The sequence below is a fragment of the Agrobacterium rubi TR3 = NBRC 13261 genome, from assembly GCF_000739935.1.
In the GTDB taxonomy this organism is placed as follows: Bacteria; Pseudomonadota; Alphaproteobacteria; order Rhizobiales; family Rhizobiaceae; genus Agrobacterium; species Agrobacterium rubi.
Genome location: NZ_BBJU01000014.1, coordinates 113,614 through 169,186 on the forward strand (window position 1 = coordinate 113,614; position 55,573 = coordinate 169,186).

At 56.8% G+C, this 55,573-nt stretch carries 57 protein-coding genes, 1 tRNA gene and 1 riboswitch (2 of these 59 running past the window's edge); of the genes, 27 read left to right on the top strand and 31 right to left on the bottom strand.

All coding sequences use genetic code 11. The features are described 5' to 3' along the window. On the top strand, positions 1–256 hold the final stretch of the coding sequence (locus RRU01S_RS11660; RefSeq protein WP_045230447.1) for a GGDEF domain-containing protein. Its footprint begins 929 nt before the window's first position; only the last 256 of its 1,185 coding nucleotides appear in the window; the start codon falls outside the window, past its left edge; it ends in the stop codon at positions 254–256. Positions 257–263: 7 nt separating this feature from the next. Here the strand turns inward: RRU01S_RS11660 and mazG are convergent, their stop codons facing one another. Beyond that, positions 264–1,100, bottom strand: a complete 837-nt coding sequence (mazG, locus tag RRU01S_RS11665) for a nucleoside triphosphate pyrophosphohydrolase (protein WP_045230448.1) — start codon at positions 1,098–1,100, stop codon at positions 264–266. Positions 1,101–1,123: 23 nt separating this feature from the next. Beyond that, the gene (locus tag RRU01S_RS11670) at positions 1,124–1,711 is read right to left on the bottom strand and encodes a tRNA-specific adenosine deaminase (protein WP_045230449.1); all 588 of its coding nucleotides are present in this window, start codon (positions 1,709–1,711) and stop codon (positions 1,124–1,126) included. A gap of 233 nt (positions 1,712–1,944) precedes the next feature. Here RRU01S_RS11670 and cysG point away from each other — a divergent pair, with 233 nt between their 5' ends. From cysG to RRU01S_RS11695, 5 genes are all read left to right on the top strand, one after another. Then, the gene (cysG, locus tag RRU01S_RS11675; protein WP_045230622.1) at positions 1,945–3,405 is read left to right on the top strand and encodes a siroheme synthase CysG; all 1,461 of its coding nucleotides are present in this window, start codon (positions 1,945–1,947) and stop codon (positions 3,403–3,405) included. After that, positions 3,398–3,712 (top strand): DUF2849 domain-containing protein, encoded by a 315-nt coding sequence (locus tag RRU01S_RS11680; protein ID WP_045230450.1) that lies wholly within the window; start codon positions 3,398–3,400, stop codon positions 3,710–3,712. Before cysG ends, RRU01S_RS11680 begins: the two co-directional genes overlap by 8 nt. Positions 3,713–3,720: 8 nt before the next feature. Next, positions 3,721–5,391 carry a nitrite/sulfite reductase gene (locus RRU01S_RS11685; RefSeq protein ID WP_045230451.1) on the top strand — a complete coding sequence of 557 codons (1,671 nt, stop codon included), beginning with the start codon at positions 3,721–3,723 and terminating at the stop codon, positions 5,389–5,391. Positions 5,392–5,402: 11 nt separating this feature from the next. Next, positions 5,403–5,909, top strand: coding sequence for a DUF934 domain-containing protein (locus tag RRU01S_RS11690; RefSeq protein WP_045230452.1), 507 nt, complete (start codon positions 5,403–5,405; stop codon positions 5,907–5,909). Between the two features lie 143 nt (positions 5,910–6,052). Next, positions 6,053–6,865 carry a ferredoxin--NADP reductase gene (locus RRU01S_RS11695; protein ID WP_045230453.1) on the top strand — a complete coding sequence of 271 codons (813 nt, stop codon included), beginning with the start codon at positions 6,053–6,055 and terminating at the stop codon, positions 6,863–6,865. A gap of 50 nt (positions 6,866–6,915) precedes the next feature. Here the strand turns inward: RRU01S_RS11695 and RRU01S_RS11700 are convergent, their stop codons facing one another. Further along, positions 6,916–8,181, bottom strand: coding sequence for an MFS transporter (locus RRU01S_RS11700; RefSeq protein WP_045230454.1), 1,266 nt, complete (start codon positions 8,179–8,181; stop codon positions 6,916–6,918). 141 nt (positions 8,182–8,322) lie between these two features. On the opposite strand from RRU01S_RS11700, the gene RRU01S_RS11705 reads away from it, so the two are divergent. Continuing rightward, complete coding sequence (locus RRU01S_RS11705) at positions 8,323–8,826, top strand: hypothetical protein (RefSeq protein ID WP_045230455.1); 504 nt, start codon at positions 8,323–8,325, stop codon at positions 8,824–8,826. Positions 8,827–8,884: 58 nt separating this feature from the next. Here the strand turns inward: RRU01S_RS11705 and gcvP are convergent, their stop codons facing one another. The 4 genes from gcvP to RRU01S_RS11730 all read right to left on the bottom strand — a co-directional run bounded on the left by gcvP (position 8,885) and on the right by RRU01S_RS11730 (position 13,816). Then, on the bottom strand, positions 8,885–11,749 hold the full coding sequence (gene gcvP, locus RRU01S_RS11710; protein ID WP_045230456.1) for an aminomethyl-transferring glycine dehydrogenase: 2,865 nt from the start codon (positions 11,747–11,749) through the stop codon (positions 8,885–8,887). Continuing rightward, positions 11,749–12,111, bottom strand: coding sequence for a glycine cleavage system protein GcvH (gcvH, locus tag RRU01S_RS11715; RefSeq protein WP_045230457.1), 363 nt, complete (start codon positions 12,109–12,111; stop codon positions 11,749–11,751). The genes gcvP and gcvH overlap by 1 nt, the downstream gene beginning before the upstream one ends. 15 nt (positions 12,112–12,126) lie before the next feature. Next, on the bottom strand, positions 12,127–13,266 hold the full coding sequence (gene gcvT, locus RRU01S_RS11720; protein ID WP_045230458.1) for a glycine cleavage system aminomethyltransferase GcvT: 1,140 nt from the start codon (positions 13,264–13,266) through the stop codon (positions 12,127–12,129). Between the two features lie 149 nt (positions 13,267–13,415). Next, positions 13,416–13,503, bottom strand: a riboswitch (glycine riboswitch). 127 nt (positions 13,504–13,630) lie between these two features. Further along, the gene (locus RRU01S_RS11730) at positions 13,631–13,816 is read right to left on the bottom strand and encodes a DUF3008 family protein (RefSeq protein WP_045230460.1); all 186 of its coding nucleotides are present in this window, start codon (positions 13,814–13,816) and stop codon (positions 13,631–13,633) included. A 130-nt stretch (positions 13,817–13,946) separates the two neighbouring features. Here RRU01S_RS11730 and RRU01S_RS11735 point away from each other — a divergent pair, with 130 nt between their 5' ends. Together RRU01S_RS11735 and RRU01S_RS11740 are read left to right on the top strand one after the other, a co-directional pair. Beyond that, the gene (locus RRU01S_RS11735; protein WP_234936069.1) at positions 13,947–14,354 is read left to right on the top strand and encodes a hypothetical protein; all 408 of its coding nucleotides are present in this window, start codon (positions 13,947–13,949) and stop codon (positions 14,352–14,354) included. Positions 14,355–14,425: 71 nt separating this feature from the next. Further along, on the top strand, positions 14,426–15,406 hold the full coding sequence (locus tag RRU01S_RS11740) for a copper chaperone PCu(A)C domain-containing protein (protein WP_045230623.1): 981 nt from the start codon (positions 14,426–14,428) through the stop codon (positions 15,404–15,406). Between the two features lie 58 nt (positions 15,407–15,464). Here RRU01S_RS11740 and RRU01S_RS11745 read toward each other — a convergent pair whose 3' ends face one another. Next, entirely contained in the window at positions 15,465–15,752 is a 288-nt protein-coding gene (locus tag RRU01S_RS11745; RefSeq protein ID WP_045230462.1) for a hypothetical protein, read from the bottom strand. Between the two features lie 210 nt (positions 15,753–15,962). Here RRU01S_RS11745 and crcB point away from each other — a divergent pair, with 210 nt between their 5' ends. The 6 genes from crcB to RRU01S_RS11775 all read left to right on the top strand — a co-directional run bounded on the left by crcB (position 15,963) and on the right by RRU01S_RS11775 (position 20,786). Beyond that, positions 15,963–16,340 carry a fluoride efflux transporter CrcB gene (crcB, locus tag RRU01S_RS11750; RefSeq protein WP_045230463.1) on the top strand — a complete coding sequence of 126 codons (378 nt, stop codon included), beginning with the start codon at positions 15,963–15,965 and terminating at the stop codon, positions 16,338–16,340. A gap of 62 nt (positions 16,341–16,402) precedes the next feature. Next, on the top strand, positions 16,403–17,395 hold the full coding sequence (locus tag RRU01S_RS11755; RefSeq protein ID WP_045230624.1) for an RluA family pseudouridine synthase: 993 nt from the start codon (positions 16,403–16,405) through the stop codon (positions 17,393–17,395). Next, on the top strand, positions 17,392–18,048 hold the full coding sequence (locus tag RRU01S_RS11760; protein WP_045230464.1) for an HAD-IA family hydrolase: 657 nt from the start codon (positions 17,392–17,394) through the stop codon (positions 18,046–18,048). Before RRU01S_RS11755 ends, RRU01S_RS11760 begins: the two co-directional genes overlap by 4 nt. A 12-nt stretch (positions 18,049–18,060) precedes the next feature. Next, positions 18,061–18,858, top strand: a complete 798-nt coding sequence (locus RRU01S_RS11765) for an ATP12 family chaperone protein (protein WP_045230465.1) — start codon at positions 18,061–18,063, stop codon at positions 18,856–18,858. Positions 18,859–18,929: 71 nt separating this feature from the next. Next, on the top strand, positions 18,930–19,421 hold the full coding sequence (locus RRU01S_RS11770) for a hypothetical protein (RefSeq protein WP_045230466.1): 492 nt from the start codon (positions 18,930–18,932) through the stop codon (positions 19,419–19,421). Between the two features lie 54 nt (positions 19,422–19,475). Next, positions 19,476–20,786, top strand: coding sequence for an alpha/beta hydrolase family protein (locus tag RRU01S_RS11775; protein ID WP_209806533.1), 1,311 nt, complete (start codon positions 19,476–19,478; stop codon positions 20,784–20,786). Positions 20,787–20,807: 21 nt separating this feature from the next. Here the strand turns inward: RRU01S_RS11775 and fghA are convergent, their stop codons facing one another. From fghA to RRU01S_RS11790, 3 genes are read right to left on the bottom strand one after another with little or no spacing between them, the layout of a single operon-like run. Continuing rightward, a complete protein-coding gene (gene fghA / locus RRU01S_RS11780; protein ID WP_045230467.1) occupies positions 20,808–21,641 on the bottom strand; it encodes an S-formylglutathione hydrolase in 834 nt (277 codons plus the stop codon). Between the two features lie 26 nt (positions 21,642–21,667). Further along, on the bottom strand, positions 21,668–22,330 hold the full coding sequence (locus RRU01S_RS11785) for a DUF1345 domain-containing protein (RefSeq protein WP_045230626.1): 663 nt from the start codon (positions 22,328–22,330) through the stop codon (positions 21,668–21,670). A gap of 21 nt (positions 22,331–22,351) precedes the next feature. Beyond that, positions 22,352–22,798 carry a YaiI/YqxD family protein gene (locus RRU01S_RS11790; protein WP_045230468.1) on the bottom strand — a complete coding sequence of 149 codons (447 nt, stop codon included), beginning with the start codon at positions 22,796–22,798 and terminating at the stop codon, positions 22,352–22,354. Positions 22,799–22,985: 187 nt separating this feature from the next. Here RRU01S_RS11790 and RRU01S_RS11795 point away from each other — a divergent pair, with 187 nt between their 5' ends. Further along, on the top strand, positions 22,986–23,507 hold the full coding sequence (locus tag RRU01S_RS11795; RefSeq protein ID WP_045230469.1) for a P-loop nucleotide/nucleoside kinase family protein: 522 nt from the start codon (positions 22,986–22,988) through the stop codon (positions 23,505–23,507). Positions 23,508–23,799: 292 nt separating this feature from the next. Here RRU01S_RS11795 and RRU01S_RS11800 read toward each other — a convergent pair whose 3' ends face one another. Further along, on the bottom strand, positions 23,800–24,486 hold the full coding sequence (locus tag RRU01S_RS11800) for a helix-turn-helix transcriptional regulator (RefSeq protein WP_045230470.1): 687 nt from the start codon (positions 24,484–24,486) through the stop codon (positions 23,800–23,802). A 78-nt stretch (positions 24,487–24,564) separates the two neighbouring features. Here RRU01S_RS11800 and RRU01S_RS11805 point away from each other — a divergent pair, with 78 nt between their 5' ends. Then, positions 24,565–25,455 (top strand): DMT family transporter, encoded by an 891-nt coding sequence (locus tag RRU01S_RS11805; protein ID WP_045230471.1) that lies wholly within the window; start codon positions 24,565–24,567, stop codon positions 25,453–25,455. Positions 25,456–25,734: 279 nt separating this feature from the next. Beyond that, positions 25,735–26,121 carry an EamA family transporter gene (locus tag RRU01S_RS11815; protein ID WP_081880062.1) on the top strand — a complete coding sequence of 129 codons (387 nt, stop codon included), beginning with the start codon at positions 25,735–25,737 and terminating at the stop codon, positions 26,119–26,121. Positions 26,122–26,527: 406 nt separating this feature from the next. On the opposite strand, the gene RRU01S_RS11820 is transcribed toward RRU01S_RS11815, so the two are convergent. The 7 genes from RRU01S_RS11820 to tmk form a co-directional block, all read right to left on the bottom strand. Further along, a complete protein-coding gene (locus RRU01S_RS11820; RefSeq protein ID WP_045230473.1) occupies positions 26,528–27,901 on the bottom strand; it encodes an ISNCY family transposase in 1,374 nt (457 codons plus the stop codon). 219 nt (positions 27,902–28,120) lie between these two features. Beyond that, a complete protein-coding gene (locus RRU01S_RS11825; protein ID WP_045230474.1) occupies positions 28,121–29,902 on the bottom strand; it encodes a chloride channel protein in 1,782 nt (593 codons plus the stop codon). Positions 29,903–29,933: 31 nt separating this feature from the next. Continuing rightward, the gene (locus RRU01S_RS11830) at positions 29,934–30,761 is read right to left on the bottom strand and encodes an MBL fold metallo-hydrolase (protein ID WP_045230475.1); all 828 of its coding nucleotides are present in this window, start codon (positions 30,759–30,761) and stop codon (positions 29,934–29,936) included. 3 nt (positions 30,762–30,764) lie between these two features. Then, positions 30,765–31,547 (bottom strand): TatD family hydrolase, encoded by a 783-nt coding sequence (locus RRU01S_RS11835; protein ID WP_045230476.1) that lies wholly within the window; start codon positions 31,545–31,547, stop codon positions 30,765–30,767. A gap of 5 nt (positions 31,548–31,552) precedes the next feature. Further along, positions 31,553–33,103, bottom strand: a complete 1,551-nt coding sequence (gene metG / locus RRU01S_RS11840) for a methionine--tRNA ligase (RefSeq protein ID WP_045230477.1) — start codon at positions 33,101–33,103, stop codon at positions 31,553–31,555. A gap of 98 nt (positions 33,104–33,201) precedes the next feature. Beyond that, positions 33,202–34,227 (bottom strand): DNA polymerase III subunit delta', encoded by a 1,026-nt coding sequence (locus tag RRU01S_RS11845; RefSeq protein WP_045230478.1) that lies wholly within the window; start codon positions 34,225–34,227, stop codon positions 33,202–33,204. Next, the gene (tmk, locus tag RRU01S_RS11850) at positions 34,224–34,895 is read right to left on the bottom strand and encodes a dTMP kinase (RefSeq protein WP_045230479.1); all 672 of its coding nucleotides are present in this window, start codon (positions 34,893–34,895) and stop codon (positions 34,224–34,226) included. Before tmk ends, RRU01S_RS11845 begins: the two co-directional genes overlap by 4 nt. On the opposite strand from tmk, the gene RRU01S_RS11855 reads away from it, so the two are divergent. Beyond that, positions 34,895–36,442, top strand: coding sequence for a hypothetical protein (locus RRU01S_RS11855; RefSeq protein ID WP_131367789.1), 1,548 nt, complete (start codon positions 34,895–34,897; stop codon positions 36,440–36,442). The two genes, tmk and RRU01S_RS11855, sit on opposite strands and share 1 nt — an antisense overlap. A 14-nt stretch (positions 36,443–36,456) precedes the next feature. On the opposite strand, the gene RRU01S_RS11860 is transcribed toward RRU01S_RS11855, so the two are convergent. Both RRU01S_RS11860 and RRU01S_RS11865 read right to left on the bottom strand, forming a co-directional pair. After that, positions 36,457–37,623: a D-alanyl-D-alanine carboxypeptidase family protein gene (locus RRU01S_RS11860; RefSeq protein WP_045230481.1), complete on the bottom strand. Its 1,167-nt coding sequence runs from the start codon at positions 37,621–37,623 to the stop codon at positions 36,457–36,459. A gap of 143 nt (positions 37,624–37,766) precedes the next feature. Next, the gene (locus RRU01S_RS11865) at positions 37,767–38,825 is read right to left on the bottom strand and encodes a septal ring lytic transglycosylase RlpA family protein (RefSeq protein ID WP_045230482.1); all 1,059 of its coding nucleotides are present in this window, start codon (positions 38,823–38,825) and stop codon (positions 37,767–37,769) included. 259 nt (positions 38,826–39,084) lie between these two features. On the opposite strand from RRU01S_RS11865, the gene RRU01S_RS11870 reads away from it, so the two are divergent. Together RRU01S_RS11870 and RRU01S_RS11875 are read left to right on the top strand one after the other, a co-directional pair. Next, a tRNA-Ser gene (locus tag RRU01S_RS11870) sits at positions 39,085–39,174 on the top strand. Between the two features lie 168 nt (positions 39,175–39,342). Next, positions 39,343–39,525, top strand: coding sequence for a hypothetical protein (locus tag RRU01S_RS11875; RefSeq protein WP_045230483.1), 183 nt, complete (start codon positions 39,343–39,345; stop codon positions 39,523–39,525). On the opposite strand, the gene RRU01S_RS11880 is transcribed toward RRU01S_RS11875, so the two are convergent. From RRU01S_RS11880 to RRU01S_RS11905, 6 genes are all read right to left on the bottom strand, one after another. After that, positions 39,526–39,879, bottom strand: a complete 354-nt coding sequence (locus RRU01S_RS11880; RefSeq protein WP_165572222.1) for a DUF1304 domain-containing protein — start codon at positions 39,877–39,879, stop codon at positions 39,526–39,528. 68 nt (positions 39,880–39,947) lie between these two features. After that, positions 39,948–40,928, bottom strand: coding sequence for a zinc-binding dehydrogenase (locus RRU01S_RS11885; RefSeq protein ID WP_045230484.1), 981 nt, complete (start codon positions 40,926–40,928; stop codon positions 39,948–39,950). A 149-nt stretch (positions 40,929–41,077) separates the two neighbouring features. After that, a complete protein-coding gene (locus RRU01S_RS11890) occupies positions 41,078–41,446 on the bottom strand; it encodes a hypothetical protein (protein WP_045230485.1) in 369 nt (122 codons plus the stop codon). A gap of 335 nt (positions 41,447–41,781) precedes the next feature. Next, positions 41,782–42,900, bottom strand: coding sequence for an ankyrin repeat domain-containing protein (locus RRU01S_RS11895; RefSeq protein ID WP_045230486.1), 1,119 nt, complete (start codon positions 42,898–42,900; stop codon positions 41,782–41,784). 224 nt (positions 42,901–43,124) lie between these two features. Then, positions 43,125–43,379, bottom strand: a complete 255-nt coding sequence (locus RRU01S_RS11900; protein WP_234936070.1) for a hypothetical protein — start codon at positions 43,377–43,379, stop codon at positions 43,125–43,127. 24 nt (positions 43,380–43,403) lie between these two features. Continuing rightward, on the bottom strand, positions 43,404–43,670 hold the full coding sequence (locus RRU01S_RS11905; protein WP_045230630.1) for a hypothetical protein: 267 nt from the start codon (positions 43,668–43,670) through the stop codon (positions 43,404–43,406). A 340-nt stretch (positions 43,671–44,010) separates the two neighbouring features. On the opposite strand from RRU01S_RS11905, the gene RRU01S_RS11910 reads away from it, so the two are divergent. Both RRU01S_RS11910 and RRU01S_RS11915 read left to right on the top strand, forming a co-directional pair. Further along, on the top strand, positions 44,011–45,378 hold the full coding sequence (locus tag RRU01S_RS11910; RefSeq protein WP_045230487.1) for a D-alanyl-D-alanine carboxypeptidase family protein: 1,368 nt from the start codon (positions 44,011–44,013) through the stop codon (positions 45,376–45,378). 91 nt (positions 45,379–45,469) lie between these two features. After that, on the top strand, positions 45,470–45,733 hold the full coding sequence (locus tag RRU01S_RS11915) for a hypothetical protein (RefSeq protein WP_045230488.1): 264 nt from the start codon (positions 45,470–45,472) through the stop codon (positions 45,731–45,733). Positions 45,734–45,857: 124 nt separating this feature from the next. Here RRU01S_RS11915 and gyrA read toward each other — a convergent pair whose 3' ends face one another. Next, positions 45,858–48,683, bottom strand: a complete 2,826-nt coding sequence (gene gyrA, locus RRU01S_RS11920; RefSeq protein WP_045230489.1) for a DNA gyrase subunit A — start codon at positions 48,681–48,683, stop codon at positions 45,858–45,860. A gap of 252 nt (positions 48,684–48,935) precedes the next feature. On the opposite strand from gyrA, the gene RRU01S_RS11925 reads away from it, so the two are divergent. Together RRU01S_RS11925 and RRU01S_RS11930 are read left to right on the top strand one after the other, a co-directional pair. Next, on the top strand, positions 48,936–49,565 hold the full coding sequence (locus RRU01S_RS11925) for a MarC family protein (protein WP_045230490.1): 630 nt from the start codon (positions 48,936–48,938) through the stop codon (positions 49,563–49,565). Positions 49,566–49,611: 46 nt separating this feature from the next. Further along, positions 49,612–50,550: a tetratricopeptide repeat protein gene (locus RRU01S_RS11930; protein ID WP_131367790.1), complete on the top strand. Its 939-nt coding sequence runs from the start codon at positions 49,612–49,614 to the stop codon at positions 50,548–50,550. Positions 50,551–50,663: 113 nt separating this feature from the next. Here the strand turns inward: RRU01S_RS11930 and RRU01S_RS11935 are convergent, their stop codons facing one another. Together RRU01S_RS11935 and RRU01S_RS11940 are read right to left on the bottom strand one after the other, a co-directional pair. Further along, a complete protein-coding gene (locus tag RRU01S_RS11935; protein WP_045230492.1) occupies positions 50,664–50,921 on the bottom strand; it encodes a hypothetical protein in 258 nt (85 codons plus the stop codon). 26 nt (positions 50,922–50,947) lie between these two features. Then, positions 50,948–51,469 carry a single-stranded DNA-binding protein gene (locus RRU01S_RS11940; protein WP_045230631.1) on the bottom strand — a complete coding sequence of 174 codons (522 nt, stop codon included), beginning with the start codon at positions 51,467–51,469 and terminating at the stop codon, positions 50,948–50,950. A gap of 293 nt (positions 51,470–51,762) precedes the next feature. Here RRU01S_RS11940 and uvrA point away from each other — a divergent pair, with 293 nt between their 5' ends. Both uvrA and RRU01S_RS11950 read left to right on the top strand, forming a co-directional pair. Next, on the top strand, positions 51,763–54,684 hold the full coding sequence (gene uvrA, locus RRU01S_RS11945) for an excinuclease ABC subunit UvrA (RefSeq protein ID WP_045230493.1): 2,922 nt from the start codon (positions 51,763–51,765) through the stop codon (positions 54,682–54,684). Positions 54,685–54,706: 22 nt separating this feature from the next. After that, complete coding sequence (locus RRU01S_RS11950) at positions 54,707–55,507, top strand: DUF72 domain-containing protein (protein ID WP_045230494.1); 801 nt, start codon at positions 54,707–54,709, stop codon at positions 55,505–55,507. Between the two features lie 8 nt (positions 55,508–55,515). Here RRU01S_RS11950 and dusA read toward each other — a convergent pair whose 3' ends face one another. After that, a protein-coding gene (gene dusA / locus RRU01S_RS11955) for a tRNA dihydrouridine(20/20a) synthase DusA (protein ID WP_045230495.1) crosses the window boundary here: on the bottom strand, positions 55,516–55,573 show its 3' portion. It continues 956 nt past the right edge of the window; 58 of the gene's 1,014 nt are visible here — the last part of the coding sequence; its start codon lies off the right edge, out of view; the stop codon is at positions 55,516–55,518.

Here is a 55,573-nt window from a genome sequence, read left to right on the forward strand (position 1 = left end):
GACCTTTGCTGAAAACATTCGACAGATCGTCAGCGCCATCAAGCATTCGATAGAAGACCAGAAAGTCGTTGCGACATTGAGCATGGGACTTGCAGTTTGCGAAGAAAAAACCTGTTCGCCGCTGGCCCTCATGAAGCAGGCCGACACGGCGCTCTATGCATCGAAAGCGTCGGGTCGTGATCGCTTGACCGTCTACAGCAAAGAGCGTTTTGCTAGCGAGTCGGCCACGCCAAACGGTGCGCGCCACGCGAGCTAATCATACGTTACTCGGCAATCTGACGCTCGATAGCCTTCGCCGACTGCCAAAGGTCCTCCATACGTTGCAGCGTCGCTGCCTCTAACGTTTCACCATTTTCGGCAAGCGATGTCTCGATTTGGCGGAAGCGGCGGCGGAATTTTGTGTTGGTTCCCCGCAATGCGTTTTCTGGATCAGTCTTGACGTGGCGGCCGATGTTGACGAGGGCAAACATCAGATCTCCCAGCTCATCAGCCACCTTTTCCGGCTTGCCATCTGCCAGAGCCTCGCGAAGCTCTTGAACTTCTTCCTCGATCTTATCGAGAATGGGCTCTGGTGCCGACCAGTCAAAGCCGACGCGTGCGGCTTGCTCCTGAAGTTTCAATGCTTCCGTTAGGGCGGGCTGCGTGCGCTGGACAGATCCGAGGAAACCGGTCTTGAAATCCTCGGTCACACCGCGGGCTGCGCGACGCTCGGCGCGTTCACGCTTTTCCTGCGCCTTGATGACATCCCACTGTATCTTCACCGTTTCAGGCGTATCGGCGTCTGACACCGCAAACACATGTGGATGGCGTCGGATCATCTTGGATGTCACGGCCTGCACGACATCGCCGAATGAGAATGCCCCCATTTCCTCGGCGATACGGGAATGGAAAACAACCTGCAGCAAGAGATCGCCCAGCTCGTCGCAGAGATCGTCCATATCGTTGCGCTCAATGGCGTCGGCGACTTCATAAGCTTCTTCGACCGTATAGGGTTTGATCGTCTCGAAGGTCTGTACGATGTCCCACGGGCATCCGGTTTTTGGCTGGCGCAGTGCTTCCATGATCTCGATGAGACGGGAAATATCCTTCGAGGCTTCCATATGCTGATGCTTTCTGCTGCGTTTCAGTTGAGTGGAATGTCGTTGTCACTTTTCGACAACTGGTAGTTCAAGGAGAGATCGTGATACGCACTCTTGATGCGGGCGGTTTGTTCTTTCAGTCTCGTCTTGAGAGGTCCGTCTTCCGTCTCCACGAGGTCGGCGATGAAATAGGAGTTCCAGAAGGCGTTGTTGCGTCTGTACCCGCCCGGCTCCAACCCGAAGACTTCCTTGAGAATCTTCAGATCATGCGGAATGGCAAAGGCATCGCGTGAGTCTTCATGGCTGAAGAAGGAGTAGAAATTGTCGAAACCGGCCCAGGTGATCGCCGACATGCACATCGTGCAGGGTTCATGCGTGGACAGAAAGATCAGATCTTTCGTGTCGGGCTTTTCACCCAGTTCGTGGAAGCGCTTTAGCGTGTGAACCTCACCGTGCCACAGAGGATTTTCCAATTCGTTGTTGGTTTCTGCCACCACAAGGGACAGATCCGACTTGCGCAAAATGGCAGCACCAAACACCTTGTTGCCAAGGGCAACGCCTTTGGCGGTGAGGGGGAGGATGTCGTTCTCGATGACATCGAGCAGGCGAGACGCTATGGTGTGCTCAGTCAAGGTATTTTCCTGTTCTATCGATGCCTAATCATTGAACATTCTGGCGTCTGATTTGCCGAAAAAATGCACATAATTGGTAGAAAATGTGTGAAATTACAACGGCGTGACGAATTTGTGTCATCGGTTGCTTTTCCTTCAAATCAGCGCTTGCCGAGAAATAAAAATCTACTGCAATATAGCAAGCGAATTTCTGTACCTTCAATCCTGACGCTCGATCGGACATAAGTATGGGCATGCTTACACACGCTTCAGATAAAGCTGACCATCGGCTTACGACTTTTCCTGCTTTTTTCAAGGTGGACAAGCGTCCTGTTGCGGTTTTCGGAAACGGCGATGAGGCCTTTGCCAAGGTCCGTCTTCTGCTGAATACCAGCGCTGATATCCAGGCTTTTGCAGACGCGCCGCAGGATGACTATGCAGCCCTGCTGTCGCAAGGGAAAGTGAACCATCATGCCTTGCCTTTCTCGCCTGAACTGGTGGACGGCATGGTTCTCGTTTTCGCCGCAACCGGTGAAGAAGCGCTGGACCGTCAGATTGTCGACGTCGCGCGCGCAAAGCGCATCCCTGCCAACGCGGTTGACCAGCCTGGCTATTGTGATTTCTACACGCCGGGCCTCGTTTCCCGTGCTCCGTTGGCTGTTGCCATTTGCACGGAGGGGGCAGGGCCGGTTCTTGGTCAGATGGTCAGGGCGCGGATCGACCAGATGCTCGCACCTTCGCTCGGTCGGCTTGCGCGCCTCGCGATCGAGTATCGCGATGCGGCGGAACAGAATATTCAAAAGGGTGCGCTACGTCGTAATTTCTGGCGTCGCTTCTTCTCTGGCAGCGTTGCCGATTCCGTTGCCCTGAACGACATCGGTGCCGCTCACACGGCAGCAGCGCAGCTTTTGGCTTCACCTGAGCGTCCTGAAGGCTATGTTTGGCTGGTGGGTGCCGGTCCTGGTGCCGAGGATTTGCTGACCTTGCGGGCGCAGCGTGTGCTGATGCAGGCAGATGTCATCGTTTACGATGCGCTGGTGCCGCAGGAAATCGTCGATATGGGTCGGCGCGATGCCGAGCGGCTTTCCGTCGGCAAGCGCAAGGGCTGTCACTCCAAATCCCAGTCTGACATCAACAAGCTGTTGGTGTCGTTGGGAGAAGAGGGCAAGCGCGTCGTGCGCCTCAAATCTGGCGATCCACTCGTCTATGGTCGTGCAGCCGAGGAAATGGCGGCGTTGAGAGAAGCCGGTATCGGTTATGAAATCGTGCCCGGTATCACATCTGCTTTTGCGGCAGCCGCTGATTTCGAACTGCCACTGACTTTGCGCGGCGTTGCGTCCTCGCTGATTTTCACCACCGGTCACGATCTGGCGGGTGATGTGTTGCCGGATTGGGCGCGTCTTGCCGTCTCGGGCGCGACGATTGCAGTCTATATGGGCCGTTCCGTCGCCGCATCGGTTGCGACACGGTTGATGAGTGCCGGTCTCAATGCCGATACGACGGTTGCCGTCATCGAAAATGCCAGCCGTTCCTATCGCCGCCTTATGCATGGCACATTGAAGGATCTACCTGATCTGGAGCATTGCGACGAGTTGACCGGCCCGGTCATGGTCATCATTGGTGACGCCGTTGCGGGCGCGAATTTCGAAAGGTCCGAAGCGCTGTCCTCTGCCGACGCGCATTCCGATCTGAAGCAGGAGTATGCAAATGGTTGACAAGGTTCTGACAGCCAACCGTCTGGGTGATGGCATCGCCGTGTGGCTCGACGCCAATGGAGAGTGGAACGAAGACCTTCAGTCGGCGCTGGTTGCCCGCCATGCAGAGGCGGAAGCCTCGCTGGAAGAGATCGGCAAGCGCGATTTTTCCGCCAATAAGGTCGTGGACGTCAACATCGTCGATGTCACCGAACAGGATGGCCGCCTATGGCCGACACGCCTGCGCGAGAGAATTCGTGCGGCAGGACCAACCATGCATTACGCCAACGGCTTTGAGCCGGCGGACGCAGCCTTTATCGCAGTCTGAGGAATACCATGTATCGCTACGATGAGTTCGACCACGCATTTGTTCAAGGTCGCGTGGAGCAATTCCGCGATCAGGTGGAAAGACGCCTTTCAGGCGAACTGGCCGAGGATGCATTCAAGCCGCTGCGTCTGATGAACGGCGTTTATCTCCAGCTTCATGCCTATATGCTGCGCGTGGCCATTCCCTATGGCACGTTGAATGCCAAGCAGATGCGGATGCTGGCCCACATCGCCCGCAAATATGACCGAGGCTACGGCCACTTCACCACCCGTCAGAACATTCAGTACAACTGGCCGCGCCTTGCCGACACGCCGGATATTCTGGCGGAACTCGCGAGCGTGGAAATGCACGCGTTGCAAACATCGGGCAACTGCATTCGTAACGTCACCGCTGATCATTTCGCTGGTGCCGCCGCAGACGAAGTCGCGGACCCGCGCCCTTACGCTGAAATTCTGCGCCAATGGTCGTCCGTTCACCCAGAATTCTCCTTCCTGCCGCGTAAGTTCAAGATTGCCGTTACGGGTGCGGAAAAAGATCGCGCGGCCATTCAGGTGCATGATATCGGCCTGCACTTGAAGAAGAACGACAAGGGAGAAATCGGCTTTGCTGTCTACGTCGGTGGCGGGCAAGGCAGAACGCCGATGATCGCCAAGAAGATCAACGACTTCCTGCCCGAAGAGGACTTGCTGTCCTACACCACCGCCATCATGCGCGTTTACAATCTGCATGGCCGCCGCGACAACAAGTACAAGGCCCGCATCAAAATCCTCGTCCACGAGACGGGTGCTGAAGAACTAGCGCGTCAGGTGGAAGCGGAATTCGCCGAGTTGAAAAACGGCGAGTTGAAACTGCCCGATGCCGATATCGCTGCCATCACCTCCTACTTCGCGCTGCCGGACCTGAAGGCCCGCCCTGAAGGATGGGAAAGCCTTGCGCGCTGGAAGAAGGCCGACGCCGATTTCGCACGCTGGGTGGACCAAAACGTGCAGCCCCACACCAACCCGGATTACGGGATGGTGACGGTATCCCTCAAGCCCATTGGTGGCATTCCGGGTGACGCATCCGACGAGCAGATGGATCTCGTTGCCGATATCGCTGAAGAATACGCGCTGGATGAGATTCGCATCAGCCACGAACAGAATATCATTCTGCCGCATGTAGCTCTTGCCGATCTGGAGCCGGTTTATCGCGCGCTTATGGGTGCTGGTCTCGCGACAGCAAATGCCGGTTTGATTACCGATATCATTGCCTGTCCCGGGCTGGACTATTGCGCGCTCGCCAATGCACGCTCTATTCCAGTGTCGCAGGAAATTTCCACCCGCTTCGGTTCGCCGGAACGTCAGGCCGAAATCGGTGAGTTGAAGATCAAGATTTCCGGCTGCATCAACGCCTGCGGTCATCACCATGTCGGCCATATCGGTCTGCTGGGTGTGGAAAAGAAGGGTGCCGAACTCTACCAGATCACGCTAGGCGGATCGGGTGACGAGAACTCGTCCATCGGTGAGATCATCGGTCGCGGCTTCGAGCCGGAGAAGGTAACCGACGCGGTGGAGACCATCGTCGATACCTATCTCGGCCTGCGTCTGTCGAAAGAAGAGACCTTCCTCGACGCCTATCGCCGTGTCGGCGCGCAGCCTTTCAAGGACGCGCTCTATCCGGCAACCGCCGCAGCCGCGTAAGGAGCCGCATCATGACAAAAATCTGGAATGAGAGCGGTTTCGTGGAGAACGATCCGTGGGTCATCGAGACCGAAGAGGTCAAGGCGCAAGATGGCCAGCAGGCCGTTCTTGGGCTTGATGCTTTCATTGCGCGCGCTGAGGAAAGCAACGATATCGGCCTTGGTGTTCTTGTGACACCGGCGGATGATGTCGAAAAGCTTCGTCCGTTCATCGATCGCATCGGGCTGGTCGCGGTCAGTTTCCCTGCCTTCAGCGATGGTCGTGGTTTCAGCCACGCATCGCTGTTGCGCACGCGCCTGAACTATCAGGGCGAGTTGCGGGCGGTGGGTGATGTGCTGATCGACCAGGTGCCGCTGATGCTCCGCACCGGTTTCACCAGCTTTGCCGTCACGAACGAAACGGCGATCCGTCGCCTGTCGGAAAACCGATTGCCGGGCATCGATGTCTATTACCAGCCGACGGCCAAGCCTGCGCCGGGGGAACAGTCCTACAGCTGGCGACGCCGTGCGGCGATATGAACTCTTGCCTGGAAATATGAGTTTTAGATACATATTTCTACTCGCATAGCACCAATGACATTCCTGTACCTTCAAAAGCAGGGCCGGATGGTATATTGCCCCATCTGAAAATGTCGCACACCATGAAGATGGACGGATAGAGAATGAACGCTCCAGCCAAGACGGAAGAATTTGCGGTGAAAATCCCTGACGGCGTTTATGCTGAGACGGTGCTTTCGGTCGAGCATTATACGGATCACCTGTTCCGCTTCCGCATGACGCGTCCCGCTGGCTTCCGTTTCCGTTCGGGTGAGTTCGCCATGATCGGCCTGATGGTGGGTGAAAAGCCTATCTACCGTGCCTATTCCATCGCCAGCCCTTCTTGGGATGAAGAGCTGGAATTCTTCTCGATCAAGGTGCCGGATGGTCCGCTGACATCGCACCTCCAGCAGATCAAGCCCGGCGACACGGTGCTGATGCGCAAGAAGCCGACAGGCACGCTGGTTCTGGATGCGCTGACGCCCGGCAAGCGTCTTTATATGTTCTCGACCGGAACCGGCATCGCGCCATTCGCAAGTCTCATTCGTGACCCGGAAACCTATGAGAAGTTCGAGGAAGTCATCCTCACCCATACCTGCCGCGACGTTGCTGAGTTGAAATACGGCTTCGATCTGGTTGAAGAGATCAAGAACCATGAGTTCCTGAGCGAGTTGGTCGGTGACAAGCTGAAGCACTACGCGACCGTCACGCGCCAGGATTACGCCTTCACAGGTCGCATCACGGATCTTATCGAAAATGGCAAGATGTTTGCAGATCTCGGCGTGCCAGCGTTCGATCCTGCTGTGGATCGCGGCATGATTTGCGGCTCTACCGCAATGCTGAAGGATACCAAGGCACTTCTCGAGCAGGCTGGCTTGAACGAGGGTGCAAACAACAAACCAGCCGAGTTCGTGATCGAACGGGCCTTTGTGGGCTGATCCTAATTTTACGTATTAAAAAAGGAGGCCATTTGGCCTCCTTTTTCGTTTCAGCCGTCCGTTTCCTGCGCCGGCGCAATATCGTGTCGGAACATCAGGAACAACACGATTGCGATGGCTGCAATGCCGCCTCCGACGAGGTGTGAAAGCGCATAACCGCCTTCGGTGGTCAGCCAGCCCGCCACGCCATTGCTGAGAGACGCGCCGATGCCCTGAACGGTCATCACGCTGGCAAGGCCGACGTTGAAACGTCCGGTGCCTTTCAGAATTCTTTCGACAGCAACCGGCGTTGCGATGCCGAGTAGGCCAGCGCCGATGCCATCCAGCAACTGTACGGGGTAGATCACCCAGAACTCATGGAACGATGCCGCCAGCACGCCGCGAATAGGGAGGGCTGCAAGTGCGATCAGGAACACCGCTGACAGACCGAAGCGGCGGATGAGCCATGGTGCGAGGGCAGCAACGAAGATCATGGCAAACTGCGCGACACCGGTAATGATAGCGGTGGTACGGAAGGGCGTGTTCAATTCGATTGCGAAATTCTGCGCGATCAATCTGCCCATGGGCGCATTGCCGAAGTGGAAAATCAGCAGAATGATGGAGAGAAAAATCAGGCCCCGTTCTTTGAACAGAACCTTGAAGCCGGATGGTCCCGGCTCGCCTTCGTCGTGACCCAACCCGCGCGCGACCTTGTGGTCGATCCGTTTGGGATCGATAGCAACGACCGCAGCAATAGCGCCAATCGCGGTTGCGACCATGAGACCGATAACGCCTGATATGCCAAAGGCGGTTACGGCGAAATAGGTGGCAAATAGCGAAACGAAATTGCCGCCGTGGTTCCAGAACTCGTTGCGGGAGATCTGTTGCGAGAACAGCTTCTCGCCGACGAGACCCAGCGTCAAACCGGCAAGGGCAGGGCCAACGACGGCCCCGACGACGGCGGTCATGATCTGGCCCGTCCAGACCACGGCCTCGTTGGTGAAGAGCAGCGTAATCAGCGCGCCGATCGTGACGAGAACGACGGGTATTGCAATCAAGGTGCGCTTCCATGTGGTGCCATCAACCAAGGCACCGCAAAGTGGTGTCGCGGCAAGTCCGACCAGCCCGCCAACGGTGGCGATAACGCCGAGCTGCATGGCCGACCAGCCGTTGGTGGCCAGAAACGCATCCAGAAACGGACCAAGCCCATCACGCGCGTCAGCCAGAAAGAAATTGAGGACTGCGAGGGCAAAAATCGAGCGATCGGACAGGCCTGTCCCTGGGGATTTCCCGAGAGAGCGAGCGCTGGCATCAATGGGCGTTGTTAGCGTTGTCATGAAAGGCTCTCCGGGAGGGGCGAGGTGAAGCTGGCGAGAAACGCGCATGATAGGTTTAGGTTGCTTTAGCGCATAACAATCTGTGCGAAGGAACAATCAGGATAGCCGGGCGTTCGGTCTGCACACACAAGGAACACGCGGATGACCGGCAAACTGATTTCCATGATAGCACTCGCGACTGCCCTGATGGCGCCACCGGCAATGGCCGATGAAAGCCAGTTTCTTTCCACTCTGAAAGGAAGCTGGAAGGGTTCAGGCACCGTCACCACCAAGATCGGTTCCAAGCCCATCAAGGTGAATTGCACGTTCGACTCGACCTCATCTGGTCCATCACTGCGCATGAACGGCACATGCCGCGGCCTGCTCGTCATCCGCCGAGCGATCTCCGCTGATCTGAGCGCCTCCGGCACGCGCTACCGCGGAAACTATGTCGGGCCATCCGGCATACCCTCGGCACTCGCCGGTAGCCGCAACGGCAATTCCATCAATCTGTCGATTACGTGGAAACGCGTTATCAATGGAGACAAGGTCGCCGCCATGACTATCACCAAGGTCGGCAACAACGGCTTGCGTCTGCGCACGACCGACAAGGATGGTGCCGGTGGACCAACGGTAACGACCGCCGATATTCAGCTGACGCGCTAACGACACCAATTCCTCGTTTCAAATGAAAAGGCCCGGATCGCTCCGGGCCTTATTACTTTTATTCTGCAGCTTCCGCATATTCGCTCATTGGCGGGCAGGTGCAGATGAGGTTGCGGTCGCCATAGACGTTATCGACCCGGTTGACCGGAGACCAGTATTTGTCCACGCGGAATGCACCGGGTGGATAGCAGGCCTGTTCGCGGGAATAGGGGCGGTCCCAGTTCCCGACGAGGTCTTCCACAGTGTGGGGTGCGTTCTTCAGCGGGTTGTTGGCCTTGTCGGAACGACCTTCCTCGATGTCGCGAGCTTCCTGACGGATGGCCAGCATGGCATCGCAGAAGCGGTCAAGTTCGGCCTTCGGCTCGGATTCCGTCGGCTCGATCATCAGCGTTCCCGCAACCGGCCAGCTCATGGTCGGGGCGTGGAAGCCGCAGTCGATCAAACGCTTGGCAACATCATCCACCGTCACGCCGCAGCTTTCGTTGAGCGGGCGGGTGTCGATGATGCACTCATGCGCCACGCGTCCGGCTTCGGACTTGTAGAGCACGTCATAAGCGCCCTTCAGCCGTGCTGCGATATAGTTGGCGTTGAGGATCGCGACCTTGGTTGCCTGCGTCAGACCTTCGCCACCCATCATCAGGCAGTAGCTCCAGGAGATCGGCAGGATCGATGGAGAGCCGAAAGGTGCCGCCGAGACCGCACCCGTGCGTCCGTCGCTGGCCGGATGGCCGGGCAGGTAGGGAGCCAGATGCGCCTTGACGCCAATCGGGCCCATGCCGGGACCACCACCGCCATGCGGAATGCAGAACGTCTTGTGCAGGTTGAGGTGCGACACATCGGAGCCGATATCGCCTGGGCGGGACAGACCAACCATGGCGTTCATGTTGGCACCGTCAAGATAGACTTGGCCGCCATGCTCGTGGGTGATGTCGCAAATCTCGCGAACGGTCTCTTCGAACACACCGTGGGTCGACGGATAAGTGATCATGCAGCAAGAGAGGTTTTCCGCATATTGCATTGCTTTTGCACGGAAATCTTCGATATCGATGTCACCGTTTTCTCTCACCTTCACAGGCACCACGCGCATGCCGACCATCTGAGCCGAGGCAGGGTTTGTGCCGTGCGCAGAGGTTGGGATGAGGCAAACGTCGCGATGTGCATCGCCGCGCGCGAGGTGATAGTTGCGGATGGTCAACAGGCCCGCATATTCGCCCTGCGCACCGGAATTTGGCTGCATGGAGAAGGCGTCGTAGCCGGTGACCTGGCACAGCTTGGTGGAGAGATCGTCGATCATCTCCTTGTAGCCCAGTGCCTGATCGGCTGGCACGAAGGGGTGGATATCGGAGAATTCCGGCCATGTGATCGGCAGCATTTCGGCTGTCGCGTTCAGCTTCATAGTGCAGGAACCGAGCGGGATCATGGAGCGGTCGAGCGCCAGATCACGGTCCGAAAGACGGCGGATGTAGCGGGTCATTTCGCTTTCGGCGCGGTTCATGTGGAATATCGGGTGCGTCATGTATTGCGTTGTGCGCAATAGGTTTTTGGGCAATCGATAATCCGGTTCGAAGTCCGAAATCGAGAAGTTGCCACCGAAGGCACGCCAGACCGATTCCAGCGTTGCCGGGCGCGTGCGCTCGTCAAGGCTCATGCCGATTTTCGTTGAGCCGACCTTGCGCAAGTTCACACCTTCGGCAACAGCGGCGCGCAGGATCAACGCCTGCATGTGGCCGACATCGACGGTGATCGTGTCGAAGAAGGTTTCCGGCTCGATGACGAAGCCGAGCTTCTCTAGACCCTTGGCCATCAGCACAGCCTTCTGGTGGGTCTGCTGGGCGATCGCCTTGATGCCCTGCGGGCCGTGGAAGACGCCATACATAGAGGCCATGACGGCCAGCAGCACCTGTGCGGTGCAGATGTTGGACGTGGCTTTTTCACGGCGGATATGCTGCTCGCGTGTCTGCAGCGACAGGCGGTAGGCGCGGTTACCGCGCGCATCGACCGAAACGCCGACGAGACGACCGGGCATGGAGCGCTTGATCGCGTCCTTGACGGCCATGAAGGCCGCATGCGGGCCGCCGTAACCAACGGGAACGCCGAAACGCTGCGACGAGCCGATGGCGATGTCAGCACTCATTTCACCGGGCGATTTCAGAAGCGTCAGCGCCAGCAGGTCGGTTGCAACAGCGGCGATTGCGCCCGTCTGGTGCAGACGGGAAATCAGGCCGGTGAAATCATTCACATGGCCGTGCGTGCCGGGATACTGGAACAGAGCGCCAAAGACATCGACGGGATCAAGATCGGTAAAGGGATTGCCAACGATGACATTCCAGCCGAGCGGTGCTGCACGGGTTTCGATCAGCGCGATGGTCTGCGGATGGCAGTTGGCATCCACGAAGAAGGCGGTCGCCTTGGACTTTGCCACGCGCTGGCACATTGCCATAGCTTCGGCAGCAGCGGTTGCTTCGTCCAGCAGCGAGGCGTTGGCGACATCGAGACCGGTCAGGTCGGAAATCATGGTCTGGAAGTTCAGCAGCGCTTCGAGACGACCCTGCGATATCTCTGGCTGGTACGGTGTGTAGGCGGTGTACCATGCCGGGTTCTCCAGAATGTTGCGCTGGATGACCGGTGGCGTGATGGTGCCGTAATAGCCCTGACCGATGAGCGAGGTCAGAACCTTGTTCTTGTTGGCGGTTTCGCGAAGACGGTCCAGCGCTTCGCGCTCCGTCAGCGCCGCACCCCATGCAAGCGGGGCCTTCTGGCGGATGGAGGACGGCACCGTCGCGTCGATGAGGGCGTCAAGGCTGTTGTAACCTATCACCTTCAGCATATCCGTCATTTCCGACGGCGACGGCCCGATATGACGCCGGTTGGCAAAGTCATAGGGCTGATAGTCGGTGAAATGGAACTCTGTGGGAGTCGTCATTACGCAATAAGCTCCTTATAGGCCGCTTCATCCAGCAGCGCATCGGCGTCGGAAGCGTTGGAAAGCTTGAGCTTGAAGAACCAGCCAGCGCCCTGCGGATCAGAGTTGACCAGCGATGGGTCGTCAACGATGGCCTGGTTGATTTCGGTGATCTCGCCATCCAGTGGACAATAGACGTCAGAAGCAGCCTTCACGCTCTCGACGGTTGCGGCATCGCCATCCTTGGAGAAGGTCGCGCCGACTTCCGGCAGTTCCACGAAAACGAGATCGCCTAGCTGCTCGGCAGCATGCGTCGTGATGCCGACGGTGGCGACATCGCCTTCGATCTTCAGCCACTCGTGTTCTTGAGTAAATTTCAGCATTGGTCTCTCCGGAAATTAGCGTTTGTAAGTGGGTGTGATGAAGGGCACGGCAGACACGCTTACGGGCAGGTACTTGCCACGCACTTCCGCGAATATGGCCGTGCCGGGTGTTGCGAAATCTTTCGGTACGTAGCCCATGGCGACAGGGCTTTCGACGGATGGTCCGAAACCGCCCGAGGTCACTTCGCCAATCTCGTTTTTGCCATCCGCATCGGCAAACAGCTTGACGTGGCCGCGGACCGGGGCCTTGCCCTCCGGCTTCAGGCCGACGCGGCGGCGGGTCGTGCCATTGGCAAGCTCACCGAGAATACGCTCAGCACCCGGAAAGCCGCCTTCGCGATCACCGCCAGTGCGGCGTGCTTTCTGGATGGCCCATTCTAAAGAGGCTTCGATGGGGGAGGTCGTGGTGTCGATGTCATTGCCGTAGAGGCAGAGGCCAGCTTCGAGGCGAAGACTGTCGCGTGCGCCGAGACCGATGGCTTCGCAATCAGGATGTTCGAGCAACGCCTTGGCGATGAACTCTGCCTTATCCGATGGAATGGAAATTTCAAAACCGTCTTCGCCGGAATAGCCGGAACGGGAGACGATGCAAGGTACGTCGAGAAGCGGAATTTCGCGGACATCCATGAACTTCATGCCAGACACGCCAGCCCACAATTCGGCCAAAACGGCTTCGGCACGTGGTCCCTGAAGCGCGATCAGTGCACGGTCTTCCAGAAGCGTGACGTCGCAGGTGTCGGAAAGATGCGCCTGCATATGCGCTAGATCGGCATCTTTGCAGGCGGCGTTGACGACGACAAAGAGGTGATCGCCCATATTGGTGATCATCAGGTCATCAAGAATGTTGCCGTCTGCATCGGTAAAGAACCCGTAGCGCTGGCGGCCTTCCTTGAGGCCAAGAAGATCGACCGGCACAAGCTTTTCGAGAGCCAGCGCGGCATCTTCGACCTTGCCGGACTTCGCCTTCACGATCACCTGACCCATATGGGAAACGTCGAACAGGCCAGCCGACGCGCGCGTGTGCAAATGCTCCTTGAGGACGCCTGCCGGGTATTGAACCGGCATGTCGTATCCTGCAAAGGGCACCATGCGGGCACCGAGGGACACGTGCAGAGAATGAAGCGGGGTGACTTGTAGAGCAGCAGTATCGGCCAAGAAAGCCTCCGAGGTTGCGCGATGTCGCGCGGGCTCATGTCATGGCACGCAACGTGCCGGGTTCAAGAGCCCCCTCTGTCCTTGTCGCCTGAGATTGTTATCCCTTCGGCGAGCCGTCCTTGTGCAGGTGGCTTCTCTCCAGAGTTCCGTCCTCGCCGCTGGTCCTTTTGCCTGAGAGTTTCCGGGGCGGTTGCTCCTTCGGCCCCGCCGTGAGGCGGTGTCTCCCAGCGGGATAGATCGTCATTATCTGGTATGCGCGTTTCTTGGCAAGGACCAAATGACGCAGCCAAACAGTTTTTTGTTCCGCTTGCGTCATTGATCATCGTGGCACTGAAGCATTTGATCCACTAAGGGTCGGGCGTCGTCAATCGTCCTTCTTCTCTGGCAGCTTCTTGTGCTTAGTGGATGCCAGGTCTTCAAGTTCTTTTTCTGTCATGGACTTAGCCATGGTTTTTGAAGCGCCTTGTAAACGTGACTTCGGCATATCGCCGCGTTTTGCGGCAAGCGCTGCACCGGCGGCTTTCTGTTGTGCTTTGGATTTTGCGGGCATGGGACTGATCTCCTCGCGGTCTTTGACTGGGGCAAGAACGTGGCTTTCAACAGGGCGGTTCCGCCCGCATGCAATTGCACTTTGATTTACAGCAAGAACCGAGATATCGCTTCGTGTGATGAGAGCTTCTATGCGCAAGCGACCAACATTTGCGACACGGCTGTTGCGCATCTTCTGCGCCACGCTGATGCTGTCGCTCGGGTTTGCTCACAAGCCGGTGGCAATGATGGCCGCCCCTCCGCTTGCTTTCGACGAGGCCTACCGCCTTCCAGACGGACGTTTTGCGGAGATTTGCGAGGGCCATGCAGGCGTTGAGACTGCACACACACCCGGCAAGAAAGATCACTCCAGCATGCCTTCGCTGTTTTGCGAAGCCTGTCTTCTGAGTTCATCGATTCTCGTGCCCAAGCCGGATACCCATGCTTGGGTCAGGGCGCATTTCGCGTGGCTGGATAATCGTCCCACACTCGACGTGGCCGTCGTGCGTCATGTCGATGATCAGCGCCCCAAGGCGCGGGCGCCGCCGATCTTTCTTTGATCCCAAGCTATCACTCTAAAAAAACACGACTGGCGATGCTCCGAACGGGCCGCAGTCGAGAGGATCCAAAGATGAAGATTCGTAACGTGACTGTCTGTGCCGCTTTGCTGGCATCTGTCTCTGCTCTCCCGGCCTTTGCCCATACCAGTTTCGTCAACGCGAAGGCTGAGCAGGAAAGCACCATCGTCGCCGCGCTTCAGGTGCCGCATGGCTGCGAGGGTGGTCTTGCCACCACGGAAGTGCGCATCAAACTGCCGGAAGGTTTCATCTCCGCAAAGCCGCAGCCGAAGGCCGGTTGGGAGATCGAAATCATGGAGGGCGATTATCAGAAGAGCTACATGAACCATGGCTCGGAGGTGAAAAACGGGCCGTTGGAAATTCGCTGGAAGGGCGGCGACCTGCCGGACGCCTATTACGACACCTTCAATGTGCAGGGTAAGATTTCCGGCGTCGATGCGGGTACGAACTTGCCGTTCAAGGTCACGCAGGTGTGCGGAAAGAAGGGGACGGCAAATTGGGATGAGATTGCCGCCAAGGGCCAGGACGCGCATGCGCTGAAAAACCCGGCGCCGACCATTCATATCGTCGCACAACAGATGGCGGGCGAGAGCCAAGATCACGGTGCCATGGGCCATATGGCCGATGTCGTCAAAGCCGGAGACCTGGAAATCTCGGGCGCAAAGAGCAAAGCCATGCTGCCGGGTCAGCCTGTTGGCGGCGGCTTCGTCACGATCAAGAATGACGGCGCATCCGATGATCGCCTGGTATCTGTGGAATCACCCCTGGCTGGCCGCGCCGAAATTCACGAAATGGCGATGGTCAACGACGTGATGAAGATGCGCAAGCTGGATGCCGGTATCGTTATTCCCGCCGGCCAGACAATCGAACTGACGCCGGGTGGCCTGCACTTCATGTTCTTCAATGTCAGCAAGCCTTTCACTGAAGGCGACAAGGTGCCGGTGACGCTGACCTTCGAAAAGGCAGGCAAGGTTCAGGTGACGATGGATGTCGGCTCTGCCAAGGGTGGTCAGGACGCGCACCAGCATAACTGAATGAAAAAAGCTGCCGGGGAGGTATCTCGACCCGGCAGCTTATCTGATCGGCATTCGCTCAGATTTCGGCGCGACCTTTGTTATCCTCGTAAGCCTCGATGACCTCTTCCAGCGTGGCCTGGGGATTTTGATGCTGGCCAGCTGTCAGGAAATACGACGACAGTGCCGGTGGCTGCACTACATTCGCCATGATGTTGGCATCGTCATCGTCGCTCTTCCCGGTCTTGCGCGCCAGCTCGCGGACGGCCTGCTCGACCTCCGCCTTCCTCGAGGGACGCTGAACGGCCTTGATGCTATCGGCCACATATCCGGCGGTGGTCGCTGAAACTGTCAAAACTTGCACCATGCGATCACCCTCCTGATCTATAATTCTACCACGCTATCACTGGCGCATTTATTCTCAATTAAATCCAATGGTTGCATTTTAGGGGAATTTGAACGAGTTCCGAAGTGGATTTTTTACGCTGCAGGGACGGTTGGGAATTTCTCTTTCTTTTTGTTTGCTCTAAATACGCTTCTGCCTGTTCGTCGCAGTCGGTTCCCTCGGAGAATATCCATGCTCAACATCGCGCTCGTTGCCATCGGTGGTGCCATCGGTTCGGTTGCCCGTTATCTTGTCGGCGTTTTGGGCACGCGCCTCGCTGGCCCGAATTTTCCTTGGGGTACGATCACCGTCAACATCGTTGGCGCGTTTCTGATCGGCCTTATGGTTGAGGTCGTGGCGCGGCGCTTCGATGCCTCGGCTGAAATGCGGGTCTTCATCGTGACGGGTGTCATCGGTGGTTTCACCACGTGGTCATCCTTCACGCTAGATGCCGTCGTGCTTTTCGAGCGCGGGGAGATGGGGCTGGCCGCCCTTTATCTTGGTGGAAGTCTCATCCTTTCTTTCGCTGCTATCTTTGCCGGGCTGGCCTTGGGACGCAGTTTGTTCTAAAGGCAACCCAAATGCCGCACATCAACGATGCGGCGCCCAATAAAAGAAAGTCTATAATTGCCATGGCAGGTATCGAGCACATCACGGTTGAAGCCGAAGAGTCCGGCATGCGGCTCGATCGCTGGTTCAAGATCCATTATCCCGGTCTCGGATTTGGTCCGCTGCAAAAGCTGCTGCGTTCCGGCCAGGTTCGCGTCGATGGCGGCCGGGTGAAGACCGATGCCCGCGTGGAAGCCGGACAGACTGTTCGCGTGCCGCCGCTCGATGTCGACAGCAAGGTGAAGGGCGGGCCGATCAGCTCGACCGACCTGAAGAATTCCGACGATGTCGATCTGTTGAAGCGCATGCTGCTGCATGAAGACGAAAAAGTCTTTGTGTTCAACAAGCCCGCTGGCATTGCCGTGCAGGGTGGCTCCGGCATCAACCGTCACATCGATGGTCTGCTGGAAGCATGGACGAGTTCCAAGGGCGAAAAGCCGCGTCTGGTCCACCGCATCGACCGCGATACATCAGGCGTGCTGGTCGTTGCCCGTACCAGAGGTGCTGCACAGAAGTTGACCGCAGCGTTTCGTGAGCGCGACACCAAGAAGACCTACTGGTCTCTAGTCAAGGGCGTTCCGCGCAAGCATCAGGACAAACTTTCCACTTGGCTCGTCAAGGAGCAGACCCCCGATGGCGACCGCATGCGGATTGCCAAGCATGGTGAGGAGGGTGCGGATCACGCCGTTTCCTATTACCGCGTGATCGATACCGCAGCGCAAAACCTCGCATGGCTGGAAATGGAACCCTATACGGGCCGCACGCACCAGCTTCGCGTTCACGCGCTGCATATGGGCCACCCGATCATCGGTGATCCCAAATATTTCATCGAAGACACCAACTGGGATTTCCCTGGCGGCGTCCAGAAGCGCCTGCACCTGCATGCACGCAAGATCGATATTCCGCATCCATCCGGCGGACGCCTTCGTGTGACGGCACCTTTGCCACCCCACATGGTGCAGACCTGGAACCTGCTTGGTCTTGATGTCGCAGACGGCGACAGGGATGACGAATGAAACTGGTTCTCTTTGATTGCGATGGTACGCTCGTCGATAGCGCTGGCCTCATCCACGCGGTGATGTCTGATACTTTTGCAGATTTCGGAAAGCCAAGACCTGATATTTCGGCCACTAAATCGATCATAGGTCTGACACTGGACATCGCGATTGCCCGCATGCTCGGAAAGGAGCATGTGGATGAAGAAGCGCGCGCGATGACAGGGCATTATCGGAAAATCTACCACCCTCTGCGCGAGCGGCCCGACATGATCGTTCCGTTGTTCGAAGGCATCAACTCATTGATCAGTAATCTGGTGCTACGAGAGGATTTGCTGATAGGAGCGGTAACCGGCAAGGGGCGGCGCGGCTTGATGCATATTTTAGAGACGCACGGGTTCCTCCAGCATTTCATCGTATCGCGCACGGCGGATGATTGCCCTTCCAAGCCGCATCCGGCCATGGTGACGGAATGCTGTAGCGAGACCGGCATGGTGCCTGCCGACACGATCGTGATCGGCGATGCCATCTATGATATGCAGATGGCAAAAGCGGCGGGCGCAAAAGCCATTGGCGTCGCTTGGGGCTACGCTTCCGTTGATGATCTCTGGAAAGCCGGAGCGGACGCCATCGTCAACCATCCCAGTGAAATTCCCGGCCATATTCCGGGCTGATGAGGACGTATCATGCGTGATCTCTTGAACGATCTGACCGAAGGTCTCAGCCACCCCGATCCCATTCGCCGTTCGCAAATCCAGATGCAGAAACCTTTGCCGAAGCGGTTCTACAAGGATGTGACGGTGGGTGAGACGGAGGAGGGTGCGTTCAGCATTCTTCTCGACGGCAAGACCATGCGCACACCCGCCAAAAGCCCGCTGATGGTGCCCACCCGCGCGCTTGCGCAGTTGTTGCGCGATGAATGGGATGCGCAGATGGAGGTCATCGACCCCACGATCATGCCGGTGTCCCGTCACGTGAATACCGCCATCGATGGCATTGCCAGCGATCCGCAAGCGGTCTTCGAGGACATCCTGCGCTTTTCGTCCAGCGATCTTCTTTGCTATCGGGCAGGGGAGCCGCAGGCACTGGTCGCGCGTCAATCGGAGCATTGGGACCCCATCATCGACTGGGCGGCCAATACGCTGGGAGCGCGGTTCATTCTGGTCGAAGGCGTGATGCACCAGGAACAGCCGCGTGAGGCGACCGCTGCCTTTGCTGTTACTTTGAGGAAATACGATACGCCAATCGAGCTGGCGGCGCTTCACACCATGACGACACTGACCGGCTCTGCCATTCTGGCGCTTGCACTGGCTGAAGGCGAACGCACTGTGGAAGAGGTCTGGGCGCTCGCGCATCTGGATGAAAACTGGACGGCTGAGCAGTGGGGCGAAGACGAGGACGCGCAAATCCGAACCGCGAAACGCTTTATCGACATGCGCGCGGCATTCGATGTCCTGCGTGCGGCAAGATCGGGTAAAGCCTGACGTTTTAACGGTTTTCTAACCGTAAATGGTGATGATGGATGCAGAGCCTGACGTAGGGGGAGGCATCTGTCATGCATCACTCGTTGAAGCGTCTTTGCATCCTTTTACCGATATCGCTTGCGCTCATGTCCTTCAGGCTCGAGCCCGAAGCGCTCGATGTCGACCGGCTGCTCTATGATGTCCGTGGTGCCTTCCTCGCGGCTAGACCCGACATTTCCGCCGAGTTGATGCAATCGATCCATTACGAGATCTCCAACGCCATCTCATCCACCAACCGGGACAAAACGCGTCCCCGTGTGGTGCTGACCATTCGTCTTCTCAACGTCAACAAAGCCTCGCTCATGTTCGGAGAACGGGCATCGGCCCGTGTCGTCGTGCGCGCTGCGGCCGTGCAGACGGGGGAGGTGGTTGCCGAATCGAAGTTCACCGCGACCATTATCGGCATCGACAAGTCGTCCATCGAACGGGAGCTTGCCCACGGCATTGCCGAACGCGTCATCACCGAGTTTCGCCTGAACCACCCGTCTGCTGTCACGACAGCCTTGTTTCCGAGCCGTTTTTAATTCACCGTCACATTCTTTAGGTAGGCAGTTGTTGCGTGACTGACGGAGGATATGGTGAAGTTCATTGGCACAATCGGTTTGGCTCTTACGGTCCTCATGCCCTTCACTCTTCGCGCAGATGAAAACCGCATCGACAGAATAAGACCGGACGCGCCGCTTCTTGCGCCCTATGGCACCTATCCCGTCGGCGTGCGCAGCCTCAAGGTCGCCAATCCGGGTCAGGTCGATGTCGTCAAGATCGAGCCCGGCAAGGAGCCGCCTCGTTACGACCGTCCGCTACAGCTGGAGGTGTGGTATCCAACCGACAATGCCGATGGCGGCGGTGCCTATAACGTGCTACTGCGCGACGGCAAGACGGAGGTCTCGATCGGTGGACGCGCGAAACGCGACGCAGAGCCCCGCAAGGCCAATGGCGAAACTTTCCCGCTCATCATCATCTCACATGGTTATCCCGGTAACCGCTTTTTGATGAGCCCCCTGGCGGAAAACCTTGCCAGCAAGGGATATGTCGTCGCCTCCATTGATCACACCGACAGCACCTATGACGACATGGGCGCGTTCGGCAGCACGCTGGTCAACCGTCCGCTCGACCAGCGTTTCGTTTTGGAGGAAATCGCAAGACTGTCTACCGACAAAAGCAGCTTTCTGTCGGGTCTGGTCGATGTGACAAATACTGGATTGATCGGCTATTCCATGGGCGGATATGGTGCCGTGGTGACCGCAGGTGCCGGTGTTTCGGAAAAAGCCGTCAGTGCAGACTGGAGCGCCAAAGAGCGCGCCCTTGCGGTCCATCAGGCGGGGTCGAAAGAGCATCAGGAGCTCTTCGATCCTCGCTTCAAAGCCATCATCGCCATCGCGCCCTGGGGCATGCAGCGTGGCATGTGGGATGACAAGGGATTGTCTGAAATCAAAGTCCCGATCTTCTTCATGGCTGGTAGCGCCGATGACGTCTCGGATTATCAAAAAGGCATCCGCAAGATTTTCGAAGGCAAGATGCCGGTCGACCGCTACCTTCTGACCTTCGCTGACGCCAATCACAATGCCGCAGCCACGATGCCAGCCCCGGCCGAAAGCTGGGCGATGAACGAGACCCTCGGCTTTGCACCCTTTGAGCACTATGCCGACCCCGTATGGGACACGGTGCGCATGAACAACATCGCCCAGCACTTCGCCACCGCCTGGTTCGACCTCAAGCTCAAGAAAGATGAGACCAAATCGCGTTATCTCGATCTCGTCGAGCAATCCGACGAGGGCGTGTGGGCCGCCAATAAGGATGGCAGTCTGAAACCCGAACACACCTATTGGACTGGTTTTGCCAATCGCACTGCCAAAGGTTTGCGACTGGAACATCGCAAACCCGATTGATACCTCAACCCATTTAGGTGATCAGCCGAGGCGTTCGGCGTGCCACTTCAGGTGATCATCCATGAAGGTGGAGATGAAGTAATAGGAGTGGTCGTAGCGCTCGTGCATGCGCAGCGTTAGGTCGATCTCCGTGCCTTTGGTTGCCTCCTCGAACAGCCATGGGCGGAGGCCTGTTTCGAGAAAATTGTCCGCCTTGCCCTGATCGATCAGGAATTCCGGAAAACGCGCACCGTCTTCCACCAGCGCACAGGCATCGTACTGACGCCACGTCGCCTTGTCTTCGCCGAGATATTTCTCGAGCGCAGGTGCCGACCAATCGGCTGACGAGGGTGCGACGATGGGCGCGAAGGCCGAGCAGCTCTTGAAGCGGTCGGGGTTCTTCAAAGCTATGGTCATGGCGCCATGCCCACCCATGGAGTGTCCAAAGATGCCTTGGCGGCTCATATCCACGCGGAACTGCTGCGAGACGAGGGCAGGGAGCTCCTGAGTGATGTAGCTATACATCTGGTAGTGATCAGCCCACGGCTTTTCGGTCGCATCGAGATAAAAGCCGGCGCCCTTGCCCATCTGCCAGTTGGTAAATTCATCTGCGACCTCGTTGCCGCGTGGGCTGGTATCGGGGCAAACGACGATCAAGCCGAGCTCCGACGCCATGCGCCTATACTCACCCTTATCCATCACATTGGCATGGGTGCAAGTGAGGCCGGACAGGTACCAGACAACCGGGCAGGGCTCCTGGATCGCTTTTGGCGGCACGTAGACGGCAAATGTCATCTCGCAGTTGGTGACATCGGAATCATGAGCGAAAACGCCTTGCATGCCGCCGAATGCGGTGTTTTGAGAGATGATTTTCATGGATATGTCCTGTCTTTGATAAAGGATCAGCCCGCGAGCGATACGGCTGCATTGACGGCGGCGGCCACCAGCACCGTGTTGAAGAAGAACGACACGATGGAGTGCAAAAGCACGACCTTTCGCATCGATGTCGTCGTGACCGCGACATCCGATGTCTGTGCCGTCATGCCGATGACGATGGAGAAATAGAGAAATTCGTAGATACTGGGCTCTTTGGTCTGTGGAAAATCCATGCCGCCATGCGTCTGCTGTTTGGCCGTGGCTTTTGTCGGGCGCCAGAACACATGGGCATAATGCATCGCGGTCATCGTGTGGATCGTCAACCAGCCGAAAACAACGGATAGAAAAGCCAAAGAGAGCGACCAGACCGTTTCACCACTCGTGTGATTGAGTGCGCTGAACAGAGACACGACTGCTACACCTACAGCCAGGAATGTGATGGCGATGATAACGATGGCGGGCAGGTCGTCGCTATCGGCATGTGCTTTCAAATGCGCGGCGGTGAGGCGAGGGAGCCGGAAAAGGACAATCACCAGATATGTCAGGAAGAAGACGATAGCCGCACCCTCGACCGCCAGAGACGGCGAGACGAGGAGAGACCCGATCAGCACCAATGCGGCCAACACGATCGCAATCAGGAAGGGACGATGGCGGTAGAAATTACTGACCCGAGGCTGGGTGGGTTTCATGATGGCACTCCGATGCATCGCCTATCTTTTGACGCGACGGCAAAGGCGGTCAAGCGTTTCCAGAAAGTTGGACCGGTCACGTGGAGAGAATGCCGCATTGTAGCCCTTGCTTTCCCCGGTCTCGCGCAAATGCGCACCAAGATCGCGCATCGCGGTGGCCATGCCGATATTGGTCTTGTCGAAGACGCGGCCCGTCGGTCCGGTGACCTGCGCACCATTGGCAACGCAGCGTCCTGCCAGGGGCACATCAGCCGTGATAACGATATCGTCTTCGGCCGCACGCTCAGCAATCCAGTCATCGGCCGCATCGAAGGAACTCGAGACGATCACATTCTTGACCATGGGATCCCGAGACGGCCGCAAGCCGGAATTGGCAACAAACGTCACTTCCAGCCTATGCCGCTCCGCAACCTTCAAAATCTCCGCCTTCACAGGGCAGGCATCGGCATCAACATAAATCTGCGGCATGGTTCTCTTCTGGGTCAGGACTATCGATGTCTTTTAAAAGTGCGTCAGGGGATTCCCAAGAAGTTTTTCGCTGGTATTGCGCGGCAGCGTCAAAAAGATGTGGTGACGGTGAGGGAGAGTCATCGCATCGTCATGCCCATGCTGAATATGACAGTGTCCGGAAGGGTACGATATCAGCGAGGCATCCATGTTGATCATTTTTGGCGGATTGCCCGGCTCTGGAAAAAGCACCATAGCCCAAGCCTTGGCTGCGCGCCTGCAAGCGACCTATATGCGAGTGGACACGATCGAACAAGCCATACGATCATCCAATTCAATGACGGCTGGCGCTGATGTCGGGTCGGCGGGATATGTCGCACTTTATCGGATAGCGGCAGACAACCTCGAACTTGGCCAGACCGTCATTGCTGATACAGTCAATCGCATCGAAATCACCCGTGCTGCATTCAGGAAAACGGCGACCGACGCCCAGCGAGCGTTCCTCGAAATAGAGATCAGCTGCTCCGACCCCGAACTGCATCAGCACCGAGCCGAAACCCGGCAATCGACCATTGAGGGACACATATCACCAACGTGGAAAGACATCCAAGCGCGCACATTCGAACCGTGGAATGCCGACCTGCGTATCGATACCGCTGTGTTGTCGGTTGAGGAGAGCGTCGCCAGAATAATGGACGTCATTCGAGACAGATCTGGTGCCGTTGAGTGAGTGCCAGGAGTGTGTGAATGCAATCAGCAATGTCAAAGCTGATTAGAGATGCGACGCCGCCGGCCCGTTAGAAATGCGACACTTGCGGCCTTCTTGTTTCGACAATCAGCCCCCGACCGGACCGGCTGGCCCGGGTTGCAAGGGTAGGGAGGGGGCGGGTGACGGAACACACCTTCGGCTTTAGCTTCCTCAGTCCTCACGACTGCATTGCGCCAACAGTGGACATTGCGGCGGCTACAAAATTCCATATCCTGCGACGTATCGAAAATCGGGGCAACAAGTCTTGCCGAGATTAGGATTTCTGCGAACGCGTCGCCATCCATTCGGCCATCATAGCGCTGCTATCTGCGGCAAATCGATCTTCAAGCACTTTGGATTGCACGATACGATCTGCACGGAAATGACGATAATCCCCCCGAAGCTCGCACCATGCGGCGATTAACGTAACATCGACATAATAGACCGTGGCGACAGGCCAGATTGTGCGTTGTGATCGGCGCTGTTGCTCGTCGATGTAGCTGATGCTGATCTTGCGGCATGTGCGGATTGCATTGCGCACGTCGAGCAGCTCGATCCCCTCCGGTCGGACTGCATCCCCTTCCGAAACATAGAACCGGGGAGACGCCAGGTAGGAGCGCAGTTCCTTGGGAACGGTATGCTGTAGCTTATTCAGGACGCTCTCGGCCGCTTCCTGCAGTTTCGGATCACGAATGCGTTGCACGAGATTGGCACCGACAGTGATTGCCTCGATTTCTTCCATTGTGAACATCATAGTTGGTAAATCGAACCCTTTGCGCAGGAAATAACCGAGTCCAGGCTCACCCTCGATAGGAATCCGACGTGCTTGCAAGGTCGCGATGTCGCGATAGATGGTCCGAGGCGTCACTTCGAGTTTTTGCGCGAGCGCGGCGGCTGTAGTGGGCTGTGTTGTTCCGCGCAGCGCCTGAATAATATCGAAAAGACGATCGGCACGGCGCATGAGCAGCCTTCCAAACACTACTGACAAAACGGTGTCAGTAGTATGGGATTACAAGGCTCCCGATGCAAGGAGGCGACAATGCAAGACGATCACAATAAATGGCTTGGTACGCTGCTGATTGTAGGCTCTGCGATCGCCTACAGCCTGTCCGGATATTTCACTCGGCTCATCACGCTCGACGTGTGGACGGTTCTGTTCTGGCGAGGAATTTTTGGGGGGCTGTTCATCGGCGCTTATGTGGTCTGGCGGTATCGGCAAGACTTATCGCGAACGGTCCTAGCCATTGGGATGCCCGGCTTCTGGGTCATGGTCCTATCTACGGTTGCCACGGTTTGCTTCATCAATGCCTTGCGCCTGGCTCCGGTGGCAGACGTGATGACAATACATGCCGCAATTCCCTTCATGACCGCCGTACTCGCCCTTGTGTTCTTAGGCGAGCGGGAAGACTGGACGACATGGTCGGCAAGTTTCATGGCGCTGATCGGCGTTATGATCATCGTCAACCCGCAAGCGTCAGGCGGCCATCTGGCAGGTTACGCCTTCGCGACCACGATGGCGCTATCCTATGCCGCAATGATGGTCATCATCCGCAAGAGTCGACATGTTTCCATGCTCCCGGCAGCCTCCCTGTCCGCCTTTCTTTGTGCATTCGTGGTGCTGCCATTCGCTCAACCCATGCGGGTAACGGCCGCTGTCATGTTAGGCCTCGTGCTGTTTGGAACCGTTCAGTTCGGTCTGCGTCTGCTGTTGGTGACGGTCGGAACCCGGCTGATTTCGGCCACTCGCTCTGCCTTGGTAGGCAGCTTGGAAAACCCGCTTGCGCCGTTTTGGGTCTGGATAGCTTTCGGGGAAATTCCCGCATGGGCCACATGGGTCGGCGGCAGCCTGGTCATGGGATCGGTGATGTTCGAAGTTCTGACGAAATCAAGGCGGCGGCAAAAGAGTGGCTACGCCCTGGCTCAAAGCTAGGCTATTGTCGTAAATTTTTCCGACATTTGCAGCGCCACGAAGTCAGGATATTCAAGACCATTTGTCCGACGGCGGATGACCGCTTGGGCCCAAATGCAGCCTTGGCGGCAATGCGCCAATTGAGGAAATTGCGATCGATGAGTACCAGCAGCGCCGCTGCATGACTTTTCGACTGCAATAGGTTAGGGGAAAGCTGTGCCTCCGAGAAACGTTCCTGGTGATCTATCGCTGGTAATCGATCCCCAGCCATCACTTGAAACTTGAAAGTCCGCTACATGGATAACAGTCGATCGACCGCCAAAGCGGCAGTATGGATCCACGAAGATCATTTTCTGGATGCTCATAATCCAATCGATCATCGGCCTCGTTCCGGCACTGAACGTGTGGCTTTGGCCTTCGGCTTCAACATGGCCCTGGATATTCCTGTTCGCATTTGCTGGTTCATTTGCCCACTTTTGCATGGCGAAGGCCTTGGCCCATGCAGACGCCACAGTTGTGATGCCTATGGACTATCTGCGAGTGCCATTATCCGCTGTACTCGGGTATTTCTTGTATGCCGAGGCGATAGACGGCTTCACAGCAGTCGGCGCGGGTTTGATCCTGTTTGGTAATCTGTTCAACCTGCGACGACCTAACGCCGAGAAAATTGCATCCATACCGAGTTGATGGTTGAGAAATGCTGCGAAGTAAAGATCATCGCGGAAATGCCGACGCTTGTTCCCGATCTGAGTGGATCGCATACCATTCCTGACGCTCCTGACCGAAGTCAGGCTGAACATCGTCGCATCCTTGCTCCCAACGTTGACATTGACCAGCGTCGTCATGCGAGGAGAGTGTCGCATTTCTATCCGGCCCAAGTGTCGCATTACTAAATGGGCGTCACAAGCATGTGGCAGAGGAATTGAAATGTCCGCCGCTGTGCAAAGTAGAAATGTCCAAATAAGGCGTCTCGGCTATTCAGGCATGCCACACTGACACCGCGGATCAGCCCCCGACCGAACCGGCTCTCCGGTTGCAGGGAGAGGGCGGGTGCGGGTGATGAAACACTCTTTCGGCTGAGCTCTGAAACTCTTCACTCCGCCGCTTGCTGCTGCGACAACGCTTTCCGTCGCCGCGCAATCACGGCCGGATCGTTCGTGAAGTCTTTCCGACGACCGGGTCCACGAGCGCGTTTGATGTAGCCATTTTTATCGCTGCTGCTTTTCACCTCAGGCGCGGGGCGCTCGTCCTGACGCTCTTTGATATACGCCAGGACATCACCGAGCCTTTTATTCTCGGTGATCGCCGCATGCGTGACCCGCTGATCCTTGTCGAATACCGTATAGGGCAGGGAGTACCCTCTCCAGCGCAAGTCCAGTCGATCATCCGCATAGGCATAGGTCTCAACATATTTACCAACAAGGCCGCGCGTGACGTCCGTCTCCTCTAGCATGATGCGTTTGCGCTCATAGGAGAATGTCAGCTGTGATCCAACATAACGCTGTTCACGCTTGCAAAGGATATCGGATAACCGATCCGGTGCGAGATTCACCGGTCGGTGCAGGTCATCAGATCGGGCAGGGACGACCGCAAATCGTGCGTTATAATCGTCCATGAAGTCAGGCAAAAATGCATTACCGGCGTCCATCGTGTCGATGCCAGCCAATCGCAACTCCTTGACCAGCCGATCCTGCAATGTTCGGTTCATCCGTTCCACACGGCCCTTCGCCTGGCTTGAATTTGCACAGAGAATCTCGATATTTAACTCACACAGCGCCCGCCCGAACTGGGTCATTCCCTGGCCACCTTTGGCGTCCTTCTTTGCCACCCGGAACACCGAATGCTTGTCGGAATAGAAGGCAATCGGCGCGCCGTGACGCTTGAGATAAAGCGCCAGCGCCTCGAAGTAGGTGAAGGCGCTCTCGGAACGCACAAAACGCAGCTGCATCAACCGGCCGGTCGCGTCGTCGACGAACACCAGCAAAGAACACGCTGGCCCGCGATCCTCAAACCAACGGTGCTCAGAACCATCAATCTGCACCAGCTCGCCATAGGCCTCACGTCGAAGTCGCGGCTGGTGAAACGTCCGCCGCTGCTTGCGCGACAACCAAAGTCCAGCATCGACCATCCAGTTGCGAACCGTCTCACGCGAAACCTGCAGGCCATCACGCTCGGCAAGCTTCTCGGTCGCCAGGGTCGGTCCGAAATCCGCATAACTCTCCCGAACGAGCGCCACAGCGTAGTCGCGAATACCATCATTGATCCGGTTGTTCGACGGTCGACCAATGGCCTTGTGGCGGATCGACGCCGCACCACCAGTTCGGATCCGATCCAGCAGCCGGCGAACCTGACGCTCACTCAGGGCAAGTACATGTGCCGCTGATACCATCGTCATTCGACCGGCTATGATTTTCGACAAAACCTCGATCCGCCGCAAATCGCGCTCGCTCATCGTAATCAGTCCCATCTGCAATCTCCCAGGTGTCAATCAGACCCGGGGAGTGTGACATTCCAACTTTGCAGAAACAGGACACTTTAACTTTGCGGCTACACACAAAGATCGCATAAGATATATTATGGAACTTTTTGATATCGGTGGAGTGGCAGATGGCTAAGCTTATTCTTCTATTTGGAACACCAGAAACCATTTGATTTCATCATGATAACGACATGGCTTCCACCACTATCATATCTCTCCCGATGCCTCTCTGCGTCTGATGTCCAGTTCTTCGCTGTAACGCCGCAATGTGTGGCTTTCGGTGAGAAGTCCGATGGGTCTGTTTTCGATCTTGTCGTTGACGACGGCCAGTGCTTCGCTTTGTGTTGTGTCGAACAAGGCTGCGGCCTGACGGGCGTTCATGGTTGGGAGAAGCACGTCGGTCTTGTAGCGCAGATAAGTTTCGAGGCTGATCTTTTCGGCGTCGCGTTCCATCGGGTCGGCGTAGATTTCGGCGACCAGAACGATGCCGGCGTAGCGGCCGTCGTCGTGGATCATGATGACCCGTTGCGTCGAGCCCAGCGGGAATGTTTCCTTGAAGGCTGGCAGGCCCATGCTGACCTTTGCGGTGCGCACATCGGCACGCATGATCTTGCCTACCGTTAGGTCGCGGATCCAGCCGATGTCGTGGGCGCTGCGAATGCTTTCGCCTCTAAGGTGGAAGCGCCATGTGGCGAAGGAATAGCCGAAGGTCGTTCGCACCACCAGCGACGTGGTGATAACGGCAGCCAACACCAGCACCGTGATCTGGAAGTCGCCGGTCAGTTCCAGAGCCAGAAATGTCATCGTCAAAGGTCCGCCGATGATGGCGGCGGCAAAGGCACTCATGCCGATGACGGCGTAGACGATGGGTTGTGTGTCTCCGTAACCGATATAAGGCGCGCAAATGGCGAAGATCTTGCCGATCAGCGAGCCCATGAACAGCGAGGCGAAAAATAGGCCACCACGGAAGCTGGAACCGATGGAAATCGCGCTGGCTGCGGCTTTGAGGAGGAAAATTCCGATCAGTCCGGCGAGCGTCATATTGGCATCGAGGTTGAGATGCAGCGCACCGTGTCCGCTGGACAGTACCTGTGGCGAGATTAGCGCCAAAGCACCAACTGCTATGCCACCGATTGCCGGTCGCAGCCACAGTGGAACTTTGCTTTTCCGAGCGGTTTCCTCGATGAAGGACACGGTTTGCATCAGCACGATGCCGATGCCCGCGCAAACTGCCCCCAGAAAAATCGCTGGTACGTAGTCCGGCGGTGTGACTTCGCTGAAGCCGAAAATATCGATGCTAAGGCCGTGTTGGGATAAAAGCCCGGCGATGATCGTCGCGACAAGCGCCGAGACGATGAGAGGTGCGAGCGTCACAATGGTGTAGCTGCCAATGATGAGTTCGATGGCGTAGAAGGCGCCGGTCAAGGGTGCATTGAAGGCCGCGGCAATGGCGCCTGCGGCACCACAGCCCACGAGGATACGCATATCCCCTCGCCGCATTTTCAGATTGATACCGAGCTTGGACGCAATGCCGCTGGCGACCTGGGTATAGCCGGCTTCCAGGCCGACGGACGCGCCGAAGCCATTGGAAATGATGTTCTGAACACAAACGATCAGACTGTCGGTGAGAGACAGGCGTCCGCCATGCAAGGCATTGGCCTCGATGGGGTCGATCATCGGCTTTTTGCGGGTTTTTGAAATAACCAGTATGACGGCACCCAGCAAAATGCCACCCATCAACGGACCGGCCAACACGATCCAGCTGGAAAGATCACTGCTGCTGAGCCGTTCGACGCCGAAGATGAGAACATGCATCTGTGTCGCGACGGCACCGATCAGAACCACAAAAAGACCAGCGGCTGCGCCGACAAAGATCGCCAGCACGACAAGGGCAAGTTCGCCACGACGAAACACGGCGCGCAACCGCGTCGAACGCAGGTTGTCGAAAAAGCTTGCTAGACTGGGTGCGCTGAAGGGCTTGGTCGACATGATATTCCCCTTGGCATCCTCGTTTCGCTGACTAGGCCTGTGTCGCGAACTCGATTTCAAATTGCATCTGGTCGTAGCCCGGCTCGATATGGTCAGGCGTCTCTCGCATGACGATGTTATAATCGAGCGGTGTGTGCATATGCGTCAGCACCGCACGTTTTGGCTCAAGCGTCTTAATCCAAGCCAGCGATTGTTCCAGGGACAGATGGCTGGGATGATATTTGTATTGCAGCGTATCGATGATCAGCACGTCGAGACCGCCAAGCTTGGTCACTGTCTCGACAGGGAAGTCACTGACATCAGTACAATAGGCCACATCGCCGATACGAAAGCCGAGGGAATGGGTGTCGCCATGTTGCTGCATATGCGGCTGGAAAGGGATGGTTCCGCCTGCCCCGCTGATAGCCATTTCCGCATTCATATCCCTGATGAGATGGGCCTCGACAATGGGCGGATAGCTGCTGCCCGGTGGCGTCTCAAGGCAGTAGGGAAAGCCGTCTCGAATGCGCTGCATTGTAATAGCGTCGGCATAGATGGGAATGCGCTGGCGGCTCGAAATGAAAAAGCCGCGCAGATCATCGATCCCGTGCAGGTGGTCGGCATGCGCGTGTGTGTAGAGCACGGCGTCGATGTGCTCCACTTTGGCGGCAATCAGTTGCGCGCGCAAATCCGGGCCGGTGTCGATGACGACGGTCGTCACGCCGCCGTCAGGCGCGTATTGCTGCACCATGAAGGCAGCGCGGGTGCGTTGATTCCTGGGGTTATCAGGATTGCAGGCACCCCAATCACCGTTTATGCGCGGCACGCCAGGCGATGAGCCGCAACCGAGTATCGTGAACCGACGCCGAAAGCCTGCCACAGCCTACACCTTCGTCATTTTCGAAAAGCAGCGAAACGCGTTTTCGGTGGTTACCTCAGCCATCCGCTCATAGGAAATACCATGAACCTCGGCCAAAACTTCCGCCGTGTTGACCACGTAGGACGGCTCGTTGCGCTTGCCGCGCCAGCGCTTTGGCGCCAGATAAGGTGCGTCGGTTTCCACCAGCAGCCGGTCCAGTGGAACGGTCGCTGCGATATCCCTGATATCCTGCGATTTCGGGAAGGTCAGAATGCCGGAGAAGGAGACGTAGCCGCCAAGCTCCACACCGGCATTCGCCAGTTCCTGACCGGCTGAGAAGCAGTGCAGAATGAAAGGAAAAGCACCCTTCCCGCTTTCTTCACGCAATATCGCGATCATGTCGTCATCGGCGCTGCGGCTATGGATGACCAGAGGCAGCTTCGTGATACGCGCAGCTTCTATGTGGCGTCGCAGGCCGGTTTTCTGATCTTCCGGCTTTTGCGTATCGTAAAAATAGTCCAGACCCGCCTCGCCTATGGCCACGATCTTCTTGTGGCTGTTGGCCAGCCGCACTAGATCGTCTGTCATAATGTCGAGTTCTTCGTCGGCATTGTTGGGATGCGTGCCGACCGAGCAGAAGACTGAGGGATATTTCTCCGCGATCTTCAGCAGTTCCGGCAGGCGCGCGACGCGGGTGGAGATCGTCACCATCTGGCTGACGCCGAATGCATGAGCGCGCGCGATGATATCGTCGCGCTCCGCATCGAAATCGGCAAAATCCAGATGGCAATGGGTATCGATTAGCATCGGCTTCAAGCCTCTGGCGCCACATAACGCGGGAAGACCGGCTTCGGCGCTTCGAGCGGTGTGCCGGGAACGAGACGACCGCCCTCACCCAAGGCTGCGAAATCACGTTTGTCCGCAGGTGCGGCAACGAGATCGAGCAGCTTTTCGCAGGAACCCGGCATGAACGGTTGAAGCAGAATGCCAATCTGGCGAACCACTTCTGCCGTTACATAAAGAACAGTGCCCATGCGCTCGGGATCGGTCTTTTTCAACGCCCAAGGCTCCTGTCCCGCAAAATAGCGGTCAGTTTCAGAAACGACAGCGATGATCGCGGCAAGCGCCTTGTGGATCATCTGCTTGCCCATTTCGTCGCGGCATGTCGCGTGTAGCGCATCAGCGGCAGCAAGCATGGCCTTGTCTTCTTCAGTAAAGGCACCAGGTGTCGGAATCTGACCATCGCAATTCTTGACGATCATGGATAGCGAGCGGCTGGCAAGGTTGCCAATTCCATTCGCCAGATCGGCATTGATGCGTGTCGCGATGCCGTCTTCGCTATAGCTACCATCCTGTCCGAAGGAGACTTCGCGCAGGAAGAAGTAACGCACCTGATCCAGCCCGAAATGGTTCACCAGATCGACGGGATCGACCACGTTGCCGACCGACTTCGACATCTTCTCACCCTTGTTGAGCAGGAAGCCGTGCGCATAGACACGCTTGGGCAGCGGCAGGCCAGCACTCATCAGGAACGCAGGCCAGTAGACCGCGTGGAAACGAATGATGTCCTTGCCGATAATATGCACGTCCGCAGGCCAGTATTTGGCACGTGGGCCGTCCTTGTCTTCGATGTAGCCGGTTGCGGTGATATAGTTGGTCAGCGCATCGACCCACACATACATGACGTGCTTGGGATCATTGGGAACTTTCACACCCCAGTCGAATGTGGTGCGCGAAACCGACAGGTCGTTCAGGCCGGATTTTACGAAGGACATGATTTCATTGCGGCGTTCGGCAGGACCGATGAAGTCGGGGTTGTCTTCGTAGAGCTTCAGCAGCTTGTCTTGATATTCAGACAGCTTGAAGAAATAGCTTTCTTCCTCGACCCACTCGACAGGTGCACCTTGTGGACCATAGCGAACACCATCAGCACGCACTTCCGTTTCGTCTTCGGCGAAATACGCCTCGTCACGCACGGAATACCAGCCGGCATAGCTGTCCTTATAGATGTCGCCATTGGCCTCCATCAGGTTCCAGATGTTGCGCGACGTCTCGTGGTGACGGTCTTCCGTGGTGCGGATGAAATCGTCATTGGAGGCGTTGAGCAGCTTGCCCATGGCGCGGAACTGGTCGGAATTGCGCTGCGCCAGTTCTTCCGGCGTAATGCCTTCGGCGCGCGCGGTCTGCTGCATTTTCTGGCCGTGTTCGTCCGTGCCGGTCAAAAAGAAGACGTCCTTACCATCCAGACGCTGAAAACGCGCCATGGCATCCGTTGCGATCAGCTCATAGGCGTGGCCGATATGCGGCTTGCCGTTAGGATAGGAAATCGCTGTTGTGATGTAGAAAGGTGTCTTGTCTGTCATGACGCTCGATCGGCTTTACGGTCTGTTTTTGAGATAGACCGCTCTTAGCCTATTGTTCGCACAAGCGAAAGCAAAAGCCGTACAAAATGTACGGACTGTCAAACCGCGCGCATGTCTTCCAGAATGGACAGCACCATTTGTTTCTTGTCCAGATTATAGGCCTGGGCAATAGTGATGCGTTCCGAAAGCGAAGACGACAGGCGTGCATGACGCTCGGCCGCATTGATGTCGCCCGCCATGGCCGTCGCCCTCGCCCGCTCCATCAAGGCTTCGGTTGCATGCTCCATAAAGAAACCAAGAACGATGTCGCCGTCCTTTTGCGCCAGCACGTCGGCCAGCTTGTGCATCTGCTTGCGCGCCGAAGGCCCGGTCGCAGCCATGACTTCGCTGAAGACATCAACAATATCTGAGCCGCCATAATTGAGTAGCTTGAGCGCCTGCGACACGCTGCCCTTGGAGGCCTCCAGAAGCATATCCCGCTTGTCCGCAGAGATCGATAGGCCCAGATTTTGCAGCGCCTGTTCCATGTCCTGGGTCTGCAAAGGCAGCAGGTGAAGCGGCATGCAGCGTGATCGAATGGTCGGCAATAGCTTGCCCGGCGCATGCGAAAGCACGAGGAACATCGCCCGTTTCGGCGGCTCCTCCAGTATCTTCAAAATTGCGTTGGCGGCATTGCGGTTGAGATCGTCAGCAGGATCGATGATGACGATGCGCCAATTGCCGGTGCCAGACGTCTGCGAGAAGAAGTGCCCGGCCCTGCGCACCTCATCCACGGTGATCGCCGATTTGACCTTGCCAGTCTTCTCGTCAACCGGGCGCGTTAGATGCAGCAGATTGTGCGATGCGCCGGACGATATCTGGCGGCTGACAATAGAGGCTGGGTCAGGATCTGCAATGGCGTCCGGCGCGAGCAACGGGTCTGGATGAGACAGGACGTGGTTGGCGAAACGGAAGGCCAAAGTTGCCTTGCCGATACCCTCAGGCCCCTCGATGAGAATGGCGTGGTGGCCTTTGCCTGACCGGTAGGATTGCGCCAGGAACTGCTCCGCCTCGCCATGGCCAAATAGTTTCGTGTTTTCCTGCGGCGGAATTGCGCCGTCCAGAACGCCCTGAACGTCGCTCATTGCGCAACGTCCGTTTTGGTCTTGATCTTTTCAAGAAGTTGCTCGACCAGCGAGAGCACGTCTTCCGTGACCTTTGCCTGCGGTTGATCGGCATTGACAGTGCGGCAGCGCCGCGGCTCGTTGAGCGCGATATCGAGATAGGCCTCGCGGCGCTTCTCATGGGTCTCGAGCTCTTCTTTCTCGAAACGGTCCGGCGTTGCGCCTTCGTCTGCCCTCTTGCGCGCACGGGCCAAGCCTGCGGCAGCTGGAATATCGAAGATCAATGTCAAATCCGGCATGGTGCCATCGATGGCGATGCGCTGTAGCGTTTCAATGAATTCGGGTTCCAGATTGCCCGTCGCTCCCTGATAGACGCGCGACGAATCCAGAAAACGGTCGCATAGCACGACGGCACCCTTTTCCAATGCTGGACGTATGACTTCCTCGACATGGTCGTTGCGCGCGGCGGCAAACAGCATGGCTTCCATGCGCACACCAAAAGGTTCTGCCGCACCCGATAGCAGCACATGCCGTACGGCTTCAGCACCCGGCGAACCGCCCGGCTCACGCGTCACCACCACCTCAAACCCACGCTCGCGCAGGGTTTCAGCCAGAATTCTGATCTGCGTGGATTTTCCAGCGCCCTCGCCGCCTTCAAAGCTGATGAACAATCCTGTCTTTTCGGGCAATGTCTCTTCCTGATCCTGAAGCCTATTTTTTCTTCTTAGACCATATCCTCGGTATGGGAAACTGCTCTAACGCATTGAATACCCATGCCGCACCGTCGAAGCGCTCGCCGCCTACGCCTGGTCGACACGAAGGGACGATGTCGCGGATGCGATGGCTGGCACAGTGGACGGAAACCAACCGATTCGCTGCCCGTTCTGCTACCGCAGCGCGACAACATGCCCCCAACCGTCCGTCTCCGATACGAACTAATATAAACCTTTACGTGTTTTTTGTCGCATTATCGCCATCTGTATGCGATTTTATTCGCGTGAGGCTATTTGGAGGATTTTCGATGCTTGGAAGTCTTAAAAGTGCATTCTCAGCAAAACCTTTGAATTTCAAGGACAATGGCAAGGTATCGGCAACTGCCAGTGCCAAAGGCAAATATGATAAAAAGGATGCACCGCTTTCGGTGACAGATATTGTGGCGACCTGTCTGGACGTCGCGTTCGGCACGGCCAATGGCGGCAGCAACACCGGTTACGCAGCATTGGGGCAAAGTGTTTCCGAAGCTGGTCGCAAGGGTTACCAAGCACGCGGCAATGCCGGAATTTCTGTTCCGCCCAACCCCTATGTCGTCGCTCATGGCCACAGCAGTGGAGACGTGACCAGCGAAAGCCCTGTCACACTTAAATATATGCAGCGCCGTCGTTATAAGGAGATCGGCGGCCAAGCGGTTTCGATTTCCGGTTCCGTTTCGATAGCGGCAGCAATGGGCGCCTTGCCGATTAATGTCATCTCTCTCACCAAGCAGGTTAACTCCACCGTATCGACCGTCAGTCATCTGACGCAGCTGAAATTACTGGCAAACAGAGTGGACGCTGCACACCATGGCTCGGCAGAAGGCGTGACGCTGTCGAATCTCATCGCCGAAGTCATCAAGATGAAGGCTCACAAATCCGGGATACAGGGCGCAAAAATGGCGACGGCTGCCGTGCCTGTTCTGGGCGAGATCGTCACCGCCTCTGTGAATGCGGGCATCAATGGTGCCGCTTCGGCTGTCAAAACCTTCGACAAGGCTTTTCATGCCAAGTCATGCGCTCGGCTTGCCCTTGAAATTCATTGGCTCGCCTATCAGGAGCAATTTTCCGCCTATTGCAGGGCACGACGGTTGAACCCGGATGACTTCCTCGTTCGCGACGATTATCTCGCCCGCTCCCGGCCACCGCGCTTGAAAGGCATGAATCTGCGACAAGCAAACGAGGCGCTGCGGACAGCCGAAAAGCCGCCACGGCTGACCGGCATGGGATTGTCGCAAGCAAGGCAGGCTCTCGAAGAACATTGTCCTCCAGCGGCCCGCTTGCCCTCGTCTGAATTGAGGGCCCTGGTCAAAGAGGCGCGGAACAGTTTCTACTTTAACCGGAGTGCCGGTCCCGCGACCGAGCTGTTCAGTGAGATATTCAAGAGGAGATCCGTCTTGGCCGTACTCGGTTCATATGATGTCGGTGCCTTGATCATGGAGCCCGGTGGCTGGGTAGCGCTCACGGACAAGATTGCCTCCCTTTGACCGTCGCCCTATATTTACAGCCAGAAAAACAGCAACTCTTTCAGCGCGCCGGCTGCATTCTGAGTGAGTGAACCCTCGGCCACCGCAGCCGTGGTGTAAAGCGGCACTTCGCGTAGCAGCTTTTCGCCGGAATAAATCTTCAGCGTCGCGGCATTGTGGCCTGCCTCAAGAGGCGCATTCAACGGCCAGTTATAGACGATGCGTCCCGACAGGCGATCGGGATTGTCGAGTGGTACCAGCACGCTCACCGGCTCATGCACGGTAAGGTCTATGGCGCTTGTCGCGCCACCGTAAACGCCGATATTGCCAACGGTCTCGTCCTTTTGAAACAAATTGCGTTTCTGGAACGCCGTGAGCCCCCACTCCACCACGCGGCGGGCCTCTTCCTGGCGGGTCTTGTCATCTGGCATGCCTGCAAGCGTCAGATAGATGCGGCGGCCGTCACGTTCTGCAGAAACGACAGCTGAAAAGCCGTGCCCCTCGGCAAAACCGAGCCCCAGCCCATCGATACCGTTTCCGAGAAGGGAATTCTTGTTGCGCTGAAAAATGCGGTTCCATTCGAAGTCCGGTTTGCCGAACAGGGCGTAGCGATCCGAATAGCTGTCATGAATATGCTTTGCCAGCACAACCATGTCCCGTGCGGTCGTCTTACTGATCTTATCTGGCAAGCCGGTGGAATTGGCAAAGGAGCTGCCCGTCAGGCCCAGCGCGCCTGCACGCTCCGTCATTCGTTTGGCAAAGGCCTCATCCGATCCAGCCATGCCTTCGGCAATTACAAGGCAGCCGTCATTGGCGTTCTGCACGATGATGCCGGTCAGAAGATCGTTGATGCTGACGGAGGATTTGAGTGCTGCAAACATGGTGGAGGCACGAGACGGCGCGCCACCTGTGCGCCAGGCATATTCCGAGACCGGATAGGCGGTATCAGCACTCACCTGCCCTTTCACGAGCGCGTCCATCACCACGTCGACCGTCATCAATTTGGCGAGTGATGCCGGTGCAAACTGCGTGTTTTCGTTGATGGCAAGCAGAACGGTGCCTGTCTCGGCATCGATCATATAGGCTTGCTGTGCCTTCACTGCCAACGAGCCGGATTGCGCCTGCACTGTACAGGCGCTTGCCCCAAACAGTGCCGCTGAGACAAAAAGCGTCCGGATATATCGGTTGAATATGTCGCGCATCAAAACGCCAGCCCGCCGTCTGTTTTATTGACAATGCCTGCGTCGCGTCATGATCGACCATGTGACAGCCGCTCGTGGGAGGCACTTGCGGAATCATGTGCAGGTTTGGGGAGTATGCGCGAGACGGACCCAAAGGGCAAAGATCAGCGACCCCTGCCCTGTCTGTTTTTCACGAAATCGAGAATGGATTGCTCGTTCAGGCCGCCTTTGGCGACGAGAACCTTGTCGAAGGCGCTGGCCGCTTTGGAGACCGGTGCTGACTCTTCCGAGTAGGCTGATGCGAACCGGCCGGATGGTGTTGGCGCACGCAGGAAGTTGCCTTCAGGCCGCTCATGCAGAACCGGGCCGAATTCAGGCAGCACGACAAATTGGTCGCCGCCCTGCCCCATGACGGGCGCAGGACCGTTGACGAGTGGCATCGCTTGAAGTGCGGGGCTCTTCTTCGAGCCGACCAACGCCGTCTGTGCGGAGCCGCCATAGGCAGGGCTGTTTGGGATCGGAAGATTTGACGAAGACGCCGAGGCCACCATCACGCCACTGGCGATTTGTCCTTCAGGATTGATACCAGGACCACGCGCGCCCTTCGGCACATAGGACGCCATCAGATACGGCATGTCGTGGCCATCGAGCGGCGCGCGTCCAACATATTGAACACGAACATTGGCCGTGCCCGTCGCCTTCATATCCAGGAGATCTGCGGTCTTGCTGGAAACGTCGATCAGACGACCCTCGTGGAACGGGCCACGGTCGTTGACGCGAACGACGACGGAGGAGCCATTGTTCAAATTGGTGACGCGAGCATAGCTGGGCAGCGGAAAGGTCGGGTGCGCAGCAGACAGGTGTTCCTTGTCATAGGCTTCGCCATTGGCCGTCAGGCGGCCATGAAATGCGGAGCCATACCAGGATGCGAGACCTGACTTGTCATAGTTCTGCTCTTCCTTGGGGAAGTAACGGCGCCCTTTGACGGTATAGGCATTGCCGACCAGAAAACGCCCACCACCCTTGGGGACATTAGCCCCCTCGGCGACACGGGGACTGGCTTTGACGCCATATTCGGATTCGGAAAAATATTCCTTGCTGCGTTTCGGCTTCGGTTTGGTTTCAGACGTGGTTGAACAGGATGCGGTCGCCGCGCACAGAACGGCAATGCCGAGCCACTTCGCGCTCACACCGACTTTCATAACAGCAGATTTCAAATCCATGCCCCGTATGACTATGGGCCGCCTCCGCAGCAACCCCTCTATACCTCGATCATCACGCCCTCTGACATCGAAGCACCTAACAGGCGCCTAATCTTGCCCGCAACATGGCGAAATTGCGAACGTCGAATACGTTTTAGGTAAAATTGTAACGAACGTGGTTAGCCAAGGGTTAACACACCGCAGGCTCATCGGACGCTAAAATGCCTGCTGCGACGGATTGACGGCATGACGCAAACCGATATAAAGCCTCGCATATCACGGATGGGTGTCCGAGTGGTTTAAGGAACCGGTCTTGAAAACCGGCGTGCGTGAGAGCGTACCGTGGGTTCGAATCCCACCCCATCTGCCATATGATCTGTCGTGCACAGGCGACCGTCCGTATCCAGCAAACATCTCGAAATCATCAAATCCTTGTCATTTCGCAGTATTCGGATTTTGCTGAAATGCAAAAACGTTTGAGACTCGTTGTCATCCCTTTATAAGGTCTGAGAAATGGCGATTCTTTAAGGGTTTTGGGATGTGGATTGAAGTGACAGCGGTGAACAACAACCAGAAATTTGCCATCAACTTTGATCATGTCATGCAGATATCGCCGCTCGCGCAAGGCACGCTGATCCTTCGGGGTGGAAACGAACGCGTGCATGTCATGGAGAGCTACGACTATATCGTCGCGCGTCTCCACGCGGCCGCTGCGAAATAGTCAGATACCCGCGAAAACGGCCGCTAGGGCAACGGCGGCCGGTAGCGCCTGGATGAACAGGATTTTCCTGTGGGCAGTGACGGCGCCGAAAATGCCAGCGATTAGAATGCAGACGAGGAAGAACGTCGAGATCGTTCTGTTAGCTTGCCCGTGCATCAACCCGAACGCCAAACCTGCCGCCAGAAACCCGTTATAGAGGCCCTGATTTGCGGCGAGCGTTTTGGTAGATTGCGCGAATTCGGGTGAAAGTCTGAAAGCTTTGCGTCCTGCCGGTTTCGTCCAGAGCGCCATTTGCAAAATCATGATGTAGCAATGCAAAAGAGCAATCAGCCCGATGAATATATTGGCAATCAATTCCGTCCTCCCAAAGCACCCATACGGATGCTGAGTGAAGGACGAAAAATGGCTGAAAGCAATATTGCTTATGGCTTCAGCAGGACTTTTCCAGCCTTGCCAGGTGCGAGCGAGGCTTTGACAGCGTCTGATATATCGCCGAGATCATAGATGCCTTCCACCGGTAGGCGGATAGTTCCCTTGGCGACATGCTCGATCAACTCGCCAATCAAACGACGGCGATCATCAGCGGGCATGGTGCCGATGACGGTGCTGCCCCAGAAGCCCTTGATCGTCAGCTGTTTGAAAATGACTGGGCCGGAGGAGATTTGCATCGGCTCCCCCGTCATCGATCCGAAGGAGACCAGAAGGCCTTCATTGCCCAGAAGTTCGGCGATGTCGTTGCTGGCCTTGCCGCCAATCGAATCGACACCCGCCCGGATTGGCGCGTCCTGCGTCAGCTTGCGAACCTCGTCTTTCCAGCCGTCCTCGGCTGTCGAGATGCCGTTGACGATGCCGAGTTCGGCAAGCTCTTCGACACCGGCTTGACGACGAACGAGATTGATCACATGGATGCCTCGTGCCTGTGCCAGCATTGCGACCGCCTTGCCAACTGCACCGTTTGCGGTGTTTTGAACAATCCATTCACCCGGCTTGACGCCGAGAAATTCGAGCAATGTCATGGCGCTGAAGGGCATGGCGATCAGTTGAGCGGCGGCTTCATCGGAGATCGCATCGGGTACGGGAACGACACCCGCGGCGGGCGACAGGAAATATTCGGCCCATGCGCCGTGGACACCGGCTGCCGTCACGCGGTTTCCCAAAAGAGAGGGATCTGCGCCCTCCCCCAATGCGTCGACGATCCCGACGGCCTCGCTGCCGCCAATTGCGCCTGGCAATGGCGGCTTGTAGCCGTAGCTGCCACGCACGGTCCAAAGGTCGTGATTGTGGATGGGCGATAACAGCATGCGAATGCGCAGCTGTCCTTTTCCCGGTTCAGGAACAGGCGCATCCTTCAGCTGAAGCACATCTTGTGGTTCGCCAAAAATATCGTGTGTTGCGCTGCGCATGGTGTCGTCCTCGTAATGCTATGACATGTGGTCATAGGGTTTCGAAACAATGCGGCATTGCTATGGAGTGTGGCCAAACCACTTCTAAGGCGCAGAAACAACAAAGCCGGCCAAATGGCCGGCTCCGAGGTCAATCGACACGTCGGGAGTTACTGGCAGACGCGCATGCTTTCCATGTGCCAGCCGCCGTCATAGGCGTTGCGAACCTGACGATCTTCAAACCAGCAACGTGGCGGCGGTGGTGGTGGCGGCTCGACATAACGGGGGCCGCTGTCGCGGGCGAGAGCGCCGCCAATCAGACCACCGAGAACACCGGCGGCAATACCACCGGCAATGACCCGGCCATTATCATGATCGCGGTGTCTGCGGGGTGGATCACGGTAAGGCGGTGGCGGCGGTCCGCGGCGGTCATAGCGGTAAGGGCCGTCATAATATTGCGCCGACGCAGGCTGGACGCTGGTCAGAACCGCGCCGCTGGCAATCACTGCTGCTAGTGTGGTGAGAAGAAATTTCTTCATGATGGTGTCTCCAATTGAGATGAACCTAGGCAGGCTCGCATCTCAGAACGCGGCTAAATTGGCATGAGATTGATGAACAAGTCCTGAATGCGCGACATGCAAACCGTTCATAAACATTTCCAACGCATTTACGTAACGGCGTACCGTAAGCCAGCACAGTGACCTTTCCCGCAGCAGTATATATCGCTATCGCTGATTTGCTTCCTCCACGGGAGGAGCTCCCAAGTCCTGAAAGCCAATCAGGCAAACTTTAGCCCCGCCTTTTGGTGGGGCCTTTTTTTTAACGGGACGTCTGACGGTTGAGATAATAGGGGCATTGCCCTAATTCAGCAGCCTTAACGGCTGTAAGAGGGCGCAGGCAGCGATATTGGGTTAGGGTTCATATCGATCCAAGTGACCGCCAGTTCGTTCAAGCGGAAGGTATCGCCGTATTTGCGCTTTACCTGACTGATGATGTTCTTCGCCTCTTTATAGAGAGGGTCTGGCAAGGCATTGCCTGAGCCTAGATGAACCAGCAGGCAATCTGCCATGGCCTTGAACTCGCTATCCCAGTTTATCCCGCCATTGCCATCAATTTCCCTGGAAATTCGGCCCGAAATGCGAACGACCTCTCCCTGCACGGTACTGGCGGCACCACTCGACGGTACCAGTATTTCCCAATATTGCTGGTGCCTCTCTTGCCATGTCGCTGCGTTTGCGACAATTCGGGATACGCCATCATGCATCTGACGGTGTGGAACGGGTGGTACATCGAATAATTCGTACAGACGGTTGAGCGCGTCACTTGTCTCACTACGACTTTCGGTGTCAAAACCCTGACGATGGAACTCGAAGTTCTCTCCGATACGCCGCACGAAGTCGCGCATCTGCTGAGACATTTTCTCTTCATGGCTCTGTTTTCGTCCCAAAAGACGCGCCAACGAAGCTACAATCCCAGTCGGCTTGCGAGGCTGGGCCGCGATCAAGAGTTCAGCAATGCGTGTCGTCCGAGAAATCGTCGCATTGGTGCACAGTTGTAATGCATAGGCCAAAGGGGTGAGCCCACGTTTGTTTGTCGCGTCGATGATGGCCCCATGCTCAATGAGAGCACGCGTGGTGTCGACATTTCCGACGGCGGCAGCCTTGTGCAGTGGTGTGTTGTCCTGCTTGTCGCGACTGTTCACATCTGCACCCAGCTCGAGAAGAATATTCACCCTCCCTTGCCAATGCCCGGCGCGGGCATGCAATGGCGTTTCGCCATATTGGTCACGCGCCGAAATATCTGCGCCGTTTTCAACAAGCCATCGCGCGACATCATCCGGCAACGCATTGAATGTGAGAGCAGTCCGCTTCGCGTACCCATGGTACGCGTTCACGTCCCGCGTCTTTAAAACGTCTCTGATTTCGTCTGGACTGCATTTTTGCAGCAAATCCTCGAAATCCTTTGGAAGTGTTTTCTTCTTGGGCTTCGGCATTCAGGCAATCTCCTGTTCGCGCTTGCGCTCGCAGCGACAGGCGCTCTCGTCGATAATGACGTTATTATCGATCAAGCGTACTAAACAGGTCGCAACTGCACTATCTCAGACTGAAGAATATCCTCTATGAAGACGACATCGCTCAAGGGCTTTGCCCGATTTTTCCCCGAGCGACCAACCTGCCCCGCCAACGTTGCGGGGCTTTTTTGTTTGCGCTGGCAGCGTTATCGCAACGGTGTCAATGTCGGCACGGCGATGTCGAGCCTCGGTCCTACCCGTTCATCGCGCGGATGCTCGTTGAGCAAATCTTTGAACAGCTCGATAATCTCTGCTGGTGTGGTGTGCGAAAACTCGTTAAAGAGCTCGGTCGCGCGGTTCCAGGAATAAATTGCCACAAGCGTCAGGATGAGAAGAAACAGCCAAGGCCAGAGCGGCTTTTTGCGGGGCGGTCTGTTTTCGACATTGGGATCAGGTGTCATTGGGCGGCCCTCTGCGTAGAAGCGTTATCGGCGGCTCTGCCGCGGCTCTCCACCTGGGGCATAGGCGACTTTTTGCTGGAAGCGGAAAATATTGCCGCATTGGGCGCAGCGTATCATGTATTCGGCCGGATTGACCGAAGGACGCTCGGTGCGAAAGCCAGCCGGCATCTCGTCGATGCGAAAATCGACATTGGCGTTCCGCTTCTCGTCTTGCTCGGATGCTTCGGCAAAGCCGCTATGTCCGCATTTGGAGCATTCGAGTTTGCGGGAATATCGATCGCGAGAAGCCATGGTCCATCCTTCGTTTGGCGACAGGTAGCAATCGACACCCGCCAGTTCAATACATATCGCCAGCCAATCCTGCGCTTTACACCACGCAATGACACCGCGTGTGTGCCGAATGGCAGAACCGCGTGTGTCGATTTCGGTCAATCACGGCATTTTATCGGCTTCAGATACCATTCATAAACCACTTGGTAACGCCATCACTCTAAGGTTGGGAGTTGAAAAGTCTGGCGGGGCGTGTCGGACGGAAAAATGTGGCATGCGATTAAAGAGTTTAACCGTGTTGAAAAAACTATCTGAGGCACTAAAGCGCGCGGCAGGCGCTACGTCTTTCGTGAAAGTTTTCATGTTTGCGATGGCTATGGCGACGGCAACGACTGCCACCATCCAGGTCGCGAAAGCTGACCCGAAATTTGCTGGTATCGTCATTGACGCCAAGACGGGCAAGGTTCTCTACAGTGAAGACCCGGATGGCTTGCGCTATCCAGCGTCGCTCACCAAGATGATGACCCTGTACCTGACATTCGAAGCGTTGAATTCGGGACGAATCACATTGGATTCGAAGGTCCCGGTCTCCGCTAACGCGGCAAAAGAGCCTCCTTCCAAGCTCGGCGTGCGTGCTGGCGGTACTGTAACGGTCGAGCAGGCCATCATGGCGCTGGTCACCCGTTCAGCTAACGATATCGCGACCGCTCTGGGCGAATATATCGGCGGCAATGAGGAGCGTTTCGGTCGCATCATGACGGCGAAAGCCCGTGCGCTGGGCATGACACGCACGACATATCGCAATGCTCACGGTTTGCCGAACACGGCGCAGATGACGACGGCTCGCGACCAGGCCCGTCTCAGCATCGCGCTGCGTCAGCATTTTCCGCAATATTACGGTTACTTCAACACCCGCAGCTTCACTTTCGGCAAGCAGGTCATCGGCAATCATAACCGCCTCGTTGGTACGGTTCGTGGCGTAGACGGCATCAAAACCGGTTACACCCGCGCCGCCGGCAGCAATCTGGCAACGTCCGCACAGCTTGATGGCCGCTCTATTGTTGCCGTCGTTCTCGGCGGACGCTCCAGCGCTGCTCGTGATGCGACCATGCGCAAACTCGTAGCTGAATATCTCCCGAAGGCATCGCGTGGCGCCAACAGCAATCTCATTGCTGCATCGGCTTCCGCACCGATTGAAGAGCCGCAAGCCGTTGTTGCTGCAACATCGTCTGCTGGCGGCTTGCCAAGCGATGGTCCTGTTCCCCAGGCCCGTTATGCTGACGAAGCACCGATGTCTGCCTTTGCGCCGACGCAGGCCAATGCAGCCGTCAAAGCGATGGATGTGGTCACACGTCCGAAGGTTCAGGCGCGCGCCGTTCCGCCCGTCAACATGAAGCCGGATCGCTCGCTGGTGACCAACTCCACCAAGGTCGATAACATCGTGACGGCGTCAACAACACCTGCGCCTTCCCTTAATGGCGATGGTGGTTGGGTCATCCAGATTGGCGCGTCTCCGGACGAAGGTTCCGCACGCAACTTGCTTCAGGCTGCACAGGATAAGGGTGGCGTCTTGCTTCGCTCGGCAAAGCCCTTCACGGTCGCCTTCAGCAAGGATGGCGCCCAGATGTACCGTGCGCGTTTTGGTGGTTTCGGCGGCCAGAACGATGCGGTCAATGCATGCAACGCTTTGAAAAAGAAAGGCATCAGCTGCTGGGCTTCTCTCCAGTAAGCAAATGACGTTTCAGGGGCCGGTCATGGGCATGAAAATACAGATAACCGGTTCCACTCCTCGAATTGTATTGTGTAACGAGGCTTTCCAGATGGCGATCAACGAAAACTATTCGGACATTGCAGCAGGTAAAGGCAGACAGCAAAGTCTTTCCGTGCTGCACCCAATCCACGAAGCGGCAATGAGAATTGCCGATCTCGGCTTGAACAAATCGCGACACAAAACCCGCGATCTGGTCAATCTTCTTCTGTGCCACGGTGCTCGCGCCTGGCGCAGCAACCAGCCGGAAGCAAAGATCCATCTTCACATTTCTTCCCGCTCGGGCCGTGGCGCAATCCATATGCGTCTGCGCTGACAGCTGGACGAACAGACAGCGAAAAGCCCTGCGAAACATCGGTTTCGCAGGGCTTTTTGTTTTCAACATAGACACGATAAAAGCGGCGGGTGAAGATCACTCGCCGCTTTTCGTCTAGGGGTTTTTAGGCTTCGGCCTCAGGCGTGGCACCAACATCAGGCTCGGTGCCCGTGATGTCAGCGTCACCCTCAAGCGCTTCGATGTCTTCGTCGCCTTCCGGCTCGTTGATGCGCTCGACGGACACGACCTTTTCGTCCTTCGCAGTGGAGAAGATCGTCACGCCCTTGGTGGCCCGGCTTGCGAAGCGAATGCCGTTGACGGGAACGCGGATCAGCTGGCCACCATCGGAGACGAGCATGATCTGGTCGGTATCTTCCACCGGGAAGGCAGCGACGAGTTCGCCGATTTCAGCAGTTTTCGAGGTATCGGTTGCGCGAATACCCTTGCCGCCGCGACCCGAAGTGCGGAAGTCATAGGACGACGAACGCTTGCCAAAGCCCTTTTCAGAAACGGTGAGCACGAACTGTTCCTGTGATTTGAGGAACTGATAACGCTCGTCGGTCAGATGACCTTCTTCCGTCACCTCTTCGCCAACGAGTGCTACGTCTTCAATCTCGGTCTCACCCGTCAACGCGCGACGTTCAGCAGCGGCACGCTTGAGGTAAGCGGCACGCTCCCAGGGCTCGGCATTCACATGGCTGACAATGGTCATCGAGATGATGCGGTCGCCCTCGCCCATGTTGATGCCACGAACGCCGACCGAATTGCGGCCTGCGAAAACGCGGACATCGTCAACGGGGAAGCGAATGCATTGGCCGAGTGCCGTCGTCAGCAGAACGTCGTCGCCTGCCACTTCACCAAGAGCATCCGGGCCTGTGCAGGTCTCGACGGAGAGGATTTCATCGCCTTCTTCGTCCAGCTTCATTGCGATCTTGCCGTTGCGGTTGACCTGAACGAAGTCCGACAGCTTGTTACGGCGAACCGTTCCACGCGTTGTCGAGAACATCACGTCCAGTGTGTCCCACGTCGTCTCGTCTTCCGGCAAAGGCATGATGGTGGTGATGCGCTCGCCAGCTTCCAGCGGCAGCATGTTGATCAGGGCCTTGCCCTTGGACTGTGGGGTGCCGATCGGCAGGCGCCAGACCTTTTCCTTGTAGACGATGCCGCGCGAGGAGAAGAACAGAACCGGCGTGTGCGTGTTGGCCACGAACAGGCGGTTCACGAAATCCGCATCGCGTGTGGCCATGCCGGAGCGGCCCTTGCCGCCACGACGCTGCGCCTTGTAGGTCGTCAGCGGTACGCGCTTGATGTAACCCAGATGCGACACGGTCACGACCATGTCTTCGCGGGCGATGAGATCCTCATCGTCCATATCCGGGCCGCCTTCCATGATCTGGCTGCGGCGTGGTGTACCGAATTCGTCGCGAACGGCTGCAAGCTCGTCTTTGACGATCTGCTGGATACGAATGCGCGATGACAGAATGTCGAGATATTCGCTGATTTCAGCGCCGATCTTGTTCAATTCGTCGCTGATTTCGTCGCGACCAAGAGCCGTCAGACGGGCCAGACGCAGTTCGAGGATCGCGCGGGCCTGCTCTTCCGAGAGATTGTAGGTCAGGTCTTCGTTGATGCGGTGGCGTGGATCGTCGATCAGAAGGATCAGGCTTTCCACATCCGATGCCGGCCAGCGGCGCGTCATCAACTGCTCGCGTGCCGTTGCCGGATCTGGCGCCTGGCGAATGACACGGATGACTTCATCGATATTGGCGACCGCAATCGCCAGACCTACCAACACATGCGCGCGGTCACGCGCCTTGCGCAGCAGGTATTTCGTGCGGCGGCTGACGACCTCTTCGCGGAAGGACACGAAGGCGCGCAGCATATCCAGCAGCGTCATCTGCTCCGGCTTGCCGCCGTTCAGTGCCACCATGTTGCAGCCGAAGGACGTCTGCAAAGGTGTATAACGGTAAAGCTGGTTCAGAATGACTTCGGCATTGGCATCGCGCTTCAGCTCGATCACCACGCGGTAGCCCTGACGGTCGGACTCGTCGCGAAGGTCGGAAATGCCCTCTACGCGCTTGTCCTTGACCAGTTCGGCCATCTTTTCAATCATCGTCGACTTGTTCACCTGGAAGGGAACTTCGGTGATGATGATCTGCTCGCGGTCGCCGCGCATTGGCTCGATCGTGGCACGACCGCGCATGATCACGGAGCCGCGGCCTGTCTCATAGGCCGAACGGATGCCGGAACGACCGAGAATGAAGGCGCCCGTCGGGAAGTCGGGACCGGGAATGATTTCCATCATTTCGGGCAATTCGATTTCCGGATTGTCGATCAGCGCGATGGAGCCATTGATGACTTCGGTCAGATTGTGCGGCGGAATGTTAGTCGCCATGCCGACGGCGATGCCGCCTGCGCCATTGACGAGAAGGTTGGGGAATTTGGCAGGAACCACGACCGGCTCCGTCATGGTGCCATCGTAGTTGTCTCTGAAGTCGACCGTTTCCTTGTCGAGATCGTCGAGCAGAGCGTGTGCGACCTTCTCGAGGCGGCACTCGGTATAACGCTGGGCAGCCGGCGGGTCGCCATCGATGGAGCCAAAATTGCCCTGACCATCGATCAGCGGCATGCGCAGCGACCAGTCCTGGGCCATACGGGCCAACGCGTCGTAAATCGCCGAGTCGCCGTGCGGATGGTATTTACCCATCACGTCACCGGTCACGCGGGCGGACTTGACGTATTTCTTGTTCCAGTCGAGGCCGAGCTCGTTCATGCCATAAAGAATACGACGATGGACCGGCTTCAACCCGTCACGAACGTCCGGAAGTGCGCGGCTCACGATAACGCTCATGGCGTAATCGAGATACGACCGCTGCATTTCCTCCATGATGGAAATCGGCTCAATGCCTGGCGGAAGCTTTCCGCCGCCTGGGGGGCTCTGGTCAGTCAAATCGGATCACATTCTATGTTAAGAATCGGATGGATTTTTATAGCGGAAACAGCGCTAAGGCGCCAATTTCTAGCGCCGTTATGAACAGTCTTTTGCGTCATTTGCAAGACGTTGCACAGTTTTCTCCCCGCTATAGAGGAAAAGGCGGGCGTCAGGGTTTCAAACACATGCAGACTTACCTACCATTGCGCAATAATCGATCCTGAAACGGGCGGCACGCCTTCAATCGACAGGGCGCCAGACGGGGACAGAATGGCAACCACGGAACTTCTCATCAACGCGCTAACGACGATGCTCGTCACGCTCGATCCCCCCGGCCTGGCGCCGGTGTTTCTGGCGCTGACGGCAGGTATGACACGCATGCAGCGCCATCAAGTCGCTCTTCGCGGCTCGATCATCGCCTTCGGCATTCTGGCGATGTTTGCGCTATTCGGATCGTCTGTTCTGGAGTTGCTTGGCATCTCGCTGGGAGCCTTCCGCATTTCTGGCGGCCTGCTGTTGTTCTGGATTTCCTTCGAGATGATTTTCGAGAAGCGGCAGGAGCGCAAGGAGAAGACTTCGGAAGTGGCCATTACGCTGGATCACATCCAGAACATCGCCGTCTTTCCCTTGGCGCTTCCGCTGATCGCCGGGCCGGGCGCGATTTCGGCGACGGTGCTGATTTCCGGCTCCATGACGACCACCGTCGACAAGATCATCTTCATTCTGATCCTGGCCTTCAGCCTACTCCTGGTCTTCGCCATCCTGCTCGCAGCCGACCGACTGGACCGCTTCCTCGGCAACACCGGCCGCGCCATCCTCACCCGCCTGCTGGGCGTGCTTCTGGCTGCGCTTTCGGTTCAGTTCGTGGTGGATGGCGTGAAGTCGGTGATTTTGTCGTGATCGAATGCACCAAATGTGAGGCGCTATAGCCAGATGGATGATAACGATGAGACATAGATTACTTGCCCGTCTAAAAAGCCTCCTCTCATCCAAGACAAAAGCTGACGCTTCACTTGCGAAGCAAGCTGGGGGTCTTCACCTCCCTGCTGGTACTGACCAGTTGAGGATTGATAGCGACGACAGGTTAACCGGTTATATACCCTTGGGCTTTGTGCCGTTCGCAGCACACCAACTGGGCAATGGCGATTATTTCGGATTTTACTGGCCGGTCGGCCGTGAAAACTGCGATCCTCTCATTGCCGAAACCAGCCATGACGATGGACTGATCGAGCCACGCTTCAGCAACTTGACCTCGTTTTTACGCAAAACCGACGGAATTGACCGCGAAGAATGGATAGAGCAGCCGACATTCGAGGATGATCCGGATTCACCTCTAAATTGTTTTCTTAAAGCGCGGGAATCGATTGGGCAAAAGGCCTTTGATCATGCGCTCGAACAACTCGAAAAAGCTGTACGCACACTGCCGGAATACACATATGCGTTGGCCACACTGGCCGGACAGTATCAAAGGTTAGGACGTAACGAGGATGCTTGCCGCGTCGCAGTTCAGATGATTATCTCGCCGCCAAGCTTCGGTTATAGTGGAACTGTCACCAATATTGCGAGATGGTTTTCGCGCCTGGACACCTGCCCTCAGGACCTGACCAATGACCCGATCTGGAAAGGCCGCGCCCACCTTGCGTCCATTCCAACTGGTGGCACGAAAGACAGCCCGGCATATGCGGTACTGCGCGAAGCGATTGATACTTACGAAAAACGAGGTGATATCGTTCGTGCGCTCACGTTGATGCAGACGTATTCCGACTTCATGAACAGCGAAACCCAATCATTTCAGGAGCGACAGAACTACGACTTCGCAAAACATCGAGCCGTACAAAGAGAACTTAGCTGGAAATTGCCGGATGGACCCCGATTTCTGCTGTGATCACCGAATCTCATGTGTGTTTATGGTACGATAGTACGCTCTTTTCTAGAGAGGATAAGCGCAATATCGGAACCCATCTGCCATACGGTAAGCACTCCTAGACATATCGAAGTTTATCGTTTCGCCTTCAAAATCCGCTTCCAGATCGTTCCGCCCAAGTAGCGGTTAAATACTAAAAAGTAAGCGACGATCAGGGCGAAAAGGACAAGTGCTGGCATGCCCTGTAGGTTAAATCCGCCTTCAGTTCGACCACCTGACACAAGTGCTATGAGATATCCGAAAACCCAGAAAGCTGTGAAAAAATCCAGTACGGCTGCAAGAACGATGCGCCAGGTCGATGGCTGGCTCGTCGGTGTCGTCGTCTCACTCATGATACCTCCAAATGATCCTTTAAAAATCAGAACGGAATGTCGTCATCCATATCGTTGTTGAAGTTGCCAGCTGGCTGGCCGCCGCGGGATGCGCCACCGCGAGACGAGGACGATGGCTGGTCGTTGCCGCCGCCGTAGTTTCCACCGCCGCCACCGAAATCGTCTCCGCCACGGCTTCCACCGCCGCCGCCTTCACCACGGCCGTCCAACATGGTCAGCGTCGAGTTGAAGCCTTGCAGCACGATTTCCGTAGAATAACGGTCGTTGCCGGTCTGGTCCTGCCACTTGCGGGTCTGAAGCGCGCCTTCGATATAGAGCTTGGCACCCTTTTTCACGTACTGCTCGATGACCTTGCAAAGACCTTCGTTGAAGACCACCACAGAGTGCCATTCGGTCTTTTCTTTTCTCTCACCAGAGGTGCGGTCACGCCAGCTCTCGGATGTCGCGATGCGAAGATTTGCAATGGGGCGACCGTCCTGCGTGCGGCGAATTTCCGGATCAGCGCCGACGTTTCCGAGCAAAATTACCTTGTTTACGCTGCCAGCCATCTTTTCATCCTGTCTGCCAACCGTCATGGCCAGCATCTATCCTGTTCAAAATCTCAGACGCACCATAGACCATCGTTTGGCACCATGGGCACCGGATGGAACGACAATCCACAAGGAATGTTATCTCGCCTGCCACACGCTTGCCAAGCGTTCTTATTTTGTTCTATTAAGGCGGCTCAACTGAGTCAAGTGGACCGAAAAGCGTATATGAAAAGTTTAATATACCTCGACACGCCGTTTCCCGTCATTACATAAGTACCGACGCCTCCCAACGAGTAATCCCGAGCCTTCTCATGAGTGAATTAAAGACGATTTCGATCCGTGGTGCCCGCGAGCATAATCTCAAGGGCATCGATCTGGATTTGCCACGCAACAAGCTGATCGTCATGACCGGGCTGTCGGGCTCCGGCAAATCCTCGCTCGCTTTCGATACGATCTATGCGGAAGGACAGCGGCGTTACGTCGAGAGCCTCTCGGCCTATGCGCGCCAGTTCTTGGAAATGATGCAGAAGCCGGATGTGGATCAGATCGAAGGCCTGTCGCCTGCGATTTCCATCGAGCAAAAGACGACGTCGCGCAACCCGCGCTCGACGGTCGGAACTGTCACCGAAATCTATGACTATATGCGCCTGCTGTTTGCGCGCGTCGGCGTTCCCTACTCGCCAGCGACCGGCCTACCGATCGAAAGCCAGACGATCAGCCAGATGGTGGACCGCATCCTCGCCTTCGAGGAAGGAACGCGTCTCTATATTCTCGCGCCGATGATCAGAGGTCGTAAGGGCGAATATAAAAAAGAGCTGGCCGAGCTGATGAAGAAGGGCTTCCAGCGCGTGAAGGTGGACGGCCAGTTCTACGAAATTGCCGATGTTCCTGCGCTCGACAAGAAGTACAAGCACGATATCGATGTCGTCGTGGACCGCGCCGTGGTTCGGCCTGATATGGCGGCGCGTCTGGCAGACAGTCTCGAGACCTGTTTGAAACTTGCGGACGGCCTGGCTGTTGCCGAATTTGCTGACAAGCCTCTGCCGCCGGAAGAAACGTCGGCGGGTGGTTCAGCGAACAAGTCACTCAACGAGACCCATGAACGGGTACTTTTCTCGGAAAAGTTTGCCTGCCCCGTATCGGGCTTCACGATCTCCGAGATCGAACCGCGCTTGTTTTCCTTCAACAATCCCTTCGGTGCCTGCCCCACCTGCGATGGCCTCGGCTCGCAGCAGAAGGTTGATATCGCGCTCATCGTGCCGGAGCCTGCCCGCACGCTGAAGGACGGCGCCGTGGCGCCATGGGCCAAGTCGTCATCGCCATACTATAACCAGACGCTGGAAGCGCTCGGCAAAGCGTTCGGCTTCAAGCTGTCCAGCCGCTGGAACGAGCTGTCAGACGCTGCGAAGAAAGCCATTCTGCAAGGCACCGACGATAAGATCGAATTCCAGTATCAGGATGGCGCGCGTTCCTACAAGACGGTCAAAAATTTCGAAGGTATCGTCCCCAATCTTGAGCGCCGCTGGAAAGAAACCGACAGTGCCTGGGCGCGTGAGGAAATCGAACGCTATATGTCGGCAGCGCCCTGCCCGGCCTGCGCCGGATATCGCCTGAAGCCGGAAGCGCTGGCGGTCAAGATCAACAAGAAGCACATCGGTCAAGTGACGGAGATGTCGATCAAGGTCGCGCGCGACTGGTTCGAAGTGCTGCCTGAATCGCTCAACGCCAAGCAGAACGAAATTGCCGTTCGTATTCTCAAGGAAATCCGCGAGCGCCTTCGGTTTTTGAACGATGTCGGGCTGGATTATCTAAGCCTGTCGCGCAATTCCGGTACCTTGTCGGGTGGCGAGAGCCAGCGTATTCGCCTGGCATCGCAGATCGGTTCAGGCTTGACCGGCGTTCTCTATGTTCTGGACGAACCCTCCATCGGCTTGCACCAGCGCGACAATGCCCGTCTTCTGGACACGCTGAAGCATCTGCGCGATATCGGCAATACCGTGATCGTGGTTGAACATGATGAAGATGCCATCATGACTGCCGATTATGTTGTCGATATTGGCCCTGCCGCCGGTATTCACGGCGGTGAAGTGATTGCAGAGGGCACACCGCAGGAGGTCATGGCAAACCCGAAGTCGCTGACGGGTAAATACCTGTCCGGCGAATTGGGTGTGGCCGTTCCGGCAGAACGCCGCAAGCCGAAAAAAGGCAAAGAGATCAAGGTCATCGGCGCGCGCGGCAACAATCTCAAAAACGTCACCGCATCGGTTCCGCTCGGCGTTTTCACCGCAGTCACAGGCGTTTCCGGCGGTGGCAAGTCCACCTTCCTCATCGAAACGCTGTACAAGTCTGCGGCGCGCCGCGTCATGGGCGCGCGTGAAATCCCGGCGGATCATGATCGCATTGATGGCTTCGAATTCATCGACAAGGTCATCGATATCGACCAGTCGCCGATTGGCCGCACCCCACGGTCCAACCCAGCCACCTATACCGGTGCGTTCACGCCGATCCGTGACTGGTTCTCCGGCCTGCCAGAAGCCAAGGCGCGTGGATATGCGCCCGGTCGCTTTTCCTTCAACGTCAAGGGTGGTCGCTGCGAAGCCTGCCAGGGCGATGGCGTCATCAAGATCGAGATGCACTTCCTGCCGGACGTCTACGTCACCTGCGATGTCTGCCACGGCAAACGCTACAATCGCGAAACACTGGATGTGACCTTCAAGAGCAAGTCGATTGCCGATGTGCTGGATATGACTGTCGAAGAAGGGGTTGAGTTCTTCTCGGCAGTTCCGGCTGTGCGGGACAAGCTGCAGTCCCTATTCGATGTCGGCCTCGGCTACATCAAGGTGGGTCAGCAGGCGAACACCCTTTCCGGTGGTGAAGCGCAGCGCGTAAAGCTTGCTAAGGAGCTGTCAAAACGCTCGACAGGTCGCACGCTCTATATTCTCGACGAACCGACGACCGGCCTGCACTTCCACGACGTCAACAAGTTGCTGGAAATGCTGCATGAGCTGGTCAATCAGGGCAATTCCGTCGTCGTGATCGAGCACAATCTCGAGGTCATCAAGACGGCAGACTGGGTGATCGATATCGGTCCCGAAGGCGGCACGGGCGGCGGCGAAATCGTCGCGACCGGCACGCCGGAGCAGATCGTCAAGGAAAAGCGCTCTTACACCGGCCACTTCCTGAAGGAACTACTGGAGCGCCGCCCCGAGAAGAAAATACAAGCGGCCGAATAAGCACGTAGGGAGGGATAGAACGATGAGCAAAAAAGGCACGATCCGCACCGGCATTGGCGGCTGGACCTTCGAGCCATGGGAAGGTACGTTTTATCCCGACAAGCTGGTGAAAAGACGCCAGTTGGAACATGCCAGCCGTCAGCTGACCGCCATCGAAGTCAATGGCACGTATTACGGCAGCCAGAAACCGGAGACCTTTGCCAAATGGGCATCCGAGGTACCGGATGGTTTCATCTTTTCGCTGAAAGCGAGCCGTTATGTGACCAATCGAAAGGTACTCGCCGAAGCCGGTGACTCGATGACGAAGTTTCTGACACAAGGCTTGACGGAGCTTGGCGACCATCTTGGGCCCATACTCTGGCAATTCGCGCCGACCAAAACGTTCGATCCGGATGATTTCGCAGCCTTTTTGGAGCTGTTGCCGGAAAAACAGGATGGCCTGACGCTTCAGCACGTCGTCGAAGTCCGCAATCCGAGCTTTCAGGTGCCAGAGTTCATCGACTTGCTTGCTAAGCACAAGGTTGCCGTGGTCTGCGCCGACCACCACGAATATCCGATGTTGCCGGATGTGACGGCTGATTTCGTCTATTGCCGCCTGCAAAAGGGTGAGGATGATATCGAGACCTGCTATCCGGAAAAGGACATGAAGGCCTGGGGTAAACGTCTCGAAACCTACGCGGAGGGTGGTGCGCCAGATGATCTGCGGCTGATCGCGCCGGATCGCAAGGCGGACAAGAAGGCGCGCGACGTGTTTGCTTTCTTCATCACCGGCGGCAAGGTCAATGCGCCCAACGGTGCGCAGCTGTTGCAGACGCTCGTTTAGAGCCGCCTTTACACGGCGATTCTGTCGGGAGCAGCATCGAAATTGATGGCCGCAAAAGCGGCCGCA

What these genes read in the sequence shown, in the direction of transcription:
- RRU01S_RS11900 (WP_234936070.1), bottom strand. Translation starts at nt 43,379, where the DNA reads ATGACACCTGATCCCAATGTCGAAAACAGACCGCCCCGCAAAAAGCCG.
- RRU01S_RS11910 (WP_045230487.1), top strand. Translation starts at nt 44,011, where the DNA reads ATGTTTGCGATGGCTATGGCGACGGCAACGACTGCCACCATCCAGGTC.
- cysG (WP_045230622.1), top strand. Translation starts at nt 1,945, where the DNA reads ATGCTTACACACGCTTCAGATAAAGCTGACCATCGGCTTACGACTTTT.
- RRU01S_RS11795 (WP_045230469.1), top strand. Translation starts at nt 22,986, where the DNA reads ATGTTGATCATTTTTGGCGGATTGCCCGGCTCTGGAAAAAGCACCATA.
- RRU01S_RS11950 (WP_045230494.1), top strand. Translation starts at nt 54,707, where the DNA reads ATGAGCAAAAAAGGCACGATCCGCACCGGCATTGGCGGCTGGACCTTC.
- RRU01S_RS11875 (WP_045230483.1), top strand. Translation starts at nt 39,343, where the DNA reads ATGTGGATTGAAGTGACAGCGGTGAACAACAACCAGAAATTTGCCATC.
- RRU01S_RS11705 (WP_045230455.1), top strand. Translation starts at nt 8,323, where the DNA reads ATGACCGGCAAACTGATTTCCATGATAGCACTCGCGACTGCCCTGATG.
- metG (WP_045230477.1), bottom strand. Translation starts at nt 33,103, where the DNA reads ATGACAGACAAGACACCTTTCTACATCACAACAGCGATTTCCTATCCT.
- RRU01S_RS11895 (WP_045230486.1), bottom strand. Translation starts at nt 42,900, where the DNA reads ATGCCGAAGCCCAAGAAGAAAACACTTCCAAAGGATTTCGAGGATTTG.
- uvrA (WP_045230493.1), top strand. Translation starts at nt 51,763, where the DNA reads ATGAGTGAATTAAAGACGATTTCGATCCGTGGTGCCCGCGAGCATAAT.
- RRU01S_RS11760 (WP_045230464.1), top strand. Translation starts at nt 17,392, where the DNA reads ATGAAACTGGTTCTCTTTGATTGCGATGGTACGCTCGTCGATAGCGCT.
- RRU01S_RS11845 (WP_045230478.1), bottom strand. Translation starts at nt 34,227, where the DNA reads ATGAGCGACGTTCAGGGCGTTCTGGACGGCGCAATTCCGCCGCAGGAA.
- RRU01S_RS11735 (WP_234936069.1), top strand. Translation starts at nt 13,947, where the DNA reads ATGCGCAAGCGACCAACATTTGCGACACGGCTGTTGCGCATCTTCTGC.
- RRU01S_RS11800 (WP_045230470.1), bottom strand. Translation starts at nt 24,486, where the DNA reads ATGCGCCGTGCCGATCGTCTTTTCGATATTATTCAGGCGCTGCGCGGA.
- crcB (WP_045230463.1), top strand. Translation starts at nt 15,963, where the DNA reads ATGCTCAACATCGCGCTCGTTGCCATCGGTGGTGCCATCGGTTCGGTT.
- RRU01S_RS11860 (WP_045230481.1), bottom strand. Translation starts at nt 37,623, where the DNA reads ATGCGCGACATATTCAACCGATATATCCGGACGCTTTTTGTCTCAGCG.
- fghA (WP_045230467.1), bottom strand. Translation starts at nt 21,641, where the DNA reads ATGAAAATCATCTCTCAAAACACCGCATTCGGCGGCATGCAAGGCGTT.
- RRU01S_RS11745 (WP_045230462.1), bottom strand. Translation starts at nt 15,752, where the DNA reads ATGGTGCAAGTTTTGACAGTTTCAGCGACCACCGCCGGATATGTGGCC.
- RRU01S_RS11695 (WP_045230453.1), top strand. Translation starts at nt 6,053, where the DNA reads ATGAACGCTCCAGCCAAGACGGAAGAATTTGCGGTGAAAATCCCTGAC.
- RRU01S_RS11835 (WP_045230476.1), bottom strand. Translation starts at nt 31,547, where the DNA reads ATGCTAATCGATACCCATTGCCATCTGGATTTTGCCGATTTCGATGCG.
- RRU01S_RS11680 (WP_045230450.1), top strand. Translation starts at nt 3,398, where the DNA reads ATGGTTGACAAGGTTCTGACAGCCAACCGTCTGGGTGATGGCATCGCC.
- RRU01S_RS11700 (WP_045230454.1), bottom strand. Translation starts at nt 8,181, where the DNA reads ATGACAACGCTAACAACGCCCATTGATGCCAGCGCTCGCTCTCTCGGG.
- RRU01S_RS11855 (WP_131367789.1), top strand. Translation starts at nt 34,895, where the DNA reads ATGTCTCTTCCTGATCCTGAAGCCTATTTTTTCTTCTTAGACCATATC.
- RRU01S_RS11930 (WP_131367790.1), top strand. Translation starts at nt 49,612, where the DNA reads ATGAGACATAGATTACTTGCCCGTCTAAAAAGCCTCCTCTCATCCAAG.
- RRU01S_RS11690 (WP_045230452.1), top strand. Translation starts at nt 5,403, where the DNA reads ATGACAAAAATCTGGAATGAGAGCGGTTTCGTGGAGAACGATCCGTGG.
- RRU01S_RS11825 (WP_045230474.1), bottom strand. Translation starts at nt 29,902, where the DNA reads ATGTCGACCAAGCCCTTCAGCGCACCCAGTCTAGCAAGCTTTTTCGAC.
- gcvP (WP_045230456.1), bottom strand. Translation starts at nt 11,749, where the DNA reads ATGACGACTCCCACAGAGTTCCATTTCACCGACTATCAGCCCTATGAC.
- RRU01S_RS11805 (WP_045230471.1), top strand. Translation starts at nt 24,565, where the DNA reads ATGCAAGACGATCACAATAAATGGCTTGGTACGCTGCTGATTGTAGGC.
- RRU01S_RS11905 (WP_045230630.1), bottom strand. Translation starts at nt 43,670, where the DNA reads ATGGCTTCTCGCGATCGATATTCCCGCAAACTCGAATGCTCCAAATGC.
- RRU01S_RS11740 (WP_045230623.1), top strand. Translation starts at nt 14,426, where the DNA reads ATGAAGATTCGTAACGTGACTGTCTGTGCCGCTTTGCTGGCATCTGTC.
- RRU01S_RS11935 (WP_045230492.1), bottom strand. Translation starts at nt 50,921, where the DNA reads ATGAGTGAGACGACGACACCGACGAGCCAGCCATCGACCTGGCGCATC.
- RRU01S_RS11865 (WP_045230482.1), bottom strand. Translation starts at nt 38,825, where the DNA reads ATGGATTTGAAATCTGCTGTTATGAAAGTCGGTGTGAGCGCGAAGTGG.
- RRU01S_RS11730 (WP_045230460.1), bottom strand. Translation starts at nt 13,816, where the DNA reads ATGCCCGCAAAATCCAAAGCACAACAGAAAGCCGCCGGTGCAGCGCTT.
- RRU01S_RS11790 (WP_045230468.1), bottom strand. Translation starts at nt 22,798, where the DNA reads ATGCCGCAGATTTATGTTGATGCCGATGCCTGCCCTGTGAAGGCGGAG.
- gcvH (WP_045230457.1), bottom strand. Translation starts at nt 12,111, where the DNA reads ATGCTGAAATTTACTCAAGAACACGAGTGGCTGAAGATCGAAGGCGAT.
- RRU01S_RS11940 (WP_045230631.1), bottom strand. Translation starts at nt 51,469, where the DNA reads ATGGCTGGCAGCGTAAACAAGGTAATTTTGCTCGGAAACGTCGGCGCT.
- RRU01S_RS11765 (WP_045230465.1), top strand. Translation starts at nt 18,061, where the DNA reads ATGCGTGATCTCTTGAACGATCTGACCGAAGGTCTCAGCCACCCCGAT.
- RRU01S_RS11770 (WP_045230466.1), top strand. Translation starts at nt 18,930, where the DNA reads ATGCATCACTCGTTGAAGCGTCTTTGCATCCTTTTACCGATATCGCTT.
- RRU01S_RS11755 (WP_045230624.1), top strand. Translation starts at nt 16,403, where the DNA reads ATGGCAGGTATCGAGCACATCACGGTTGAAGCCGAAGAGTCCGGCATG.
- RRU01S_RS11820 (WP_045230473.1), bottom strand. Translation starts at nt 27,901, where the DNA reads ATGGGACTGATTACGATGAGCGAGCGCGATTTGCGGCGGATCGAGGTT.
- RRU01S_RS11785 (WP_045230626.1), bottom strand. Translation starts at nt 22,330, where the DNA reads ATGAAACCCACCCAGCCTCGGGTCAGTAATTTCTACCGCCATCGTCCC.
- RRU01S_RS11915 (WP_045230488.1), top strand. Translation starts at nt 45,470, where the DNA reads ATGGCGATCAACGAAAACTATTCGGACATTGCAGCAGGTAAAGGCAGA.
- RRU01S_RS11925 (WP_045230490.1), top strand. Translation starts at nt 48,936, where the DNA reads ATGGCAACCACGGAACTTCTCATCAACGCGCTAACGACGATGCTCGTC.
- RRU01S_RS11685 (WP_045230451.1), top strand. Translation starts at nt 3,721, where the DNA reads ATGTATCGCTACGATGAGTTCGACCACGCATTTGTTCAAGGTCGCGTG.
- mazG (WP_045230448.1), bottom strand. Translation starts at nt 1,100, where the DNA reads ATGGAAGCCTCGAAGGATATTTCCCGTCTCATCGAGATCATGGAAGCA.
- RRU01S_RS11885 (WP_045230484.1), bottom strand. Translation starts at nt 40,928, where the DNA reads ATGCGCAGCGCAACACACGATATTTTTGGCGAACCACAAGATGTGCTT.
- RRU01S_RS11890 (WP_045230485.1), bottom strand. Translation starts at nt 41,446, where the DNA reads ATGAAGAAATTTCTTCTCACCACACTAGCAGCAGTGATTGCCAGCGGC.